55 protein-coding genes (2 of these 55 only partly in view) are annotated in these 56,375 nt (G+C 64.5%); 22 read left to right on the plus strand and 33 right to left on the minus strand.

Translation table 11 applies throughout. The features are described 5' to 3' along the window. Positions 1–316 carry the end of a PAS domain S-box protein gene (locus tag GRS80_RS19600; protein ID WP_160049003.1) on the plus strand. Its footprint begins 2,318 nt before the window's first position, so 316 of the gene's 2,634 nt are visible here — the last part of the coding sequence; its start codon lies off the left edge, out of view; it ends in the stop codon at positions 314–316. A 96-nt stretch (positions 317–412) separates the two neighbouring features. Here GRS80_RS19600 and glyS read toward each other — a convergent pair whose 3' ends face one another. Both glyS and GRS80_RS19610 read right to left on the minus strand, forming a co-directional pair. Continuing rightward, positions 413–2,191, minus strand: coding sequence for a glycine--tRNA ligase (gene glyS / locus GRS80_RS19605; RefSeq protein ID WP_160049004.1), 1,779 nt, complete (start codon positions 2,189–2,191; stop codon positions 413–415). Next, positions 2,184–3,035 carry a CBS domain-containing protein gene (locus tag GRS80_RS19610; RefSeq protein ID WP_160049005.1) on the minus strand — a complete coding sequence of 284 codons (852 nt, stop codon included), beginning with the start codon at positions 3,033–3,035 and terminating at the stop codon, positions 2,184–2,186. The genes glyS and GRS80_RS19610 overlap by 8 nt, the downstream gene beginning before the upstream one ends. Positions 3,036–3,167: 132 nt before the next feature. On the opposite strand from GRS80_RS19610, the gene GRS80_RS20550 reads away from it, so the two are divergent. The 4 genes from GRS80_RS20550 (at position 3,168) to hjc (ending at position 5,529) form a co-directional block, all read left to right on the plus strand. Then, on the plus strand, positions 3,168–3,335 hold the full coding sequence (locus GRS80_RS20550) for a hypothetical protein (protein WP_200840430.1): 168 nt from the start codon (positions 3,168–3,170) through the stop codon (positions 3,333–3,335). Between the two features lie 128 nt (positions 3,336–3,463). Next, positions 3,464–3,967, plus strand: a complete 504-nt coding sequence (locus tag GRS80_RS19615) for a hypothetical protein (protein ID WP_160049006.1) — start codon at positions 3,464–3,466, stop codon at positions 3,965–3,967. Positions 3,968–4,111: 144 nt separating this feature from the next. After that, the gene (locus GRS80_RS19620; protein WP_160049007.1) at positions 4,112–4,945 is read left to right on the plus strand and encodes a type II CAAX endopeptidase family protein; all 834 of its coding nucleotides are present in this window, start codon (positions 4,112–4,114) and stop codon (positions 4,943–4,945) included. A 65-nt stretch (positions 4,946–5,010) separates the two neighbouring features. Beyond that, positions 5,011–5,529 (plus strand): Holliday junction resolvase Hjc, encoded by a 519-nt coding sequence (gene hjc / locus GRS80_RS19625; protein ID WP_149079471.1) that lies wholly within the window; start codon positions 5,011–5,013, stop codon positions 5,527–5,529. Positions 5,530–5,546: 17 nt separating this feature from the next. Here hjc and GRS80_RS19630 read toward each other — a convergent pair whose 3' ends face one another. Then, complete coding sequence (locus GRS80_RS19630; protein ID WP_160049008.1) at positions 5,547–6,209, minus strand: SWIM zinc finger family protein; 663 nt, start codon at positions 6,207–6,209, stop codon at positions 5,547–5,549. Between the two features lie 227 nt (positions 6,210–6,436). On the opposite strand from GRS80_RS19630, the gene GRS80_RS19635 reads away from it, so the two are divergent. The 3 genes from GRS80_RS19635 (at position 6,437) to radA (ending at position 9,478) form a co-directional block, all read left to right on the plus strand. Next, positions 6,437–7,048 carry a hypothetical protein gene (locus GRS80_RS19635; protein ID WP_160049009.1) on the plus strand — a complete coding sequence of 204 codons (612 nt, stop codon included), beginning with the start codon at positions 6,437–6,439 and terminating at the stop codon, positions 7,046–7,048. A gap of 100 nt (positions 7,049–7,148) precedes the next feature. After that, positions 7,149–8,258 carry a PQQ-binding-like beta-propeller repeat protein gene (locus GRS80_RS19640; RefSeq protein ID WP_343161667.1) on the plus strand — a complete coding sequence of 370 codons (1,110 nt, stop codon included), beginning with the start codon at positions 7,149–7,151 and terminating at the stop codon, positions 8,256–8,258. Positions 8,259–8,446: 188 nt separating this feature from the next. Then, a complete protein-coding gene (radA, locus tag GRS80_RS19645; protein ID WP_160049010.1) occupies positions 8,447–9,478 on the plus strand; it encodes a DNA repair and recombination protein RadA in 1,032 nt (343 codons plus the stop codon). Between the two features lie 260 nt (positions 9,479–9,738). On the opposite strand, the gene sufU is transcribed toward radA, so the two are convergent. The 8 genes from sufU to GRS80_RS19685 all read right to left on the minus strand — a co-directional run bounded on the left by sufU (position 9,739) and on the right by GRS80_RS19685 (position 15,402). Further along, positions 9,739–10,158: a Fe-S cluster assembly sulfur transfer protein SufU gene (sufU, locus tag GRS80_RS19650; RefSeq protein WP_160049011.1), complete on the minus strand. Its 420-nt coding sequence runs from the start codon at positions 10,156–10,158 to the stop codon at positions 9,739–9,741. 136 nt (positions 10,159–10,294) lie between these two features. Continuing rightward, the gene (locus GRS80_RS19655) at positions 10,295–10,618 is read right to left on the minus strand and encodes a hypothetical protein (RefSeq protein ID WP_235019789.1); all 324 of its coding nucleotides are present in this window, start codon (positions 10,616–10,618) and stop codon (positions 10,295–10,297) included. A gap of 87 nt (positions 10,619–10,705) precedes the next feature. Then, on the minus strand, positions 10,706–11,338 hold the full coding sequence (locus GRS80_RS19660) for an HD domain-containing protein (RefSeq protein WP_160049012.1): 633 nt from the start codon (positions 11,336–11,338) through the stop codon (positions 10,706–10,708). Positions 11,339–11,556: 218 nt separating this feature from the next. Next, the gene (locus tag GRS80_RS19665; RefSeq protein WP_160049013.1) at positions 11,557–12,801 is read right to left on the minus strand and encodes a cysteine desulfurase; all 1,245 of its coding nucleotides are present in this window, start codon (positions 12,799–12,801) and stop codon (positions 11,557–11,559) included. 73 nt (positions 12,802–12,874) lie between these two features. Then, positions 12,875–13,168, minus strand: a complete 294-nt coding sequence (locus tag GRS80_RS19670) for a DUF424 family protein (RefSeq protein WP_149079463.1) — start codon at positions 13,166–13,168, stop codon at positions 12,875–12,877. 2 nt (positions 13,169–13,170) lie between these two features. Next, positions 13,171–13,983 (minus strand): tetratricopeptide repeat protein, encoded by an 813-nt coding sequence (locus GRS80_RS19675; RefSeq protein ID WP_160049014.1) that lies wholly within the window; start codon positions 13,981–13,983, stop codon positions 13,171–13,173. Between the two features lie 74 nt (positions 13,984–14,057). After that, the gene (locus tag GRS80_RS19680) at positions 14,058–14,744 is read right to left on the minus strand and encodes a hypothetical protein (RefSeq protein WP_343161668.1); all 687 of its coding nucleotides are present in this window, start codon (positions 14,742–14,744) and stop codon (positions 14,058–14,060) included. A gap of 67 nt (positions 14,745–14,811) precedes the next feature. Further along, the gene (locus GRS80_RS19685) at positions 14,812–15,402 is read right to left on the minus strand and encodes a conditioned medium-induced protein 4 (RefSeq protein ID WP_160049016.1); all 591 of its coding nucleotides are present in this window, start codon (positions 15,400–15,402) and stop codon (positions 14,812–14,814) included. Positions 15,403–15,580: 178 nt separating this feature from the next. Here GRS80_RS19685 and GRS80_RS19690 point away from each other — a divergent pair, with 178 nt between their 5' ends. Further along, positions 15,581–17,791, plus strand: a complete 2,211-nt coding sequence (locus GRS80_RS19690) for a (Fe-S)-binding protein (protein WP_160049017.1) — start codon at positions 15,581–15,583, stop codon at positions 17,789–17,791. Between the two features lie 10 nt (positions 17,792–17,801). Here the strand turns inward: GRS80_RS19690 and GRS80_RS19695 are convergent, their stop codons facing one another. Together GRS80_RS19695 and GRS80_RS19700 are read right to left on the minus strand one after the other, a co-directional pair. Beyond that, on the minus strand, positions 17,802–18,242 hold the full coding sequence (locus GRS80_RS19695; protein WP_160049018.1) for a PIN domain-containing protein: 441 nt from the start codon (positions 18,240–18,242) through the stop codon (positions 17,802–17,804). Next, positions 18,239–18,517, minus strand: coding sequence for a hypothetical protein (locus GRS80_RS19700; protein ID WP_160049019.1), 279 nt, complete (start codon positions 18,515–18,517; stop codon positions 18,239–18,241). Before GRS80_RS19700 ends, GRS80_RS19695 begins: the two co-directional genes overlap by 4 nt. A 307-nt stretch (positions 18,518–18,824) precedes the next feature. On the opposite strand from GRS80_RS19700, the gene GRS80_RS20890 reads away from it, so the two are divergent. Continuing rightward, positions 18,825–19,055, plus strand: a complete 231-nt coding sequence (locus tag GRS80_RS20890; protein ID WP_235019790.1) for a hypothetical protein — start codon at positions 18,825–18,827, stop codon at positions 19,053–19,055. On the opposite strand, the gene GRS80_RS19710 is transcribed toward GRS80_RS20890, so the two are convergent. From GRS80_RS19710 to GRS80_RS19735, 6 genes are all read right to left on the minus strand, one after another. Then, positions 18,997–20,964, minus strand: a complete 1,968-nt coding sequence (locus GRS80_RS19710; protein WP_343161669.1) for a PAS domain S-box protein — start codon at positions 20,962–20,964, stop codon at positions 18,997–18,999. The two genes, GRS80_RS20890 and GRS80_RS19710, sit on opposite strands and share 59 nt — an antisense overlap. A 160-nt stretch (positions 20,965–21,124) precedes the next feature. Next, positions 21,125–24,001: a leucine--tRNA ligase gene (gene leuS / locus GRS80_RS19715; RefSeq protein ID WP_160049020.1), complete on the minus strand. Its 2,877-nt coding sequence runs from the start codon at positions 23,999–24,001 to the stop codon at positions 21,125–21,127. A 137-nt stretch (positions 24,002–24,138) separates the two neighbouring features. After that, the gene (locus tag GRS80_RS19720) at positions 24,139–24,558 is read right to left on the minus strand and encodes an Hsp20/alpha crystallin family protein (protein WP_160049021.1); all 420 of its coding nucleotides are present in this window, start codon (positions 24,556–24,558) and stop codon (positions 24,139–24,141) included. 140 nt (positions 24,559–24,698) lie between these two features. Then, entirely contained in the window at positions 24,699–25,154 is a 456-nt protein-coding gene (locus tag GRS80_RS19725) for a peroxiredoxin (protein ID WP_160049022.1), read from the minus strand. 81 nt (positions 25,155–25,235) lie between these two features. Further along, the gene (gene pheA / locus GRS80_RS19730; RefSeq protein WP_160049023.1) at positions 25,236–26,054 is read right to left on the minus strand and encodes a prephenate dehydratase; all 819 of its coding nucleotides are present in this window, start codon (positions 26,052–26,054) and stop codon (positions 25,236–25,238) included. A gap of 260 nt (positions 26,055–26,314) precedes the next feature. Beyond that, the gene (locus GRS80_RS19735) at positions 26,315–26,623 is read right to left on the minus strand and encodes a non-histone chromosomal MC1 family protein (RefSeq protein WP_149082733.1); all 309 of its coding nucleotides are present in this window, start codon (positions 26,621–26,623) and stop codon (positions 26,315–26,317) included. A 225-nt stretch (positions 26,624–26,848) separates the two neighbouring features. On the opposite strand from GRS80_RS19735, the gene GRS80_RS19740 reads away from it, so the two are divergent. Continuing rightward, complete coding sequence (locus GRS80_RS19740; protein ID WP_149082734.1) at positions 26,849–27,046, plus strand: hypothetical protein; 198 nt, start codon at positions 26,849–26,851, stop codon at positions 27,044–27,046. Between the two features lie 254 nt (positions 27,047–27,300). Here the strand turns inward: GRS80_RS19740 and pheT are convergent, their stop codons facing one another. From pheT to GRS80_RS19775, 7 genes are all read right to left on the minus strand, one after another. After that, the gene (gene pheT / locus GRS80_RS19745; protein WP_160049024.1) at positions 27,301–29,028 is read right to left on the minus strand and encodes a phenylalanine--tRNA ligase subunit beta; all 1,728 of its coding nucleotides are present in this window, start codon (positions 29,026–29,028) and stop codon (positions 27,301–27,303) included. Continuing rightward, positions 29,028–30,554 carry a phenylalanine--tRNA ligase subunit alpha gene (locus GRS80_RS19750; protein WP_160049025.1) on the minus strand — a complete coding sequence of 509 codons (1,527 nt, stop codon included), beginning with the start codon at positions 30,552–30,554 and terminating at the stop codon, positions 29,028–29,030. The genes pheT and GRS80_RS19750 overlap by 1 nt, the downstream gene beginning before the upstream one ends. Before the next feature lie 340 nt (positions 30,555–30,894). Further along, a complete protein-coding gene (locus GRS80_RS19755; RefSeq protein WP_160049026.1) occupies positions 30,895–32,304 on the minus strand; it encodes a hypothetical protein in 1,410 nt (469 codons plus the stop codon). 180 nt (positions 32,305–32,484) lie between these two features. Further along, the gene (locus GRS80_RS19760; protein WP_160049027.1) at positions 32,485–34,110 is read right to left on the minus strand and encodes a tryptophan--tRNA ligase; all 1,626 of its coding nucleotides are present in this window, start codon (positions 34,108–34,110) and stop codon (positions 32,485–32,487) included. Between the two features lie 236 nt (positions 34,111–34,346). After that, entirely contained in the window at positions 34,347–35,582 is a 1,236-nt protein-coding gene (locus tag GRS80_RS19765) for a tubulin/FtsZ family protein (protein WP_160049028.1), read from the minus strand. Between the two features lie 77 nt (positions 35,583–35,659). Beyond that, on the minus strand, positions 35,660–36,706 hold the full coding sequence (gene endA / locus GRS80_RS19770; RefSeq protein WP_160049029.1) for a tRNA-intron lyase: 1,047 nt from the start codon (positions 36,704–36,706) through the stop codon (positions 35,660–35,662). Positions 36,707–36,868: 162 nt separating this feature from the next. Next, positions 36,869–37,645: an endonuclease NucS domain-containing protein gene (locus tag GRS80_RS19775; RefSeq protein WP_160049030.1), complete on the minus strand. Its 777-nt coding sequence runs from the start codon at positions 37,643–37,645 to the stop codon at positions 36,869–36,871. A gap of 353 nt (positions 37,646–37,998) precedes the next feature. Between GRS80_RS19775 and GRS80_RS19780 the strand changes: the two genes are divergently transcribed. From GRS80_RS19780 to GRS80_RS19800, 5 genes are all read left to right on the plus strand, one after another. Next, positions 37,999–39,180 (plus strand): PhnD/SsuA/transferrin family substrate-binding protein, encoded by a 1,182-nt coding sequence (locus GRS80_RS19780; RefSeq protein ID WP_235019791.1) that lies wholly within the window; start codon positions 37,999–38,001, stop codon positions 39,178–39,180. Between the two features lie 41 nt (positions 39,181–39,221). Next, the gene (locus GRS80_RS19785) at positions 39,222–40,028 is read left to right on the plus strand and encodes a phosphonate ABC transporter ATP-binding protein (RefSeq protein WP_160049031.1); all 807 of its coding nucleotides are present in this window, start codon (positions 39,222–39,224) and stop codon (positions 40,026–40,028) included. Next, positions 40,025–41,125, plus strand: coding sequence for a phosphonate ABC transporter, permease protein PhnE (gene phnE, locus GRS80_RS19790; RefSeq protein ID WP_343161670.1), 1,101 nt, complete (start codon positions 40,025–40,027; stop codon positions 41,123–41,125). Before GRS80_RS19785 ends, phnE begins: the two co-directional genes overlap by 4 nt. Positions 41,126–41,273: 148 nt before the next feature. Beyond that, positions 41,274–41,795 carry an AAA family ATPase gene (locus GRS80_RS19795; RefSeq protein ID WP_343161671.1) on the plus strand — a complete coding sequence of 174 codons (522 nt, stop codon included), beginning with the start codon at positions 41,274–41,276 and terminating at the stop codon, positions 41,793–41,795. A gap of 112 nt (positions 41,796–41,907) precedes the next feature. Next, the gene (locus GRS80_RS19800) at positions 41,908–43,083 is read left to right on the plus strand and encodes an HD domain-containing protein (RefSeq protein ID WP_160049033.1); all 1,176 of its coding nucleotides are present in this window, start codon (positions 41,908–41,910) and stop codon (positions 43,081–43,083) included. A gap of 12 nt (positions 43,084–43,095) precedes the next feature. On the opposite strand, the gene GRS80_RS19805 is transcribed toward GRS80_RS19800, so the two are convergent. Next, positions 43,096–43,401 carry a MazG-like family protein gene (locus tag GRS80_RS19805; protein ID WP_160049034.1) on the minus strand — a complete coding sequence of 102 codons (306 nt, stop codon included), beginning with the start codon at positions 43,399–43,401 and terminating at the stop codon, positions 43,096–43,098. A 102-nt stretch (positions 43,402–43,503) separates the two neighbouring features. Here GRS80_RS19805 and GRS80_RS19810 point away from each other — a divergent pair, with 102 nt between their 5' ends. Both GRS80_RS19810 and GRS80_RS19815 read left to right on the plus strand, forming a co-directional pair. Then, positions 43,504–44,334 carry an inositol monophosphatase family protein gene (locus GRS80_RS19810; RefSeq protein WP_160049035.1) on the plus strand — a complete coding sequence of 277 codons (831 nt, stop codon included), beginning with the start codon at positions 43,504–43,506 and terminating at the stop codon, positions 44,332–44,334. An 81-nt stretch (positions 44,335–44,415) separates the two neighbouring features. After that, entirely contained in the window at positions 44,416–45,012 is a 597-nt protein-coding gene (locus GRS80_RS19815; protein ID WP_160049036.1) for a DJ-1/PfpI family protein, read from the plus strand. A gap of 85 nt (positions 45,013–45,097) precedes the next feature. Here the strand turns inward: GRS80_RS19815 and GRS80_RS19820 are convergent, their stop codons facing one another. After that, on the minus strand, positions 45,098–47,665 hold the full coding sequence (locus GRS80_RS19820; protein WP_343161672.1) for a PAS domain S-box protein: 2,568 nt from the start codon (positions 47,663–47,665) through the stop codon (positions 45,098–45,100). A gap of 118 nt (positions 47,666–47,783) precedes the next feature. Here GRS80_RS19820 and GRS80_RS19825 point away from each other — a divergent pair, with 118 nt between their 5' ends. Then, positions 47,784–48,437, plus strand: a complete 654-nt coding sequence (locus GRS80_RS19825) for an HAD family phosphatase (protein WP_160049037.1) — start codon at positions 47,784–47,786, stop codon at positions 48,435–48,437. A 151-nt stretch (positions 48,438–48,588) separates the two neighbouring features. On the opposite strand, the gene GRS80_RS19830 is transcribed toward GRS80_RS19825, so the two are convergent. The 5 genes from GRS80_RS19830 to GRS80_RS19850 form a co-directional block, all read right to left on the minus strand. Continuing rightward, positions 48,589–50,946: a DEAD/DEAH box helicase gene (locus GRS80_RS19830; RefSeq protein WP_160049038.1), complete on the minus strand. Its 2,358-nt coding sequence runs from the start codon at positions 50,944–50,946 to the stop codon at positions 48,589–48,591. Positions 50,947–51,131: 185 nt separating this feature from the next. Continuing rightward, entirely contained in the window at positions 51,132–51,413 is a 282-nt protein-coding gene (locus GRS80_RS19835; protein ID WP_160049039.1) for a hypothetical protein, read from the minus strand. A 117-nt stretch (positions 51,414–51,530) separates the two neighbouring features. Further along, positions 51,531–52,136 (minus strand): hypothetical protein, encoded by a 606-nt coding sequence (locus GRS80_RS19840; protein WP_160049040.1) that lies wholly within the window; start codon positions 52,134–52,136, stop codon positions 51,531–51,533. An 89-nt stretch (positions 52,137–52,225) separates the two neighbouring features. Then, positions 52,226–52,741, minus strand: coding sequence for a PH domain-containing protein (locus GRS80_RS19845; RefSeq protein ID WP_160049041.1), 516 nt, complete (start codon positions 52,739–52,741; stop codon positions 52,226–52,228). A 52-nt stretch (positions 52,742–52,793) separates the two neighbouring features. Further along, complete coding sequence (locus GRS80_RS19850; RefSeq protein ID WP_235019792.1) at positions 52,794–53,531, minus strand: DUF2071 domain-containing protein; 738 nt, start codon at positions 53,529–53,531, stop codon at positions 52,794–52,796. A gap of 201 nt (positions 53,532–53,732) precedes the next feature. Here GRS80_RS19850 and GRS80_RS19855 point away from each other — a divergent pair, with 201 nt between their 5' ends. The 3 genes from GRS80_RS19855 to pdhA form a co-directional block, all read left to right on the plus strand. Beyond that, on the plus strand, positions 53,733–54,494 hold the full coding sequence (locus tag GRS80_RS19855; protein ID WP_160049042.1) for an SDR family oxidoreductase: 762 nt from the start codon (positions 53,733–53,735) through the stop codon (positions 54,492–54,494). 64 nt (positions 54,495–54,558) lie between these two features. Further along, positions 54,559–55,551 (plus strand): lipoyl synthase, encoded by a 993-nt coding sequence (gene lipA, locus GRS80_RS19860; RefSeq protein WP_160049043.1) that lies wholly within the window; start codon positions 54,559–54,561, stop codon positions 55,549–55,551. Positions 55,552–55,963: 412 nt separating this feature from the next. Further along, positions 55,964–56,375, plus strand: the start of a protein-coding gene (gene pdhA, locus GRS80_RS19865) for a pyruvate dehydrogenase (acetyl-transferring) E1 component subunit alpha (protein WP_343161673.1). 719 nt of this gene lie beyond the right edge of the window; only the first 412 of its 1,131 coding nucleotides appear in the window; the start codon lies at positions 55,964–55,966; the stop codon falls past the right edge of the window.

A 56,375-nucleotide genomic window follows, 5' to 3' on the forward strand; every position in this document is an offset into this window, starting at 1 on the left:
GCTATCTGCGGTGTTTCGAAACATCCTGAAAAACGCCGTTCAGCACAACGATACGGAAACCCCGGAGATAACCGTCCGTTCCGAGACGCGCGACGATCGAGTCGCGGTTTACGTCGCCGACGACGGTCCAGGGGTTCCGGACGAACAGAAAGAGACGATCTTCGGAAAAGGCGAGAAAGGACTCGAGAGTGCGGGCACCGGGATCGGACTGTACCTCGTCGAGACCCTCGTCGACAGGTACGGTGGCGACGTCTGGGTCGAAGACAACGAGCCCGAGGGTGCCGTGTTCGTCGTCGAGTTACAGCGAGCACGCTGAGCAGCGGGAACCGAAACTGCCCGTCCGAACTGATACGGAACGGGAATCGAACCTGTCCGCCGGTTCACGAGCCGACGACAGCTCCACTCGAGCCGACTACAGCTCCTCGAAGGCCATCTCGCCGGCTCGAATCGCCGACAACGTCTCCGCGAGGGCGTCGACGGAGAGGCGCTTTTGGTCGGTCGTATCCCGCTCGCGGACAGTGACGGTCGTCTCCGTCTCTTCTACCGTCTCGTAGTCGACCGTCACGCAAAACGGCGTGCCGACCTCGTCCTGACGGCGGTAGCGCCGACCGATGTTGCCCGAGTCGTCGTAGGTCACGGAGAGACCCGCATCGCGCAGGTTGGCGACGATCTCTTCGGCGTGTGCGACGAGTTCGTCGTCGCTCTGGAGCGGGAAGACGCCGACGAAGGTTGGCGCGACCTCGGGCTCGAGTTCCAGATAGGTGCGCTCCTCGCCCGAGACCTCGTCCTCGCGGTAGGCGTGGTGGAGGACGGTGTAGACCAGCCGGTCGACGCCGAAGGAGGGTTCGACGACGTGGGGCGTGATGTGCTCGCCGGCCTCGGTCTGCTCTTCGACGGCGAAGCCGGTCTTCTCGACGGGAATATCGTGAGTCTCGCCCTCGAGGGCGATCTCGATGGTGTCTCCCTCGAACGCAGCGCGATCGCGGGCCGCGAGCGCCTCGAGTTCCGAGACGACGGCCTGGGCGTCGCCGCCGAACTCCGGTCCCAGATAACTCATGTCGGGATCGACCGTCGCGCGCTCGACGGTCTTCGGCTCGTCGTACTGCTTGAAGATCGTAAAGCGGTCGTCGGAGTACTCCTCGTGTTTCGAGAGGTCGTAGTCGCCCCGGTAGGCGAAACCGGCCATCTCGATCCAGTTCCCATCGATTTCGCTCTCGGCGTCCCAGCAATCTGCCGCGTAGTGGGCGCGCTCGCCCGAGAGGTGCTGGCGGAACCGGAACCGGTCCATGTCGACGCCCACGGAGTCGTACCATGGCTTCGCGACGCCGAGGAAGTAGGCGACCCACTCGTCGCAGATGATGCCCTCGGAGACGGCGTCGCCGATGGTCGTCTCGATCTCGGAGCCGTCCTCGCTGTTTTGCTCGCTGGCCGGGTAGAGCGTCACCTCGACGTCTGCGACGCGCTCGAGGTCTGGCTCGTCTTCTTCTGGGTCGACGAAGTACTCGAGTTCGGCCTGCGTAAATTCGCGGGTCCGGATGATCGAGCGCCGGGGACTGATCTCGTTGCGATAGGCGCGGCCGATCTGGGTGACGCCGAAGGGGAGCTGGTTGCGGGCGTACTCCTTCAGCCGGGGGAACTCGACGAAGATGCCCTGTGCGGTCTCGGGACGCAGGTAGCCTGGGTCGGAGTCGCCGGGGCCGATGTTCGTCGCGAACATGAGGTTGAATGCCTCGACGGCGACGTCCGCGAGGCCAGCGCCACACTCCGGACAGACGAGTTCGTACTCGGCGATGACCTCCTCGACCTCCGGAATGGGGAGACTCTCTGCGTCCTCGTACTCCGTATTGTCCTCGACGAGGTGGTCGGCTCGACTGCTCGCGCCACACTCTGGACACTCGATCAGCATGTCGTCGAAACCGTCGAGGTGGCCCGACGCCTCGAAGACGGGCTCGGGCATGATCGTCGGCGCGTCGATCTCCATGTTACCCTCGGCGACGGCGAAGCGGTCGCGCCAGGCGTCCTCGACGTTGCCCTTCAGGGATGCACCCTGCGGACCGAAGGTGTAGAAGCCGCCGACGCCGCCGTAGGCTCCCGAGGACTGGAAGAAGTAGCCGCGGCGCTTGGCGAGTTCGACCAGCTTCTCGCTCGTTGCTGCTGTCTCGTCTGCGTCCGTCTGTGCGTGCTCACTCATAGAGTGCCTCGAGAATGTCGACGTCCCGGACGATGCCGACGAGCTGTTCGCCGGTCACCATCGGGATCTGCTCGATGTCCTTGCTGATCATCCGCTGGGCGGCTTCCTGGACCGGGGTCTCCGCCGAGACTGTCACGACCTCCTCGGTCATGAACTCGCCGACCGGCCCGTTGGGAAGCTCGATGTCCCGCGTCGGGAGATAGCGGCTGCCGACGCCTTTGACGCCTTCCCAGGACCACTGGGAGTCCTGGTCGGGGAAGTTGTTGCCGGTCTCCTCTTCGCCCTCGACGATGCGGGCGACGTCGATGATGTCGACCTCCGTGAGGACGCCACTCATCCGGCCGTCGTCGTCGAGTGCGACCGTGTAGGGGACGTTGGCGTAGGAGAGTTCGCGTTCGGCGACCGGCAACGGCGCGCCCTCGTAGGTCGTGTTCACGTCCGTGCTCGCGTACCGTTCGACGGTCTCGTCGGTCTCCTGGTCGCCCGCCGCGATGGCGTGGACGACGTCGGTCACGGTAACGATCCCCTCGAACTCGCCGTCGACGACGGGGACGCGACGCGCGTCCTCCTCGACCATCGTTCGCGCGACGTCCGGGAGCGTGGTGTCCGCAGTCGTCGTCGGCACGTCGTCCATCAGCATGACGAGTTGGTCCTCGTCGGGCTGTTCGATCAGGACGTCTCGCGAGACCAGTCCGCGGTACTCCAGACCGTCGTCGGTCGGTTTGACGACCGGAACCGAGGAGAACGATCGCTCTTGGAGGTACTCGAGGACGTCGGATCGAGTGCCCGGTAATTCGGCGGTCACCACGTCCTCGCGAGGCGTCATCGCGTCGGCTACGTTCATATCCCCACGGTACGGCGAAAATGAGTATAAACCCAGTGTTTCCCGTGTCGTGGATGACCCCCACCGAGACCGGTCTACGGATCGGACAGTTCAATCGACGAGTTTATATGTGGGTGTGTGTGACTCTCATACATGGCGATGAACCCCCACGCCACGACCGAATGCGATACGATCGTTGGATCGATCGACTCGGCCGGTAGGAACGACCGCGACGAGTACGTCATCGCCGATATCTCGGCCGATGGCGCATGGCTCTCGATGCAGGCCGAGGCGGCACCGACGCTTTCGGCCTGGCGGTAACCGAAGCAGGGGGCGGGACTGGGGGGTCTCGTTACGTCTTTCTCGCGGCCAGCGCCCGAATCGTTCACACTCGAGGAATCGAACGTCTTCTTCGATACCGTTAGTACCGAGGAGTGAGTTGCTCGCCCATGGTCGGCCCGAAGCCGCCCGGTCGGGACGCTGGCGCTCTCTCGAGTTCCGATACCGAGGGGTCACGGTGGACGACTGCGACGCTCCTCTCGGCGCTCGTTCCGACCACGGTGGCCCGCCGAGCGATCGCAGTCTCCGTCGAGACGGACCGGGACGTCTACGAGGCAGGTGATCCCGTCGCGATCACCATCGAGTTCAAAAACCGGCTGCCGCTGTCGGTCGAGATTCCGACTCCGAGCCGACGACGCTGGGGGTGGAGCGTCGACGGCGAACTCGAGGCCACCGACGAGCGGCGGTTCGTCGCGGATCGCCCGTCGGCGTTTTCCTTCGATCGGGGCGAACGAAAACGGGCGCAGATCACCTGGAACGGGCGGTTCGAACGCACCCGCGGTCGACACGAGTCGATCGTCCCCGAACCCGGAGAGTACGAGATCCGCGCGTTCGTCGCCACCCACGAGGGGCGCTACCAGCCCGCCGCTTCGACGACGATCGAACTCGAGTGAGACGGTTTACTGTCCGTCGGTTCCGGCGCAACCGCGATCCGGGCGGCGGTTGCGCCGTTCCATCGGTCCAGGAATCCGTATGAGACCCGTTCGAGGTCGACGAATCGCCACACTGACTTACGGCTAGATCGTACTACCCGGTCGATGGATACCTCCTCGAGCGTTCGTGACGGGAGCCCGCTCGTCACGACGGCCATCGCGGTCGGCCTCGCTATTTTCGGGATCGCCGCGACCCAGCTGACGACGCTTCCGGCGTTTCTGATGGATCCGGCGTTGCTAACCTCGCCAGCCGATGCGTCGATCGCCGCGCGGACGGCCCTCATGGTACTCAACTTCCTCGGATTCGCGCTCGCCGGCGGGATCTACCTCGCGGCGACCGATCGCGGCTGGGCGTACGTCGACTGGCGAACGCCGACGAAACGAGGCTGGCTCTACGTGCTCGCCGGTATCGTCGGCAGTATCGCGTTCTACGTCGTCGTGAGTCTCCTCATCCAGACGCTCTCGTTGCCGACCACGGAGAACCAGGTGATGGAGTACATCGCCGGCGACCAGACGATGATCCTCGTCATGATCCTCATCGTCTTCTTCTTCAACGCACCTGCCGAGGAGTTTCTCTTCCGAAACGTGATCCAGAAACGCCTCTACGCGGCGTTCTCGCGCTATCAGGCCGTCGCCGTCGCGAGTCTCATCTTCGCGCTCGTTCACGTCCCAGCGTACCTCGCCGCCACCGGTGACCTCCTCTCGATCGGTCCGGAGGCGCTGCTGGCGTCTGCGGTCTCGCTCGCCGTCGTCTTCGGCGGCTCGCTCATCTTCGGCTATCTCTACGCGGAAACCGACAACCTCGTCGTCCCGACGGCCGCCCACGCCGCCTTCAACGCCTTCCAGTTCGGCCTGCTGTATCTCGCCCTCGAGTTCGACCTCGAGGTGGCCGACCCGGCACAGTCGGTGGTGGTCGACCTCGTGTTCGTGCTCTCGTAGAGCCGCGGTCGTTTTCGTCGGCCCGCGTCCGTCCTTTTAATATCGCCCGCCGGCGAGTGGTGGACATGTCTCATGCGAAGGGCGACCGCCGCGAGCGCGAACTCGTCAACGAACTCGACGAGGCGGGCTTTGCGGTGATGCGTGCGCCCGCAAGCGGCGCGGCGACCGATCGGGAACTCCCCGACGTCCTCGCGGGCGACGGCGAGGTCTTCTACGCGATCGAGGCCAAATCGAGCTCCGGTAAACCGATCTATCTCTCGGGCGAGGAGGTCGAGGCGCTGATTTACTTCGCGCAGAACTTCGGCGCGAAACCCCGAATCGGCGTCCGGTTCGACCGCGAGGACTGGTATTTCTTTCACCCCGCCGACCTCCACGTCACCGACGGCGGCAACTACCGCGTCAAAAAGGAGACGGCGATCGCCGAGGGCGTCGACTTCCCCGAGTTCGTCGGCCGCTCGGAGAAGGTGACCCTCGAGCAGATCGGCGACGCCGACGACGGCCCCGACGAGGAAATTTTGCGGGTCCTGAACGCCGTCGAACAGGGCGTGATGGACGTCGAGGAGGCCGCGGAGCTACTCGAGTAGCGAGGAGACTCGAGCGGTTACGGAGAACCGACCCGCTCGAGGCGCGTCCGCGGGAAGGTGTAGACCGTAAGCGACGACGGGACGACGCCGTTTCGTTTCACGGTGGCGTGGGGGTAGACCGCGGCGACGACGGGGACGTTCGGATCGTACGCCTCGTTGGTCTCGTACTCCGCGACGGTACAGTCGGCTGCCCGAATCTCGACGGCGTCGGCGCGGTACTCGGAGACGTCGACGACGGTGAGCCTGCTGCCGGTCTCGCGGTCCCGAACCGTCTCGCCCGGCGCGATGGCGTGGTCCGCACAGTAGAACGGGCCAGGGGCGTCGGCGCTGTCCCGATAGCGCGAGGCGGCAACGTTCTCGTCGACGAACACCGTCTCGCCACAGTCGTGGCATGCGAGGGCGACCTCGCCAGGCGGGGGCGTTCGACCTTCGGTAATCTCCATCGCGACTCGGCGAACGTGCTTGCAGCGGACGTCGCGGAAGACGTGGTCCGGACAGGTACACCGACCTGCCTCGAGGTCGACGAGGTAGGTGTGTTCGCTGGCCGATTCGACCTCGTAGAGCCCGTCGCCAAGCGACAGGACGGACATCGGCTCGGACCGCGCGCGTCGCGAGCGCTCCTCGAGGTGGTCGGGCGTCGAAACGGGAAGTGGTGCTTTCGGTGACGCTATTGTTTTCATGGGTGCGTCGGGTGTTCAAATCACGATTACAGTCGGCTGGCTATTCGGCTATACTACGCGCTCGAGGCGTATAACGGGTATGTTCGTCAGGATCGCTGATCACTCACGCGTCGTTTCACTTGGCGCGTTTTGGCGTCATCCCACCGCCACTGCGCTGTCGCCTCGCACCGATTTCACCGGTGCGATCAACGGATGGATTATAAGGGCTCGAGTCCGTTTCACAGCCTATGGGACTGCTGGACGGGCTTCGCGCCGCCCTCGGATTGCGCGCCGAGGCCGACGCCAGACGCGACGCCGACCCCGACGATCTCTTCGGGATGAGCACCGCCTACGTCACGATGGATGCCGAACTCGGCTACGAGTCGATCGGCGTCGGCGCGCTCTGTTTCTCCGGCGTCGACTCGAACAGCTTTCACGAGGCCGTCGACGAGGTCGTGGCCATCCTCGAGGCCGGTCGGGAGGAAACGGGGACCGACTTCTCCGTCTCCGAGGACGACCACGGCTACCACTGGGTAATTCTGGAGGACGCCGACACCGAGGATCTCATCACGAGCATGCACTTCGCCGCGGACACGTTCGTCGAACACGACTACGGTTCCCGGCTGCTCGCGGCCGTCTTCGGCTACGAGGACCGCCGCAGCGGCGAGCCCGCCTACTGGATCTACTCCTTCCGCCGGGGCGCGTTCTACCCCTTCGCGCCACGGTCCGGCCGCGAACGCGACTCGAGCGCCGAGTTCAAACTCGAGGCGGCCCTGGATGGCGAACTCGAGGTCGAACGCGACAAGGAGTACTGGTACCCATTGTGGCCGAGTCGACGCGGCACTCATCCCTGGGAGTGACACGATCACGCTGACGGTTCCGTTCGGCGATAGCTGATCGCGTCGTCGACACCGTCGGACGTCGGACCCATTATACCGATCCGTTCACTACGTCGACCCAGTGACCGAGTGGACCCAGTTCAAGGCCGATCGACGAAACGCCGGTATCGTTCCCGACGTCGAGGGACCGTACCGGATCGAGGAGGGGTGGACGGCCGATCTCACCGGCTCGGCCGGCTCGCCGGTTCTCGACCGCGACACCGTCTTCGTCGGGACGGATCGGGGAAACCTGTACGCACTCGAGACCGACACCGGCCGCCGCCGCTGGGTGCTCGAGACGATCGAGCCGACCGACTGGGCCCCGGTCGTTACGCGCGAACGGGTGTGTTTCGGAACGAGCGGTGGGACGGTCCGCGCGGCGGATCCGGCGACCGGCGACGAGCTGTGGAAGACCGACCTCCTAGCTCCGCTCACGACGCCGCTTTCACGCTCCGACGGTCGACTGTACGCCGGCCACGAGGACGGTCTCTCGGCGCTCGAGGCCGAGACGGGCGAACTCGTCTGGACCTTCGAAACCGACGCGCCTGTCGCCGGGACGCCCGCCGTCGACGACGATCGCGAGTGGAGCGGTGCGCGCGTCTTCGTCGGGACCCAGGACGAGACCGCTATCGCGGTCGACGCCGAGACGGGCGAGGAGTGCTGGACGGTGCCGACGGACGGCGCCGTAACTGGCGGGCCGACGGTTGCCGACGGCCGCGTCTACGTCGCCGACGACGGCGGCACCTTACTCGCACTCGGCGGTGACACCGGGCAGACGTGGTTTACCTATCAGGTTCGTGGCTCGCTCACCTCCTCGGCCACCGTTCTCGTCGACGACGAACTCGAGGACGGTGGCACGACGTTCGTCGGCGCCGACGACGGCTACCTCCACGTCACCGACACGACGTTCGGCCGGCGGAAGGTTCGGGGCTGGCTGTTCTCGAAGAAAGGGATCGGCCTCGACGGCCCGGTTAGATCGGATCCCGTGGTCGTCGGCGACGTCGTCTGTGTCGGTGACGCGACAGGTTCTCTCTACGGAATCGACGCCGAGGAGTTCGATCACCTCTGGTATCACTCCCTCGCGGCCCCGATCACGGCCACGCCTGCGGTCGGCGACCGGTCCCTCTACGTCGGCTGTGAAGACGAGCGGCTCTACCGTCTCGAGTGGACGCCCGGCGAACCGAAACCGTAGCCCCACCACCCACGGCTACTCGCTGTTTCGCGGTGCTCGCACCTGCCGAGCGCCCACTGCCTGCGCCGGCGTCCCCTTCCTATCTAACCCCTTCGATACCGTTCCAAACGCCCCGCCGCCGTGCGGCACTTTCACTTTCACTCTCCTGTTAACGAGCCTTTATGGGGTGTCCGAAACTACGTCGGAGTATGCCAGAAGCAGACCTCGAGACGCTCCCCGGCGTCGGACCGGCAACCGCGGACAAACTCCACGACGCAGGCTTCGAATCGTTCCAGAGCCTCGCCGTCGCCTCGCCCTCGGAACTCTCTAATACGGCCGACGTCGGCGAGTCGACGGCCGCCGACATCGTTCGAGCCGCCCGTGACGCCGCCGACATCGGCGGCTTCGAGACCGGTGCGACCGTTCTCGAGCGCCGAAACCAGATCGGCAAGCTGAGCTGGCACATCGACGAAGTCGACGACCTGCTGGGTGGCGGGATCGAGACCCAGTCGATCACGGAAGTGTACGGCGAGTTCGGTTCCGGTAAGTCCCAGGTCACCCACCAGATGTCCGTCAACGTCCAACTCCCCCAGGAGGTTGGCGGCCTCCACGGCAGCGCCATCTTCGTCGACTCCGAGGACACGTTCCGCCCCGAGCGAATCGACGACATGGTCCGCGGGCTGCCGGACGACGTCATCGATGCGACACTCGAGGACCGCGAGATCGAGGGATCGGCTGGCGACGAGGAGGCGATGGACGAACTCATCGAGGATGTCCTCGACAAGATCCACGTCGCGAAGGCGTTCAACTCCAATCACCAGATGTTGCTCGCCGAGAAGGCAAAGGAACTCGCGAGTGAACACGAGGAGTCGGAGTATCCCGTCCGACTGCTTGCGGTCGACTCGCTGACCGCCCACTTCCGTGCGGAGTACGTCGGCCGTGGCGAACTCGCCGACCGACAGCAGAAGCTCAACAAACACCTCCACGACCTCGATAAGGTCGGGAACCTCTACAACACAGCCGTCCTCGTCACCAACCAGGTCGCCTCGAATCCCGACTCCTTTTTCGGCGATCCGACCCAGCCGATCGGCGGTAACATCCTCGGTCACAAGTCCACGTTCCGGATCTACCTCCGCAAGTCCAAAGGCGACAAGCGGATCGTCCGGCTGGTCGACGCGCCGAACCTCGCCGACGGGGAGGCCGTTATGCGTGTTCAGGATGGCGGCCTGATGGCGGAGTAGCCTCCGACTGGTACGGACTGCTATGGGCCGTTACGGGTCGACCGAAAACGGCGACGATCGACGGCAATCAGTTGTCACAGACCGTACGAGAGTGCGCAGATACGTTTTCACGTCGAACTCGTCTGTCGTGTAGCAATCGCGAGATGACTGCTCTGTGAACACTCGACGGATCAGCACTGATCGTGTTGACCGGCGATTCACGAGCAAGAGTACGCTGACGGAAAACGACTGCGACAACAACCCGTATCAGTTCGACTCGATCAGTCTTCGGTCGTCGTCTTCTCGACCTCGAGTTCGCCGCGATAGATCTCCGCGCCGTCCTGTGCGACCTTCTCGGCGAGCACCGCACACTTGATCCGCATCGGAGAGATGTCGACGCCGAGCATGTCGACGACATCGTCGCGGTCCATCTCGAGCAGTTCGTCGACGGTTTTGCCCGTCAGTTCACTCGAGAGCATGCTCGCGGAGGCCTGGCTGATCGCACAGCCGTCTCCGGAGAAGGCGACGGCGTTGATCGTCTCGTCGTCCTCGTCGAGGCGGATGTCCATGCGAATCTCGTCGCCACACATCGGGTTCTCGCCGACGTGGCTGAAGGTGGGATCCTCGAGTTCCCCGTAGTTGCGGGGATTCTTGTAGTGGTCGAGGATCTGCTGTCTGTACATGTCCGAGCCCAGTCCCATCGTATCCCCGAATAGACCGGAGAGTTGTAAAAGGGTTCCGGGGAACGATCCCAACCCGTTACCACGATCGGTTACGTCGACGAACGATCGTGAAAAATGTGTGACGATGATCGGTTACGAAACCGGTTCGCTTCGGTTACTGGCGGCGATCGTCGTCGCCCGTATCGGAGACTCTCTCGGTGCGTCGAACGGTTGATGGTCGGTACGACCTCTCCGTCGACCCCTGGCCAGTCGGAGGATTCAGGTAGCAGGCGTCGACGATCACGACCACTCCGACGATGGCCGCAACGACCATCGCGGCCTCGAGGGACACGCCGAAGACGCCCGCCCCGACCAGTGCAACCGCGAAGACGACTGGTACGATCGCGAGCAGGAGATCGTACCGGTTCACCGCGGTGAGCACGTCGACCAAGGCGTCGAACGGATCGCGTTCGGGACGGCCGATGGTTTTCTCGTACATCGTGTCTCACCTCGGCAATCTATCGTAGACGTTCGATCCTCAAAAGCGCTGTGCGGCGTCGTCGTTCGCGTTCGTTCGTTTCCGAACCTACCGTTCGCCCGCCACTTCGGCGTCGAACTGTGCGACGAACTCGCGGACGTACGCCGCGCGCTCGTCGGCGAGTTCTCTGCCGACGTCGGTGTACATTCGTTCCGGAAGATCGAGGATCTTCCGGTGGAGGTGGTTGTACTGCGTTCGCCCAGCAGTCGTCTCGTCTTCCGCGAGGGGGATCGCTGGATCGTGGATCGGCGACCCGATCGCGCTCCCGTGGGCGAACACGCGGGCGAGACCGACCGCGCCGAGCGCGTCGAGGTTGTCCGCGTCGGAGAGCACCTTCGCCTCCGGGGTTTCGGGTTCGATCGCGTTCGAGTACCGGTGGGCGCGGATGCAGTGTTGGACTCGTTCGATCGTCTCCGAACCCGCCCCGACGTCCGCGAGGATCTCGCCGGCCTCTGTCGCCCCCCACGCCGCGTGATCGTCGATCTCGCCGCGATCCTCGCGCTCGCGGCCGATATCGTGGAGAAGTACGGCGAGTTCCACCACCCGGTCGTCGACTGGTTCGGGGTGGCGCTCACAGAGCGTCTCGGCGAGCGCTTCGACGCGCTCGACGTGGTGCCAGTCGTGGGCTGGTGGTGCCTCATCGAAGTACGAGCGAGCGCGACCACGGACTGCCTCGAGCATGGATCTCCGTTTTCGGGTGGCGTCGATAATCGTTTCGAACGGGTGACGGCCGGACAACGTCTGCTGAGGGCCGAACTCGTCGGGGTTCTACGCGTTTATCGGCCGCCGATACTGGAAGGGGCCAAGAGATCGACGAACGTTTCTCAAACGTGAACTACCCCTGCCTACTCGCCAGCAAAAGCTAGCTCCTTGAGGACGGGGGCTTAGCGCCCTACTATTCAGCTAAACAGCTGACGCGCGTCATCGAGTGCCGCAACCAACTTGTCGACTTCCGATTTCGTGTTGTAGACGTAGAAGGAGGCTCGAGTCGACGCCGCCACGCCCAGCCGATCGTGCAGTGGCTGGGTACAGTGATCGCCCGCCCGAACCGCGATCGTGTGGTCGTTCATAATCGAAGCGAGATCGTGGGCGTGGACGCCCTCTACGTTGAAACTCACCAGCCCGCCGCGGTCGGGGCCGGGCTCGGGGCCATAGATCTCGATGTCGCCTTCGCCCTCGAGTCGCTCGTAGGCGTAGCGGGCGATCTCCTCCTCGTGGGCCTGGATGCGCTCCATGCCGATCTCCTCGAGCCAGTCGATGGCGGCGACGAGGCCGACGGCTTCGGCGATTGGGGGCGTGCCGGGTTCGAACTTCCAGGGAAGGTCGCCCCACGTCGACTCCTCGAAGGTGACCTTGCGGATCATCCCGCCGCCGTAGAGGTAGGGATCCATCTCCTCGAGCAGGTCCTGCTTGCCGTAGAGGACGCCGATGCCGGTCGGGCCAGCCATCTTGTGCCCCGAGAAGGCGTAGAAGTCGGCGTCGATCTCGCTGACGTCGACCGGGCGGTTGGGGACGGCCTGTGCGCCGTCGATGAACGACAGCGCGTCGTGTTCGTGGGCAAGTTCGGTGAGTTCGGCGACTGGGTTGACGGTGCCGAGCGTGTTCGAGACGTGGACCGCCGAGACGATGGCGGCGTCGTCGTCGATCAGTTCGCGGGCGTGGTCCATATCGAGGCGGCCATCGTCGTCGACCCGGATGTACTCGACGTCCGCACCCGTCTGGTGGCCGATCTGTTGCCAGGTGACGAGCGAGGCGTGGTGTTCCATCTCCGTCAGCACGACGCGGTCGCCGGGCCCGAGTTCGTTCAGCCCCCAGGCGTAGGCGACCAGATTCTCGCTTTCGGTCGTGTTCTTCGTGAAGATGACCTCCTCGCGGCCGTCGGCGCCGATGAAGTCGGCGACGCGGTCGTGGGCTTCCTCGTAGGCGATCGAGGCCTCCTGGCTCAGGTGGTGGATACCGCGGTGGATGTTGGCGTTGTACTCGCGATAGTAGTCGCTCATCGCGTCGACGACGGGATCTGGCGTCTGGGTCGTCGCCGCGTTGTCGAGGTAGACGACCTGTTGGCCGTCGAACTCCCGCTCGAGAATGGGGAACTCCTCGCGGATGGCCGCGACGTCGAGCGACTCGAGGTTCTGCTGACTCATTGGCGACTAGCAAGGGCCCGACACAAAACACTCCTTCGGTCCCCACGAGGAATCGTCTCCGTGACGGCCTCGATCAGTACATCCGCAACAGCTGTGCGTGATGGGTTCCGTCGACCTCGAGGACGTTCTCGGCCTGAATAAAGCCCTCGTCGATGGCGAGTTCGACCGCTCGCGTCCCGACGATGTTGGCGACGGTCGCCCTCGCTAAGCTGTCGACCACCGCGGCTTCGTCGGCCGATTCGCCACCGTAGAACTCCTCGGTGACTGTAAGCGATAGCTCTCCCTCCTCGAACGTCTCACCGAGGACGTCGTCGTCGCAGATCGCCACCAGCAACCCCTCTGGCGTCTCTCGTTCGGTGAGGTACATCGTTACTCGAGTTCCCACTCGCGCTCGGGACCGGCGTCAACCTCCTCGGAGGTGGGTGTCCCTCCGTGCATCTCCTCTCGTTGCTCCATCACTCGCTGTTCGGCTCGCTCGCGCATCTCGTTTGCTTCCTCGGCGATCTCTTCGGCCTCCTCGTACTCGCCTAAGTCCTCGAGGATGCGGGCTTTCTCCTCCAAGATTTTTCCGTTGCGCATGCCGAGGCGGATCGCGTTGTCGATACAGTGCAGTGCCTCCTCGGAGAGCCCCCGTTCCGAGAGGAAAAAGGCCCGGTTGAACCAGCCCTCGGCGAATCGGTCGTCGATCTCGACGGCGCGTTCGGCGTGCTCTAAGGCCTGAGCCGTCTCGCCGAACTCCCAGAGCGCGTAGGCGAGGTTCGTTTCGGCCGTCGCGGCGTGTTCGCTTTCGTCGTCGATCGACAGCGCTTCGCGGTGGGCGCCGATTGCCTCGTCGTACTCCTCGAGTTCGGCGTGAGCGACGCCTTTGTTCACCCACGCTTCCTGAGCGAGTCGGTCGTCGTCGGCAAAGCGGGCGGCTCGTTCGAAGGCCGCCGTGGCCTGCTCGAAGCGGTTGATTCCCATGTAGTTGAGCCCGACGTCGAGGAGTTCCCCGGCGTCGACCTCGTCGGACGGGATATTCTGTTCGTCGAGCGTATCGGTGATGATCCGGGAGTCGACCGGATCGACCTTCGAGGGGTCGACGTCCAGTTCCGGCGGATCCAGATCGAACTCGTCGTAGGGGTCGTCGAACCCCTCCCCTTCGGAGAAGCGGTGGTCGTGATCGTCCGATCGGTCGGTCATAACTGGATGGTGGCGACGAGGGCTGTTAAGGCCTGCGACCCGCGTAGTGACGACTGTTCCATTCGTCCGACGATTCACTTCCCGATTCCGAGGAGCGACCGCAACGTTCGCGTTCGAACACCGCACTCGCCGGCGAATTCGCACCCGTCACATTTCGAACGATCGTTGATTCGTGGCGGCGGCCCATCCAGCTCTCGAACCGTCCGAAGCGCCCGCCGGTAGCGGGCTTTTCGCCGAGTCGTCAACTCGAACGAGCGAACGACGCCGTAGGCCGGATACTCGAGCCAGGCCCGGTCGACCCGCGTCTGCTCCTCCCAGGCGAGGGCTTTGGCGGCTGCGACGGCGTGGACCGACTGCGTCTCCCAGACGCCGCGTTCGGGCGGCTCGCCGGTCGAGACGAGCACCGGCTCGAGCGGATCCGCGAGCACCTTGTGGACGATCCCACGACAGTCCCGACCGGTCGCGAGGACGTCACGCGCCTCCGGGTTCCGAAGCCGATCCCAGTATCCCGCCTCCTCGAGTCGGTTCCTGGTGGCCGAAAGCGTCTCGCGGTAGCGGACGGGCGCGACGCCGATCGGTTCCGCGGCGAGCTCGCCGGGTGGCGACTCGAGCAGCTCCTCGTATCGCCGCTCGAGCTCTCGAACTGCGTCGACGCGCGGCGGCGGCTCGCGGTCGTCGTCCGCCGTTCGCCGGTAGTAACACTTCCGCGGACAGTAGGCGGCCGTCCGAAGATCGCTAAACGGGACCAGGGATCGAGTCACGAGGGGTCTGGCCGCCCGTTCCGATAAAAAGTCTCGGGGCAATTCGACGCCACTCGGGTGAGACTGTCTAGAACTCGACCTCGGTTTCCATCCCCTCGGTGGCGTCCTCGAGGCCGTCCTCGCGGACGTCCGTCGTCATGCGTGCGGTGAGTTCTGCGTCCGCGAGGAGGCTGTCGAACTCGTCCCGGTACCGGTCGTTTGCCCTCCGAGACTCGTCTTCGGCCGCGGCGACCCGCCGGTAGCGCCGGATGCGACCCTCGCTGACGCCGTACTCCTCGGCGAGGGTCGCGTCGTCTTCCTCGCGGCCGCGGATCGCCGTGAGGTCGATCTCGTCCGCGTCGTCCTCGGCGATGAGGTGAAGCGACATTCGCGCCTCGAAGATCTCCGCAGGCTCGACCCCGAACCGGCTGGCGATCTCCTCGTCGCTGTCGCCGTCGTAAAACCCCGTGGCGACGTCGCGGAGTTGCTCGTCCGAGAGCGGCGTCTCGAATGCGTATCGCTCGCGCATCTGCTCGATGACGCTCGCAATTCGCTCTTCGTCGGTCTGCTCGTCGCGCTCGAGTGAGCCACGGGTGTCCTCCTGTGACTCGGTGACGGTCTCCTCCCCGTCGGTAACGTCGGTGAAGATGTTCTTGAGCTCCTCCGTTTTTTCGTTCATGGGTGGACACTCCCGATGGGTGGCTATTTAAGCCTGTTGCCAGATAGCGTCGACTGGGAACCGATCACGAACAACGGTTATGAACTTGGTATTTGTTTACTATTTTCGCAAGACAGCGTCGGAGTTGGTCTGCGAACACGTGACAAGAATTAAGTTCCACCTCCCCTCGTAGTCGTACATGAACGCTGTTTCGCAGCTGTGGACGAACGCCTTTGCCCAGACGGAGGTGACGAGGGAGACCTACTGGGGGATCAGTTCCACCGGATACGCGGTGTTCTATCTCCTCACCGCGATCACGATCCTGGTCTTCCTTTACGGCGTCTATCGCCGGTTCGCGCGGTACGCCGATGGCGACGACGATCCGTTCGCCCGCGTCGACGAGCTGCCGCGTCGAATCGTCGCCGCGTCGAAGATCGTCCTCTCGAACGAGAAACAGTTCGACAGGGATCTCTACGGCGGGCTGATGCACGCGTTTATTCTGTGGGGCTTTCTCACCCTCCTGATCGCGACGCTGATCATCGGCTTCGAACAGTACGCCACCGAGATGCTTCTGGACCTCTCGTTCTGGCAGGGCGACTTCTACCTGGCCTACCAGTTCATTGTCGACGCGATGGGGCTTCTGTTCGTCGTCGGGATCGGCATGGCGATCTACCGGCGCTACTGGGTTCGAAACCGTCGCCTCTGGGGCCGACACACCTCGAGCGAGGACGATATCTTCATCTGGACGCTGTTCGGACTCGGCGTCGGCGGTTTCCTCCTCGAGGGGCTTCGCATCTACGCGACGGGAATGCCCGACCACGAGATCGTCAGCTTCGTCGGCTACGGGCTTGCGATGGTGTTCGAGGCGCTGGGGGTCCCGCTCGCGGGCGAGCCAGGTGTCAGCCTCTCGGCCGGCGTCGTCACCGGCGAAAACCTCCACTGGCTGGCCTGGTGGTCCCACTCCTTGCTCGCCTTTTTCTTCATCGCCTGGATCCCCTACGCCAAGCCGTTCCACATGATCTCCTCGTTCGCGAACGTCGTCACCCGCGACGAGAAGGCGGGCCGACGCCTGCCGAACGTTCCCGCGGATCTCGATGCGACCAACGCCGAGTCCATCGACGACTTCACCTGGAAGGAACTGCTCGACCAGGACGCCTGTACCAAGTGCGGGCGCTGTTCGTCGGTCTGTCCGGCCAAGGCGTCCGACCGCCCGCTCGATCCCCGCGACGTCATCCTCGACCTCAAACGCTACCGCGAATCGCTCGAGGCCGGCGGCGAGGAGCAGCCGATCGTCGCGGACGGCGGAACCTCGGTCATCGACGCGGAGACGATGGAGTCCTGTATGGCCTGTATGGCCTGCATGGACGCCTGCCCGGTCGAGATCGAACATCTCCAGTCGTTTACCCGGCTGAACCGCCAGCTCACCGATCAGGGCGATGTCGACTCGAATATGCAAGACGTCTTCCAGAACGTGATGCAAAACGGCAACACCTTCGGCGACTCCCCGCGGAATCGCGCCGACTGGGCCGACGACCTCGAGTTCGATCTCACCGACGCCCGTGAAGAGACGGTCGACTACCTCTGGTACGTCGGCGACTACCCCAGCTACGACGACCGCAACAAGCGGGTCGCCCGTTCGCTGGCGACCATCTTACAGGAAGCCGACGTTAGCTTCGGCATCCTTTTCGAGGACGAGAAGTACGACGGCAACGACGTTCGACGGGTGGGCGAGGAGTTCCTCTACGTCGAACTCGCGGGCCATCACGTCGAAACCTGGGAGGAGTGTGAGTTCGACACGATCGTCTGTACCGACCCCCACTCCTACAACACCTTCGAGAACGAGTATCCGGAGGTCGACTTCGCGGAGTTCGCCGACGACCCGATGATGCCCTTCGACTACACCGACCAGTGGAACGACGACGGCGAGATCGACGTCAAACACTGGACCCAGGTCGTCGAAGAACTCGTCCAGGACGGCAGACTCGAGCTATCGGGCGACGAACTCGAGTACACCGTCACCTACCACGATCCCTGCCACCTCGGGCGATACAACGACGAGTACGAGGCCCCACGCGACCTCATCGAGGCCACCGGCTGTGACCTCTACGAGATGCCGCGCAACCGCGCCGATTCCTTCTGTTGTGGCGGCGGTGGCGGCGGCCTCTGGATGGAGTTCGACGAGGAACCCAAACCCAGCGAGGAGCGATTGCGTGAGGCACTCTGTGACACCGACGCTGGCGGCGCAGTCGAAAAGTTCGTCGTCGCCTGCCCGATGTGCATGACGATGTACGAGGACGGCCGGAAAACCGGCGACTTCGAGGACGACCTCGAGATCGTCGACGTCGCCGAACTCGTCGTCGAGGCGATCGGGGCCCAAGCGGAGGCGAACCTCGAGGTCACCGGGGACTGACCGTCTCGAGCTACCGATTCGCTACTGTCGTCGGATCGATTCGTTCGACGACTCCGTCGAAACCGTCGTCGAAACTGAGAACGGCATCGAGATCGTTCCGTTCGACGGCGGCGATCGTACTCGCGTCGGTGAAACTCAGCGAGTGATCGTCGTACGTTTCGAACGTATCGAGTGTATCCTCGAACAGGTCCGGTGTGATCGACAACAGTTCGATTCGGTCCGGATATCGACCGCGGCCGAGGATTCGCCGCCCGATCTCCCACGCATCCTCGTAGTTGCCGGTTCGTTTCCGAGTGAGCGTTATCGCCTCGTCGACGACGTAGTCGCTCGTATAGGGTTGTCCAAACTCTCCCTCGAGAACGGCTTGCATCGCGGTCGACGCCGCCTCGTGTCTCGCCGCCGCTCGATCGTGGTGGGCAAAGAAGACGCCGGTATCGATGAATATCGTCATTCGCCGTAGAGGACGTCGTCGATGTCTTCCTCTCTCGTCTCGACGCCGGAATCGGTGGTGCCCGAGAGCCACCGGTCGATCTCCTCCTCGGAGAGCGGCTCGAACTCGTCGCGAAACGAGTCGATCAGTTCGCCTTTCGACTCGTAGCTGTCCGTGACGATCCGCTCGAGCAACTCCTGTTGAGTCACGCTTCGCCCCGTCTCCAGGCGAATTTCGGCCTGTAGTTCCTCGAGGCGGGATTTCGTCACGTCCGTCACCTTGATCGAGATGCTCATATCTGTAGTAGAACTCTCTACCAGGAAAACTATTCTGCTAGAATCGACGAGGTGGTGCTCGGACCGTCCGCCCATCTGTGGGTGTGATACGATTTACTGTCAGTCAGTTCCGACGCAACCGTCTCACGGGTTGCGGTTGCGCCGGTACACTCGGACAGCAATCCGTACGAAACACCCGTGTGGTCGCCTGTAAACCCGCCCAGACCTCCCGTCATCGTATCGCCTTAAATGACCGTTTCAGTTCCCGGACTCTCTTTGTGAGTGGCGCTCGAGGTGGCGCTATGAATCGAGTCGCCGGCCGCCTCGTGTGCCGCCTCCGCGTGGACGAACTCGAGACGAGCCTCCAGAAGCCGGCCACTACGTCGAAAAACTCGAGTCGGCCGAGTTGCTCGAGGTCGTCGAGACCTACACCGTCGAGAACGGGCGCGAGGTGACGGTGTACGAGCAGTCGAACCGAGCGGCCGTCGTCGCGACGGCGCTCACCGGCTGGACCGTCGTGGGCTGGGCGACTCGAGGGAACTCGTGGCCGGGAGTGTGACGAAAAACGTCGAGCCGCCGTCGGGTTCGGAGTCGACCCAGATCCGCCCGCCGTGGCGTTCGACGATCCGTCGGGTTAGTGCGAGCCCGATCCCGGTTCCGTCGTGTTCGTCGGCCATGTGAAGCCGCTGGAACACCTGGAAGATGCGGTCGGTTTTGGACGGATCGATCCCGATCCCGTCGTCGTCGACCGTGATCCGCCACTCGTCGCCGTCTCGCTCGGCCGTGATCTCGATCGTCGGCGGTTCGTCGCCGCTGTACTCGATCGCGTTCGACAGGAGGTTCTGGATCACTTGCCGGAGCTGACTTCGATCGCCGAGGACCTGGGGCAACGGCTCGGCGTCGATTGCAGCGCCGGACGCGTCGACCTTCAACTGGAGGTCGTCCAGAACGTCCTCGAGGACGGCATCGAGGTCGATCGGCTCGAACGAATCGCCTTGCGTGTCGACTCGCGAGTACGCGAGCAGGCCGTCGATCATCTCGCGCATCCGCTCTGCGCCGTCGACGGCGAACTCGAGAAACTCCTCGGCGTCGTCGTCGAGTTCGTCGGCGTATCGCCCCTCGATGAGCTGGAGATAGCTGGTGACCATCCGAAGCGGCTCTTGCAGGTCGTGAGAGGCGGCGTAGGCGAACTGCTCTAAGCGTTCGTTCGACTCCTCGAGTTCCTGTCGCTGTTCGATTCGCGTCGTAATGTCCCGTCCGATCCCCGCAAGCACGAGGTTTCCGTCGGGGTCCTCGAGCGAGGCCGCGACGAACTCGTACGGGATGGTCTCACCGTCTTTCGTCACCACCGTGGCCTCGACGCGTGCGCTTCCCGCGTCGAACCCGGTCTGGATCGCGTTCGCGATCGCTTCGTGCTCGCGTTCTTCGAAGAACTCGAGTGCGTGCATCGACGCGATCTCCTCGTCACTGTAGCCGGCCACCTCACAGAGACGGTGGTTCCACCGTTTTAGCTTCCCCGCCGAATCGAGGACGTAGAACACGTCGTCGATCGCGTTCAGGATGTCGTCGGTGTACTCCCGGTACTCCTCGAGCTGTCGCTCGCGCTCGCGGAGCGCTCGCTCGGCTTCCTGTCGGGGTGTGATGTCCCGGAACAGGCCGACGAAGTAGCGCTCGTCGTCGAAGACGAAGTCGTTCAACGAGATGCCGAGTGGGACCTCGTGTCCGTCCTCGTGTTGGCCCGGCAGTTCGACGTACTCCCAGTCGATGTTTCGCTCGCCCGTCTCGAGGTACCGATTCAACGCGTTCAGGTGCTGTTCCTGGAGGCGCTCGGGGATGACACTGAGTTTGCTTTCGCCGACGAGGTCCCGGGGCCCGTAGCCGAGAATCCGTTCGACGGCCGGGTTCGCGTACTGGATCTCGCTGTCCGTATCGAGGACGATGATCCCGTCCTGAAGAGCGTCGGCGAGGGCGACGAACGTCTTCGGAGGTGCCACCTCGTCGTTCTGGGCCTGCCATCCCGGGTTCGAAGTCGTCTCTTCGTCTCGTTCTGGAACCGTCTCACCGCCGGCTCGGGACCGTGGCCGCCAGTGGAGCGTTCCGACGACCACGTCGTCCGTTCCGTCACGCGGGAGGCGCTCGAGTCGCCCGTCGAACGCGGCGACGTCGCCGTCGGCGGTCCGAATCGCGAGCGAACACGACGTCGGTGTAACTCCGGCGTCTCCGTCGTTTCCGACGCCACGGTCGGTTACCGCCTCGAGTGCGTCGGGAACGTCCAAGAGAATGGACGCGAGCGGCGTTCCGCGGAGATCTTCCGCCGAATACCCCGTCCGCTCGGTAACGGATTCGGTTACCCCGAGGATCTCGCCCGTCGCCGAGAGCAGGAGGGTGGCAATGTCTCCTCGAGACGGGGGCTCCGGGGTACGGGGAGCGTCATCCCGGCTCGCGGGTGGGCCGTCGGAACGAGTCACGGGTCGGTTAGTCGACGAACCATAATAAGTTCGGCCGTGGCTCGTTCACGCCCGGCGAATCGGATTGTCGGTGATTCGAGCTATCACTGGTGGAATCGACGACCCTCCTGCTGGCTGGAAAACGCCAAAGAGAGTTAGAGAACGGGTCGGGTTGGGTAGTTTACTCGAGGTGGATCGCCGGGCGGAACGGCTCGGCCTGGCTCGCCTTCCCCTCCGGATCGACCAGCTTGCCGCCCGCTTCTTCCGCCGCGCGTTTCGCCGCGTTCTCGGCGTAGACCGCGACGTCGGCGTCGAACTCCCGGGCGAGGAACGGGGCGGCCTCCTCGTAGACCGACAGCTCGTCGACCGACGCGAGCGTCTCGAGGGTCTCGTCGTCACGCTCGCGGACGAACGAGACGAGGTCACCGACGAGCGCGTTGACGGCGTCGCCTTTCTCGCGTAGCTGCTCGTTTTGCATGACCTCGCCCATCACCTGGCCCTGGTTCGGGCCGACGTCGATGACGGTCTCGAGGACGTCGCGTTTCCAGTCGGCGGCGACGTAGAGTCGGACCGTCTCCGGATCGGTGTCGGTGACGTCGACGATGTCGCGAACGTCTTCGAGGACGTCTTCGACCAGTCCTTCCTGGACGACGATCGTCGAGTCCTCGAACTCCGGAACGGGTTCGGGCCACGGAACGTCCTCCGCCGGCTCGCCGGTCAGACGCTCGTGGAGTTCGTTCGCCAGGAACGGGACGAACGGCGCGAGCAGTCGCAGGCGGGTCTCGAGGACCGTTCGCAACGTCCACTGGGCGCCCGGCCGCTCGAGGTCGGCGCGGCGGCGGTACCACTTGAGATACTCCTCGAAGCCGTAGAACGCCTCCTGGCTCGCGGTTCGGGTCTCGAAGCGGTCCATCGCGTCGGTCACCGAACGCACGGTCTCCTGTAACTTGGCGAGCAACCAGCGGTCGATCGTCTCGAGATCTCTCTCCCCCTCGGGGGCGTCGACGATCTCCATCGAACGGTTCCAAAACCGCGCTAACTGATCGCGCGTCGAGCCGACCTCCTCGGCGCGCCAGTCGAAGTCCTGCCAGGGCTCGGAGCTGTTGAGCAGGAAAAAGCGTACGGTGTCGGCGCCGTACTCGTCGATGGCCTCGTCGGGGAGGACGACGTGGCCCTTCGAGGAGCTCATCTTCTCGCCCTCGAGGAGGCCCATGCCCATGCTGGTGATCCCCTGGGGCCACTCCGACTTCTCGAACAGCTCGGCGTGGTGATAGAGGAAAAAGGTGAGGTGATTCGAGATCAGGTCGTTCGCCGAACACCGGAAGTCGACGGGGTACCAGTACTCCCACTCCTCGCGTAACTCGAGTGCGCGCTCGTCGGGGTCGTCCGCGGCCTCGGGGCCGTAAAACAGGGTGTCGAAGAACGCCCTGTCCATCGCCTCGGGCGGGACGTCCGCGAGTCGGTGAGCGATGGTGTAGTAGGCCATGTAGATCGTCGAGTCCGACAGGGGTTCGATGACGAACTCGTCGTCCCACGGCAGTCGCGTCCCGAGGCCGTAGTTGCGGATGCAGGGCCACTCCTCGAGCCAGTCGACGGTGTGGGTGTACTGCTCGCGAGTCGTCTCGGGAATCGCCTCGAGGTTCTCGACCGCCTCGAGGGTCTTCGCTTGCCACTCTTCGTCGTTGTACCGCAGGAACCACGTCTCCTGTTCGGCGACGACGACCTTCCCGCCGGCCCGCGAGATCACGGGCTCGGGGAAGTCGTACATCGCCGCGAACTCGCCTTGCTCCTGGAAGTGAGCTTTCAGCTCCTCACGGACGTCCTCGACGACCTCGCCGGCGAACTCGCCGTACTCCTCGTTCAAGACGCCCTGGTGGAACTCGCGGTTGTAGACTTCCTGGGTGACCGCTTTCAGGTCGGGGTCGTCTGCGGAGTCGATGCCGTGGGAGTCGACGGCGTCTTTCGCCGGAACCTCGCCGTAGTCGTCGATCGAGAGGATCGGAACCGGCTCGATGGCCTCGACGTCGGCCGGATCGATGCCGTACTCGCGCAGTCGCTCGGGATCGGCTTTCGCCACCTCGAGCGCGAGGTAGTCGTCCGGGCTGTGGGCCGGCACGGACATCACGACGCCCGTCCCGCTGTCGGGGTCGACGAACGACGCCGGGAGGACGAGCACCTCGTCGCCGGTGATCGGGTTCGTCACCGACTCACCGACGTACTCCTCGCCCGCGACCTCGCGTTCGACCGCGATCTCGTGGTCCTGTAACTCGAGTTTCTCGACGGCCTCGACGGAGACGACCCACCGTTCGCCGTCGACCGTCGCCTCGACGTACTCGCCCTCGGGATCGATGTAGGCGTTCGTGACCCCGCGGACGGTCTCGGGTCGGAGCGTCGCCATGGGGAACACCGTCTCGCCGGACTCGAATTTGACGAGCGTGTACTCCTGGTACTCGACGTCCTCGCCCTCGAGTAAGTCGTGGGTCGTCACCGGGTTCTCCTGTTCGGTGCAGTACTTGACCGGGTGTAGGCCCTTTTCGAGCAGCCCCCGCTCTTTCAGGGTTTCGTACTGCCAGGTGATGAACTTCGAGTAGCGCTCGTCGTTCGTCGTAAACTCCCGTCGCCAGTCGATCGACAGCCCCAACTGCTGCATCCCGCGCTTGTAGTGTTCCTCGATGAAGTGGCGGGCGTAGCCCATCGGCGTCTCGAGGTCGGCGAGGGTGTCCTCGGAGACGTTGTACGTGTCCCGCAGCACCGACAGCTGATCCTCCTCGCCTTTCTTGAGGCGCTCGACGGCACCGATGATCGGCGTGCCGGTGACGTGCCAGCCGATCGGAAAGAGAACGTTGTCGCCTTGCTGGCGGCGATACCGTGCGTAGACGTCCGGAACGGTGTACGTCCTGGCGTGTCCGATATGCATCCCGCCGCTCGGATACGGGTACGGAACCGTCACGAACGTGGAATCGTCTGGGTCTCGCCCGTCGGGGTCAGCCTCGTACCGCCCCGATTCGGCCCAGCGACTGCGCCACTCGGCCTCGAGTTCCTGCGGGTCGTAGCTCATGGCTCCCCGTAGTGTCGGATGGGGTAAAAGCACTACCACATCGGGCCGAACTGCGCGCGACGACGCCGCTGTCCAGATCCGCGGCCACTCGCGGGGGTCGCCCGAACCCGATCAGGGACGTCACCACGCCCGGCCGATCACTCGATGTCGATCTGTCTCGACTCCTCGCCGCTGTCGACTTTCGGGAGCTGAATCGTCAAAACGCCGTTTTCGTAGCCTGCCGAGACCTCGTCCTCTTCGACCGGCTCGGGCAGTCGAATGCGTCGGTTTGCCGTCTTGTGCGTGCGCTCACGCCGGATGTACTGCCCTTCTGCGTACTCTGTCTCGTGAGTGCGCATCGCCTCGAGTCGAAGCGTTCCTTCCGAGAGCGTCAACGAGATGTCGTCGGTCTCGTAGCCGGGGAGGTCCGCGGTGACGATGTACTCCTCGCCCGCGTCGGCGACGTCGACGGGAACCGATCCCGGCACCTGCAGTCCGCCGCTGGTCATCCCCTCCCCGACCTGCCGGCTGAGCCGATCGAGCATCTCCTCGAGTTCGTCGAACGGGTTTCCTCGCATAGCTATAGCTACGACCTCGAGGGGGATAAATTCTGCCCGCACTCGAACGACAGAACGGACTGTTCGGTTCACGGACGGGTTTTATCTCCAGCGACGGACCCGCCTTCATCTCCCGAGACAGGTCCGCCCGATTCGATCGCCTACTCCGGTGACGAGACGACCCCTTCCTCGAACGCCTCGCGGAGGACCTCCCGGGCGTGACCGTCCGGGTCGACGTCCTCGTAGGCGGCGTGAACTTCCCCGTCGGCGAGGAAAAAGGTCGTCCGCGCGGCCGCGCCGTCTCGCACGTCGACGTCGAACGCCGTGGCGAGTTCGGCGTCGGGATCCGCGAGCAGGTCGAACTCGAGGCCCTCGGCCTCGGAAAACGATCGGTGAGACTCCACGTCGTCCGTGGAGACGCCGTAGACCGCTACTCCGGCGTCCCGGTAGCTCTCGAGTTCGCGCTGGAACTGAGCGGCTTCGGTCGTACAACCCGGCGTCTCGTCGCGGGGGTAGAAGTACAGGACCGTCGGCTCCTCGAACGAGAGGGTTACCTCCTCGCCGTCCTGGTTCGGTGCCGTTACGGTCGGCGCGTCGTCGCCCGAAGCGAGTGCCATACCGGGACACCGCCAGACAGCGATAAAACGGTTGGGGCTCGAGTTGCCGGCCGGACCGGTTCGGTTGGCGACCCGTCTCGATCAGTCGACGACGTGTTCGGTATCGTAGGAGCCGAGTCGGCGAACCCAGCCGTCCTCGGAGAGTCCTTCGATCTCCTCGATCGCCTCGATCGTTCGGGACTCGTAGAGACCGGCCTCGAGGTCGATGTGGAAGACGTAGTCGCCGAGACGCCGTCCGCTCGGACGCGACTCGACGCGGGTCATGTTGATGTCCCGGTCGGCGAAGGGCTCGAGCAACTCGAGCAACAGTCCGGGGTAGTTCGCGTTCGGGTAGGCGACGAGCGTCGTCTTGCCACCACCAGTCGAGCGATCCTCGACAGGTGCGATGGCGAAAAACCGGGTCGCGTTCGAGTCCTGGTCCTGGATGTCCTCGGCGAGGACCTCGAGGGCGTTTCCGTTCTCGGCGTTCGCCGGGTGGCCGATGCCCGCGACGGAGGGGTCCTCGCGGGCGAACTCGACGCCCTGTGCCGTGCTGGCGACGGCCTCGAGGGCGACGTCGGGGTACTCGGACTCGAGGTAGCTCCGACACTGGGCGAGCGCCTGGGAGTGACTGGCGATCGTCTCGAACCCCTTGCTCTGGGCGAGTAGGGCGTGTCTGATCGGCGTGACGATCTCGCGGACGACGGCGACGTCGTACTCAGCGAGCGCGTCGAGGCTCTCGGTGACGCTTCCCTCGATGCTGTTTTCGATCGGAATCACGCCACGATCGTACTCCCCGCCAGCGACGGCGTCGACGATCGACGTGACCGACTGTCGGAAGTCGATCTCTTCGGCGTCGGCGATCGCGCGCGTCGCCCGGTGGGAGTAGGTCCCTTCGGGTCCGAGTGTGACTGCGGCCATCACCTCGCAGTTGGGTCGAGAGCGTCAAAAACGCGTGGGTTTCGACTCATACGGACTCGTGAGGTATTCGCCGCTAATGGAATACGCATACACTCGATAGCTAACCCCTGGACTGCCAGATATCCCGGCAGACCGGAACGTTCTGTACCGAGGCGGTTCCGACCACAGCCACGGCTTCATGCGAACGTTTCTACCGACGCTCCACGGTCCGACGACGAAACGAATCGGCCCTCAACTCGCAAAACGCACGCGATCGTAGATTACTCGTCCAGGTGTTCGATACCTTTCTTGGAGACGTTCGCCTCCGTGATCTCGCTTGGCATCCAGTCGGGTTTGTCGTCGGGTGCGGTCTCCTCCCAGGCCCACCCGTCGTAGATATGGACCTTGTCCGTCCCTTTCTCGCGGAGCTTGAGTTCGACGCGGTCAGCTGCATCCTCGCTGGAACCCGGCTCGAGCCGCCGGGCGGCTTTCAGCGCCGCCTGTCGTGGTGTGTTTCCCGAGAAGACACTCGACTCGTCCCCGTTCGATTCCCGCAGTGCAAAGTTTCGCTTACCGTCTTCGCGTACCATGGTTTTACCTCCGTGTCAATCCAGCACACGACCTGACATAAAGATATCCCCGAAAACCGACCGACAGCGTCGGTATATTTAAGTAGGCCCAGTTCGCTATTCCACCGCAGTATCAGTATTTTCCGTCCCGATTCCGTGCGTACTGGTTGTCCGTGGCACTTGTCCGTTCGATCGTAGAAAACACTTAAGTATATCCTACGGCGAAGTTCGTCATAGAATCCCGCGATGGTACGGAAAAAGAAGCTGAGTCCAAGCGGTGCGAAAGACGAAGACGGCAACTATCACAACGTCCACCTCAACCTCCACGAGGACGAACTCGCAGTCGCGGGGATGGACATCGGCGACGAGGTTTTCGTCCGGGTCCGGGACGGCAAGATCATTATCCAGAAAGCCGACGGAGACGACGTCGAACACGAATTCTAAGGAACGAAGTTTTGCTCTGCGGGTGCGCCTCGGCGCACCCTCGGCAAAATCTTCAAAAGAGCGCGGGCGCTCTTTTGGACCTCGCGGAGCTTCACTCCGCTCAGTTTCGATCAAAAGCACTCCTCTTTCCTCTCCGCTCGTTCCACTCGCTCCGAGTCAGTCGTCGGCCCGCTCGCTCACTTCGTTCGCTCGCGGTACGAAACGTACTGACAGCAAAACCGAGATGAGGGATTCGTGGATGTCGATCGAGCCTCTCAGCGTAGCGCCTCGAGGTCGAACTCGAAGCCGGAAACGGGCACCTCGAGGTCGTGTTCGACGAGCACCTTCGGGTGAACCTCGCCGATGACGCCGACCTCCTCACCGTCGACGACGACGGCCGCCGTTCGACCCGGGATGTAGGTCGGGTGGTCGGTTGGCGGCGTCTCGAGATCGACGTCGAACCGCCGCGCGAGTGCCTGGAGGCGGGCCTTGGCGTCCTCGTAGCCGGCCTCGTGACTGGCGAGGACGGCCCCGACGCGCCGGCGTTCGGCGACGCCGGTGTTCTCGCTGTCGTCGACCGCGGCGGTGAAGCCGATCTCCGCGAGATCCTGTGGGTAGGCGCGGTGAGTGTTTCGCTCTAAGACCATCAGCAGCGAGGGCGTCACCCACGTCCGGAGCATCGTGTAGTCCTCGCTGTATGGGCCTTTGATGGTGGGTGGATCACCCGCACCGTAGACGTCGTCGTCGGGAGCGATCTCGAGTCGATCGAAGTTCTCCGCCTCGCTGATCATGTGGAAGTTCAGCAGGTCCTCGAAGCCCAGACCCACGAGTTGCGTCCGGACGGCGTCCTCGAGACGCGAGCGTTCGTGGCGGCCGCCGACGGTGCCCACGTCGGGGTACTTCGGCTCGAGGTCGTTGAAGCCGTAGGCGCGACCGAGATCGTCGATAACGTCTAACGGATGAAGCACGTCGACACGATAGGGCGGGATCGTGACGTCGTAGACCAGATCGCCGTTCTCGTTTTCTTCTGTTTCCGCCTCGAGTCCGGAGCGCTCCGCGAGGTCGATCACTTCTTCGGAACCGAGGTCGATGCCGAGGATCGTCTCGATGCGGCCGTGGGCGACCGTCTTGGTCTTCGTCGAGAGGTCGGGACGGACCAGTTCGCGTCCGCCGGAGTCGCCATCTGGGTACTCGACCGTTACTGACTCGAGGGTCGCTCCTCGGGCCGCGAGTGCGTAACAGACAATATTGAGCATCTTGTCGATCGTCCACTGATCGGTGCCGGTCATCTCAACGAACAGATCGCGAGAATCCGTCGAGACCTCCGTGCGGCGACCGTTGATCACCGGCGGGAACGAGAATAACCCGAGATCGTCGTAGATCGCCGGATACCGCTCGTAGTCGCTGACGAGATCCGCGTACGTCTGGCCGGTCTGGTGTTCTTCGAGCACCTCTGCGGGCGTCAGCTCCCGGTCGGAATCGAGGGGGACGAACCGATCCCCGTCGGGCTCGACACCGACGTACTCGATCGTCGGGCTCCCCTCCGTCGCCGGGTTCCCCTTCATCATTGTCAGGTCGTGGATCCCGATCGCGCCCTTCGCGCGCTTTCGCCCCATCGTCGCGTGCAGTTTCTCCTGTAGTTGGATGAGCGACTCGAGGCCCTCCTCGTCGAGGTCGACGTTCCTGACGACGGCCCCCGTCACGTACGGCCGCTCGTCGGGAACGGAGTCGTCGACGACGATCGTCCATTCGGCGGCGTTCGTCGAGGGGACGTGCACGCCACGGGAATCACCGTAGTGATACCGCATCGAGCGGGCGACACCCTCGACCGAGAGCCGATCGAGCCGGTCGGGAGCGAACTCGAGTTCGAACGCGCCCTCCTCGGTTCGCCCTTCGAACTCGAGGCCGAGACCGAACAGGTCCTCTTTGAGTTCCTCGTCGCCTTTCTCCTCGCGGCCGGTCAGTTCGCGTAGTTCGTCTGGGTCGATGTCGACCGTGGGCATCAGTAGGTCACCTCCGTCTCCCGCAGCAGTTTCAGATCACACAGCGTCCCGTGGATGTCGCGGATGTCCTCGAAGCCGTACATGAGCATGAGCAACCGCTCGAGTGCGAGCCCCCAGGCCATCACGTCGCACTCTACTCCGAGTGGCTCGAGCATCTCCTCGCGGAAGATCCCCGAATTGCCGATCTCGACCAGTTCTCCGGTCGTGGGATGGGTGCCGAACAGCTCGAAGCTCGGCTCGGTGTAGGGGTTGTAGTGGGGTTTGAACTCGATGTCCGTGATCCCGAACTGGGCGTAGAACTCCTCGAAGGTGCCCATGAGATCGCGCACCGACAGGTCCTCGGCCATCACCCACCCCTCGATCTGGAAGAACTCGAGTAAGTGGGTCGGATCGAGCGTGTCGTTGCGATACACTTTTTCGACACTGAAAAAGCGCGCTGGCGGCTCGATCTCGCCGATCTGCTCGCCGGAAAGATAGCGGGTCGACAGCGAGGTCGTGTGTCCGCGAAGCGCGAGTGCACGCGCGAAGTCCTCGTCCCACGGCGAGTGGTACCCCTCGCCGTCGTCGCCGACGCCCTCACGGTGGGCGCGCTCGACGGCGGTGACGAGATCCGCGGGAAGTTCGTCGATGTGGGTCGGCGCTTCGAGTGCGAAGCGGTCCCAGTGTGTTCTGGCTGGATGGTCCTGGGGCATGAACAGGCAGTCGTTGATCCAGAAGTCCGCGTCGACGTGGGGGCCTTCCATCTCCTGAAAGCCCATGCCGACGAGCGTCTCCTTGACGCGCTCGGCGGTTTGACGCAGGATGTGGACCCGTCCGCCCTCGAAGCGTTCGGCGTCGGCCTCGACGTTGTACTCGGCGAACTCGACGTCCTCCCACTCGCCGCTGGTCAGCAGTTCGGGGGTGACCTGGCCAACGGTCTCGGCAGTCTCGATACCCGCCATCAGCTCCGTAACGGCCAGTTCGGTGAGCGTCACCTCGCGGACGGTCGACTCCGCCCGCTCGAGCAGTCCGCGTCGCTCGAGTCCGTCGACGACCTCTCCGTCCACGTCGACGGCGTCTGCCGGGGTCTCCCCGACGTCGACGAGCGTTTCGAGTGCGCCCGCCTCGGCGTCGGCGTCGGGGTCGGCGTCGGAATCGGCGGTGATCTCGCCGCTGTCGATCGAGCCGTACCCCTTGCGGGCGTAGTTCGAGAGCGCGATGTCGACCGCCGCTCCCTCGAGTCCCGACGCGCCGATCACCCGCCCCATCTGGACGGGTTCGTCGGTTGCGCCCGCGTCGACGGCGGCCTCGTACAGCCGGACCTCGGGGAGTCGCTCGTCGGCGTAAGTCACGCCTTCGTCGGTGAGCGAGATCGTTTCGTCGACGCGTTCCTCGACGGCGACCAGCCCCTCCTCCTCGAGTTCGAAGACCGCTCCGGTGACGGTCTCGGGCGGAAGGTCTGTCGCCTCGGCGACGGCGTCGACGGACGTTGCCTCGTCCGCGCTCGCGGCCTCTAAGACCGCGGCCTGTGATTCCTTCAGTTGCATTCGCTTGTTGGTATGGCCGAGTGGCGGTCAGTTAGCGGTTCCGACTCGACGCCGGCCTGTGACCGGCGCGCTGTGGACGGTTTCGCCGTGGACGCCCGGTGTGGGCACCCACGGGTCCGCCGTCACTCGAGTTACGCGAAGAAAAAGCCGAATCCCGCTTGCGTCCGGTGTGGTCTGCTGGCGACGCGATCCGGATGGGATTCGGATACCATACGGGTGAGAATCCGCCCGTCCAGCAAAAACCTTGTGGGATTCGTTCACACGACGCCGAACCGTTCGTACGAATCGGTCGACGGTACGAAACGTGAGGCGACGCTCCGTGAGCCGACCGAAGGCCGAATCACCCGTCGGAAACTCGCGTCGTCTCGAGCGAGCCCGATCCCATCCAGACGAACCCGGACTCCTCGGCCGTCGCCTTGGCTTTCGGCAGCGCCGTCGGGTCGAACTCGTCGTCGAACTCGAGGCGCGTTTCGTCGGGTTCGGTCGCCGGAAGCTCCGGGAGGAACTCGTCGTCCTCGAGGACGCCCTCGACGGAGACCGCACCGCCCGCACCCAACGCCATTCCGAGCGCCCGGTAACGGTCGTCTTCGGTCTCCCACTCGACGCCCGACCCGAAGGAGTCGTTCGAGACGCGGGCGGTTTTCGTCGTCCCGGAGAGCGTCCCGAATCCCGTCGACTCCTCCTCGGAACCGGGCGATCCCTCGCCGCGTGCCTCGTCGGGTTCACCGCCCGTGGCTCCGGGCGAACCTGTGTCGTCGTCCGTCTCCCTCGAGTCGCCCTCGTCGCTCATTCGCGACACCGTCGGCGATCCACGGAGTTCGAACCCGTCGGTCTCGCCGGTCCCGCCCTCGTCCGCCGACGCCCACGTCGGCTCCGGCGTCGCCTCATCGCGTGACTGCTCCGTGCTCTCACCACGCGTCTCGGGCTCGCTCTCCGCCGCCGATCGGTCGGTAGCCCCGGATCGGGAGTCGGATTCGGCTTCCTCGATAAACGACGCGACGTCCTCGAGTGTCGCCTGGGAACTCTCGGTCGACGCTTTCGGATCGCCGGTCCTCACACCGACTCCGTCGCGCTCGCGCTGGCCCGCCCAGGCTGGCCACGGTTCGTCCTGGCCGTCTCCCTCTGGGGTCGATACTCGCGTTTCACTCGGAACGTACGCCTCGAGTCCGTGTTCGGGTAACAGCGGTCGGTCCACCGCTTCGATCTGCTCCCCGTAGCGTTCCAGCAGGTCCTCGAATTCGTCGCCGTCGACCAGCGCCGCACGCCACCGATCGACGCCATCGGAGAGCAAGACGAATCGAGCGCCGGTTCCGGCGAGTAACGTCTCGTCGATTCTCGCGAGGATCGCCGGCAGGTTGTCGGTTCCGAGCGGCGAGTCGGGATACTCAAGGGTCGCCTCGCGTCGCCGGCCGTTGTGGTCGACAACGCTCGCCGAGAGTCGGTCGCGCGAGACCGCCGTCGCGCAGTCGAACGACCAGCCGACGGCCTCGAAGACGCCGGCGAGTTCGGACTCGAGACTTTCCTGGGAGTACCGCGCCGAACAGGAGACGCCGCGGTCGCTCCGGGCGATCATCCGCCGGAGGACCGCCACCCGGTCCCGCCCATCCTCGAGTGCGTCGGCGAGGATCTCCTCGAGTGGGCCGTCGATCCCGCTCTCGCGTTTGATCTCGGCCGACGTGACGCCGAACGCGCCGAGGACGTCGACGCAGATCAGGAGTCCCTCGTCGCTGTCGGGAGGATCGGGGACCATCCTAGCTGACGGTTTCACGAACAGCCGTATATATCTACGTCAGACGTGGTAAGATATTGTCACTACGTGGTGAAAAATACGTTCCACAATACCACCGTTGCGCTCGAGTCCATCGAATCGGCGCGCAGGTGGTCTCGTCACCGCGGTGACTCGAGTGTCTCGTCGTCTCGGCGACCCGCGTTACCGACGTCTCGGCGACTCGAGTTCGATCTCCGCCTCCTCGAGAAGTTCTTCGGCTTCCGCGCGTTTCTCCTGGTGTTCGGCGAGGAACTCGCGCATGAGCTCGGCGGCCTGCTCCTTGCAGTCGCCACAGAGGCGCTCGCCACCGACGCACTCGTCGTAAACCAGTTTGGCGAACTCGTCGTCGTCGCCGGAGAGTAGGTAGGCGTACAGCTCGTAAACCGGACACTCGTCGGCTTTCCCGCCCTTCTCGCGCTGTTCTTCTGCGGTCTCACGGCCACCCGTCGTCGCCGATTTGACCTTGTCGTAGCCCTCTTCGGGGTCGTCGAGCAGGGAGATGTGGCTTGCCGGAATCGACGAGGACATCTTCCCGCCGGTGAGGCCGGTCATGAAGCGGTGATAGATCGACGACGGCGGCCGGAAGCCGTAACCGCCGTTGTCGACCTCGACCTCGCGGGCCAGTTCTTCGGCTTCGGCGAGGTCGATATCGAAGGCGTCGACGTGATTCTCGTAGACCCGTTTCTCGCCGTCGATGGCGTCGATCAGCGCCTCGAACGCCTCGTCGGTCGCCCGCCGGTCGAAAAATCGCGTTCGGGGGCGGATCGGCTCCATCCCCGCTTCCTCGAGTTTCGTCAGCACCGAACGCAGGGTGTCCGCGTCGGTCTCGAGGTCGGCGAGCGGCGTCTCGGCGAGCGCCTCGGCGACGTGGGTACACCGTAGCTGGTCGTCGTCGAACTCGGCGGGCTCGAGTCGCTCGTAGAACTCGACGACGAGAGCGCGTTCGTCGGGCTCGAGTTCGAAGCTGGCGTAGGCCTTCGAGACCTTGAAAAAGCGCATCCGCTCGGCCAGATCCCGTGCCAGCCGGACGTGGGGATCCTGGTCGGGACCGACGGGGATCACCGTCGGCTTGGGTTCCTCGAGTTGCGGATAGAGGATATCGGCCATCTGGGTGACGACCGACTGCATGTGTGAGACGTCGGTCTCGCCGTCGAAGCCGTAGATCGACTGGAACTCCGAGAAGTTGGCCTCCGCGCCGAGTTCGAACGCCAGGTCCTGGACTTCCCGGTTTTCGGACTGGCGGTAGAGCGTCCCCTCCTCGGGGTCGAAGCCGAGTGCGAGCAACGAGAGGAGGTAACTCCGGGCGTGCTCGTCGATCTCCTCCCAGCTCATCCCGCGGGCGGCGTGGGCCTCAAGGTCGGCGATCAGACCGTAGGCGTCCGCGCCCTGCTGTTGGTGCCAGATGATTTCGTCGAAGACGAGCTTGTGGCCGATGTGAGGGTCCCCCGTCGGCATGAAGCCCGAGAGAACGGCCGCGGGTTCGTCCTCGCGCATCGCCTCGGCGACCGGGCGGTAGTCGCGGTGGCCGAAGATGACCCCCCGACGCATCAGGTAGTGTGGATGAGGGACCTCCTCGAGTACCTCGTCGAACTCCTCGATGCCGAACTCCTCGAACAGTTTGCGGTAGTCGGAGACGCTCGAGGATCCCCAGGGGTCGAGGGCCACGTCGTCGACGGCTCCGCCGTCTGCTCGAGGGACCTTCGATCCCTCGCCGTCAGCGCCTGCTGCCCCGCCGTCGGGTAACGGTGTTCCGTCCTCGGATTCCTCGAGTGGATCGTCTCCGGTCATCACCACCGCCTTGGCGCTCCGGCGCGCAAAAACCTTCGCTTCCGTTCCGTGAGGAGTGCCTCGACGGAGACGGAACGCGGCCGACAATCGACGTGTCCGCCGCACTCGGCCCGAAGGCACGAGTGGGTACCCGGAACGCAGATCGAACGACTTCGCCGGAGCCGACGGACGACCGACGTAGCGATGCCCATCGATTTCGGTAACGAACGAGAGACGCCCGCGTTCGGCGAGCGTCCTCACCCCCCGCCGGTATCGATCGGTTCGTTTCTGGCTCGCATCTCCGCGACGCGGTCGACCGGTTCGACGCCAGCGAGGACGACGACGACGAAGACGAGATCCGTCCCGGGACGGGGTGCGTCGCCGCCGAGGACCTCGACCGACCCCGTCGTCGACTCGATCGTCTTCCGGGCGTCGGTGATCGCCCGCCGGTTGAGCCACTCGGGCGGTCCGCCGACGATCAACATCCCACGGTCGGCGTTCTCGCGTTCACACTCGAGGGTGAGTTTGCCGCGTAACGCCTTCCCGACGGTGGTCTCGATGGCGCTGACTGCGGCGGCGGTGTCGACCGACGGCTCCGTCGAGAACAGCCCGAGCCCGAACCGGGAGCCGCTCTCGGCTTCGACCCGCTGTTCGCCGTAGCCAAGTGTCACCAGGTCCGTTCCGTCTCCGAGGATCCGCCCGACGTCGTTTGCGTCGATGACGGTTTCGGCCTCCGGCGTCGCCGTCTCGTCGCGTACGTCCGCGGTCGCGCCGAAAAACGCCGCGACGCGCGTTGCGATCTCCTGGTTGAGCCGATCGTGGCCCTCGACGAGGCGTTCGCCGGGTTTCAACCAGGGCTCGTTGTCGAAACAGATGATCGCGTTCGCGAGCCCATCGAGGGACTCGAGCGTTCGGATCGCGTTCTCCTCGGCGAGCGGACGGGTTATCGGCTCCGGCTCCACTTCGTCTTCGTCCCCGTCTCCGTCATCGCCGCCGGAACCGGTGACGTCCTCGTCGGTGACACTACCGGCGTTCGGCGCTCGCCGCAGGTCGTCGTCCGGCTCCGGGGGCGTGAGTTCGCGTTCGGCGGGCAACGTGGCGAGGGCGTACACCGGCGCGTCGTACACCGTTTGAAGCGTCGCGACTAGGTGGGGTGCCGTCCCACCGCCGGATGCTCCGCCGAGACCGACGACGACGAGAAACGCGTCGGCAATCGACGGCTGTCCCCGATCCAGCCGGCGATCGAGTTCGTCGACTGCCTCCTCGCCGACTGCCTCGCCCCGGCTCAGGTTCCCGTTGAGTCCGTTCTCGACGGTCCCGCCGTAGCAGTATCGGTGGTCCTCCGGGATCGAGAAGAGTTCCGCCAGACTGGTCGCGTCCGTGTCGAACGCGAACGCGTCGCCGACGAACGGGTGGCCGTCCGACTCGGCGTCGACGATCGCATCGGCGATCCGACACCCCGCGCCGCCGACGCCGATCACCTCGAGTTGCATACCGTCACCTATCGGCTGGTGGGGCTTTCACGTTTCCGTTCACGACCGTTTTCGCTGTGCCCCGAAACATGTCGCGCTCAGGGCGTCAACCGCTCGAGCGACCACCACTCGATCTCACCTTCGCCGACGAGCGCGAAGACCATCGTCTTGCGGACGCCGTGGGCGAGGCGAACGTCCAGTGCGAGATCCCGAGGTTCGAAGACGTAGCCGTCGGGATGGACGCGGACCAGAAGTTCGGAGTGGCCGAGATCGTCGACCGACTCGACGTCGGCGTACGTCCGAAAGTCTGCACCGAACTTGTAGCCGGTCTTGGGGACGATTCCGCGGTCGCGTAGCGCCGCGTAGACCCGAAACCGTCGCCGAAACCGCTCGCCTTCGACCTCGCGACCCCGCTGTCGGACGGTCGCCGGATCGAGATCGATCGCGCCGCGCTCGGCGAGGTAGGTCGCCTCGAGCAACGAACACTGCAGCGTCGGCCGATCGTACTCCCGGCCCTCGAGGGGCTGGCCGTAGAACGCCTCCTCATACAGCTCGAGGGGAGGATCCCAGACGACGACGCGATCGGCCAGCAGGTCGGCGCCGCACCGATCGGGGAGTTCGTTCTCGGAGCTCCCCCGCGGATCCTCTCGGCTTACGTCGAAGTAGGTAATCTCGCTCTCCTCGTCGACGACCGCCAACACGCCGTCGGAGAGGTCACTCGCCGGCACGTCGGTCCGCTCGCCGATGATCGTCAGCGCGTAGCCGATCTCCCCGTCTCCGGGCCCCTTCCCTCGGGGAAAGACGGCGAAATCGGTTTCAGGCGGGTCGTCGACCCAGGGTTCGGCGGCCGGCGAGAGATAAAAGCCCCGAGAGCGCAGGTCGGCGTAGACGAGAAATCTCACTCCGAAGCCGTCGCCGGGCTCGCGGGCGACGAACGATCGGAACTCGAGGCGATCTCCGGCGTCGTCGACGACTGCCTCGAGATCGCCCCGAAAGAGCAGGTGAGCAGCCTCGACGGGTGCCAGCGCGATCTCGTTGCCCGACAGCGGGTAGCCGTAGCCTCGCGAGTCGTGATACCGTTGGCGTGCGTCGCTGCCTACGCGGACGACGCCCGTCTCGTCGTCGTATCGCCCCTCGAGTGACATGGACGTGGCTTGGCCGGCGGACACTAAGTGGCTGTGGATCGATCGTTTCGGCTGACTATCGACCGAAAAGCCGGCCGAGAGCACCACGGCGGTCTCGTTCGAGGGCTCCGAGCCGGTACGACTCGGTCGAGTGGCGTCGTCACATCGTTACAGCAATCCGTCTCAGTCATCGCTCGCGGGTTCGGCCTCGAGCGATCGTGCCGCCGCGCGCTCGCAGGTGGCATCGAGACAGCGGACGCCGGTTCGGGTCTCGAACGTCGGTAGACCGCAGGCGCACTCGCCGTCGACGACGCCCGACGGGAGCGCGAAGCCGGTGTCGCAGTCGGGGTAGTGTTCACACCCCGCGATGAGGCCGCCACGGCGCAGGATTCGGAGGTCACCGTCGCAATCGGGTTCGGGACAGCACCACTCGCGGTCGAACGCCTCCACGACCGCGTCGTCGAGCGACTCGCAGTTCCGGTCGAGACAGACGTTGAACGCGAGGCCGCGTTCGACGCGCATTCGGGGGAGACCACAGTCGCAGTTGCTCTGGTCGGTCTTGATCGTCGCGTCCGTGGGCACACCGTAGCGGGTTCCGCAGTCGACGCAGTTGACGTCGTTCGATCGCACGAGCGCACCATCGCAGTCGGGACACGTGCCGACCGGGACGCCCGCCGCCGACGAGGGGTAGTGAGCGAACCCGTCCTGGTCGTGGGTGGCGATTCGGAGGAGTTGCTCGTCTTTCTTTGCGACGAGTGCGAAGCCGTCCGCGCGGTCGCTCGAGACGCTGTCGGCGCGGGTGAGCCACGCGACGGGCTGGTAGCCGTCGACGTCGTGGACGAGCACGGTGTTGTCGGGCTTGACCATCGTCGTCACCCGTCCGCGGTACTCCTCGCGGTCGGTTCCTTCGGCGATGACCGTACAGTCGCCTGCGAGCACGCGAATCGCGTCGTCGATCATGCCCCCGTTGGCCGCGGCTTCGTACTTAAACCCGCGTCCGTGGCTGGACGACCGCGGCAGGAAAACGGTTGGGGGTGTATCGGAAGTAAGCGGTGTCGAGTGGTCTCGTCGTTCCTCCTGCTCGAGAGGTGATTGTACGATCGGTGTCTAAATCACCTCAGTTATTTCTGATCGGTGGTCTGAGGGGGGAATATGTGTGGGTGTTATGATTTTGTGGGATAAAAACACAAAAACAACCATCTACTGCCGATTGTAATCTCTGCTTTATTCGAACGTTGGAAACAGCATCCGTCGAGTGGACAAATAGCAATATTATAAAACTTATTTACATGCAGTGTCTCAGGATAACGCGAATGGTGGACAAGACTACCGCAGCGTCGAAAACGAGACGGAAATTCCTGGCGACCACTGGTGCAGCTGGTGCGTTGGCACTGGCAGGGTGCTCGTCGGACGGAAACGGCGGCAACGGTGGCAACGGCGGAAACGGCGGCAACGGTGGCAACGGGGATGCCGACGACGACGACCCGATCACCTGGGTGATGAACCCGGCCGAGGATACGATCGACATCGAGATCCAGTATCAGCCCCTGTTCGAACTGATCGAAGACGAGTTCGACGTCGAGATCGAAGGGCTACCGACGAGTAGCTACTCCGGAACGATGGAGCAACTCGACCGCGCCAGTGACGGCGATCGGATCTTCGCCGACACGTCGCCGGGTGCGGTCCCGAACCTCGGCCCCGAGGAGATCGACGTCGTCGGGATGCGGGAGGCCTTCGGTGCGGAGCGATACTTCGGAACGCTCGTCACCACGGCCGACAGCGGAATCACCGAGGTTGCCGACCTCGAGGGTGAAGCGGTCGCCTCGGCCGACGTCGGCTCGGTGTCGGGTGGGATGGCACCGCTGTGGATGCTCCAGGACAACGGGCTCGACATCGGTAACGCCGCCCAGGGTGGCAGTGCCGAAGACTTCGAGTGGCGAAGCGGCGTCGCACACGACCTCGCCGTCGAGGAACTCATCCAGGACGACACCATCGTCGCGGCGGGCGCAGGCGAGTTCGCGTCCATCCCGCACGTTCCGGAAGACCAGATCGAGGGCGACTTCCCGGATCTCTACGAAATTTCGCCGGAGGTCGACATCGCCGGCACGCGGGATCCGGAGCTTCGACTCCTGGACGTCTCGCCACCGATCCCGCGTGCGCCGATCGTCGTCAACACCGCCTGGGAGGAAGACCTTCGATACGACATCGAGGAGTTCATGCGCGGCGTTACCGCTGAGGAACTCGACCACGACGCCTTCGATCTCGCCGACGCACTCGACCTCGACCTGCCCGACGGCCTCCTCGAGGATTACAACGATCCGGACGCCTCGGCGGATCCGGACGAGTACGATCTTGACGACGATCAAGAAGACGATTGGCAGGCGTTCGACGATCACACGCTGTGGTTCAGCGGTATCGTCGAGGCCGACCACGACGACTACGAGCCGGTCAGGGACTTCACCGAGGACCTCGGGATTCCCCTCGACGACATATAAGGGAAGCCACAAATAATCCCACTACAAACTCAGGACAACCGATGAGCAAAATCGTCGTCGACAATCTGAGAAAAACATACGGCGAGACCGTCGCACTCGACAACATCTCGTTCGAAGTGCCGGCGGGCGAGTTCGTCATCATCCTCGGCGTCTCCGGGTCGGGGAAATCGACGCTGTTGCGGTGTATGTCCGCGCTCACCGAGCCAACCGAGGGCCAGGTCCTGGTCGACGGGGAGCCGATGACCCAGCCACGGCCGGAGCTCGCAATGATCTTCCAGCAACACAACATCGTCGGCGATATGTCGGCCTATTCGAACGCCCTCTCGGGCGGTATCAACCGCTGTGGATTCTTCGAGAGCGTCTTCCAGCTTCAGGACACCGACGAGAAACAGCGCGCACTCGAGGCGCTCGACACCGTCGGATTACTGGACGAAGCGGAACAGAAAGCCCGGCGGATGAGTGGCGGCCAACAACAGCGCGTCGGCATCGCGCGGGCGCTCACGCAACTGCCGGAGGTGTTACTGGCCGACGAGCCGGTTGCGAGTCTCGACCCTGGTAGCGCACAGGACGTGATGCAGTACCTCCAGCGGGCGGCGACCGAGCGGGAACTGACGACGTTTACCAGTCTTCACCAGGTCAACATCGCCCGCAAGTACGGCCAGCGGTTTATCGGCCTCCACGAGGGCCAGAAGGTCTTCGACGGCTATCGCGAGGATCTGACGATCGACGTGATCGACGAGATCTACGGCGATATCGACACTGAGGGGATGTTCGTCTCGGACGACGGCGACGAAACGACCCCACAGCAGTCGACGAACGAGAACCGCGAGACGGGGGCCGCACCGTGACCGACGAATCCGACGTGGATCGATCGGACGCGGCGACCGACGGCGGAACCGACCAATCGAAACGGCTCGAGTCGGCGAGTCCGGCGATCAACGAGCAGTTCGAAAACATCCGAGAAACGCGCCGGCGTCGGGCACTCGGGTGGCTCGCCGGAACCGCGGTGCTCGTGTTCATCACGCTCCAAGGGCTCGCTGCGACCGAGTTTTTCGACGACCGGACGAACTTTACCTGGAGTCACTTCGCCGACCGGATGGGGTCGTACTTCCCCAGAACGGAGTACGGCGGCGTTCCGTTTCTCGACGTCGGGAACTACTGGGAGTTCATCCGGAACAACGAACTGGTGTACGACCCCGACGTCGGTGGACTGCTCTTCCAGTTCCCGCCGAACGCCGCGGATCTGTACGCGTTCGTCTTCCAGGAACTCGGTATGTTCACGATCTTCGGCGAGGCCGGAACGACCCTCGCGATGGGGCTCGTCGGAACCATCCTGGGCTTTCCGCTCGCGTTGCTGTTCAGCGTACTCGGCTCCGAACGAGTGACGCCGTTCCCGATCAACTTCATCTTCCGCGGGATCATGTCGTTTATCCGTGCGATTCCGGCGATCATCTGGGCGCTGATCTTCGTCGCCCTCGTCGGTCTCGGCGCGGCCGCGGCGACGCTCGCGATCGGACTGAACACGATCGGAAATCTGGGTCGCCTGTTCGTCGAGGAACTCGAGGAACTCGAGGAGGGTCCGATCGAGGCGATGCAGACGACCGGGGCGAACAAGTCCCAGATCGTCTTCTTCGGGATGTTGAGCCAGGTCAAAACTTCCTTTATCGCCTGGACGCTCTACATCTTCGAGATCAACGTTCGGGCGGCCGTGACCGTCGGCGTCATCGGCGCGGGCGGGCTCGGCGCGGTCGTCGCGGCCCAGGAGAACTTCCGTGCGTTCAGCAACATGATGGCGACGCTGTTCGTCATCTTCGTGCTGATCTTCCTCGTCGAACTGTTCAGTCAGCGCCTCCGGGCGCGACTCCGATCCGACGAGGAGAAGATGAGTTGGCGCGAACTCGTCCTCGGCTTTCCCGACCGCTTTGCCCGGTCGATGCTGAAGTAACGTCGACTCACTCGAGTCGGCGGCCGTTTCGGTTCTCTCGGGTTTCTCGTGGTGCGTTCCGACTCGGCTTGTTCGCCGATCGCCTCAGTTCGAGCCGGCCGCAACGAAATCCGGGCCGATTTTGTACCAGTACCGACGAACAGGGTTCGTGGTTCGTCCAACGCTGATCGTCTACTGTGGATTGCCGGGTGTGGGGAAGTCGGCCGCCTCGGCCTATACGACCGAGCGTCTGCAGGCCGGACGCTACCGTAGCGACGAGGTACGAAAACAGCTGTTTCCAGACCCCGAGTACACCGCCGCTGAGACCGACGCGACCTACGAGGAACTACTCGAGCGCGCCCGAGCCGACCTCGAGGGTGGCTCGTCGGTCGTCCTCGACGCGACCTTCCGTACGGAGCGACTTCGTGATCGTGCGGCCGCACTCGCCCGAGAGGTGGATGCGGAGACAGTATTCACACGCGTCACCTGTGACCCCGACGTCGTCGAGCGCCGCCTCGCCGAGCGAACGAACTCCGTCAGCGATGCCGACCTCCGGGTCTACCGCCTCGTCAAGGAGTCGTTCGAGCCGCTCGAGCGCGACCACGTCGTGGTCGACAACTCCGGCCCGCTCGAGGAGACCCGCCGGCAGATCGACCGCTCGGTACTGGGCGTGGTACGCGAGCGCGCGTAATCGACCGATAGACGGCAGAGGTTTCTGGCGCGCTCCGTAGACGGCAGGAGGGTTTTGTCGGTGGCGCGCTCGAGACCACCGGTGCTAAGCCGTTGCCGTGACGAGTTCGACCATGACCACGGTCAAGGATAGCGTTCACGACTACATCGAACTCTGCCCGACGGCCGAGGCGCTTCTGGATACGGCCGCGATGCAACGACTCCGGTACGTCCGTCAGCTGAGCACCGTCCAGCTCGTTTATCCGTCGGCCAATCACACGCGATTCGAACACAGCCTCGGCGTCTATCACCTCGCCTCCCGTGCGGTCGACCAGCTCGGACTCGAGGCGGCTCTCGCGGATCGCCTGCGAGCCGCCGCGCTGGTCCACGACGTCGGTCACGGGCCGTTTGGCCACCAGACCGAGGCCGCGATCGAGCGCCACCTCGGCCGTCACCACGACGAGATCGAGTGGCTGCTCGCCGACACCGAACTCGGCGGCGTCCTCGAGGACCGCGGCCTCGATCCCCGCGAGATCGCGGCGACGGTCGACGGCCGCGGTCCGCTGGGGGAACTCGTTTCCGGTACCCTCGACGTCGACCGGATGGATTACCTGGTCCGGGACGCCCACCACACCGGCGTCCCCTACGGGACGATCGATCACTCGCGTCTGCTCTACGCGCTCCGCGTCGTCGACGGCGAACTCGCACTCGAGGACGGCACCGTCGCGACCGCCGAGAGCGCGCTCATCGCCCGGACGCTGATGAACGCGACCGTCTACCGCCACCACGTCTCCCGGATCGCCGGCGCGATGCTCGATCGGGCGAGCGAACGCCTGCTCGTCGACGACGTCGTCGACCCCGAGGCGTTCGCCCGACTCACCGACGCCGAACTGCTCGCGGCGTTCGAAGAGCACGACCCGACCGCCGACTTTGCAACCCGAATCCGGGAGCGGGACCTCTACAAGCGGGCGCTCTGGGCTCGTCGCGAGACCGTTCCCGAAGACGTCGTCGGCCTCGAGTACGACCGAACGCGTACGGTAGAGCGCGAGATCGCCGACGCTGCCGACGTCGACTCGAGCGCCGTGATCGTCGACAGCCCCTCGGAACCGACCTCGCCCGAATCCAGGGCGAAGATCCTCGTCGACGGCGACGTTCGCCGACTCGAGGAACGCTCCGCGCTGGTCGCGGGACTCGACGCTTGTGCCCGCGAAGTGTGGCGACTCGGCGTCTACGCGCCCGAAGAACACATCGAGGATGTCCGCGCGGCTGCCTCGACGATACTCGCGGTCGAGGCCGACGCCACTCGATAACGCTTTACTCGATTACGCCCCTGACCCGGGCGTATCGGACGTATCTAGCCGTTTTTCGTACTTCTCGAGCGCCTCTTCGAGCGCCTCCTCGGCGTCGATCTCGAGCGAGTCGGCCAGCGCGAACAGCGCGAACAGGGCGTCGCCGATCTCGTCGTCGGCGATATCGAGGTCCACAGGAGAGGTGCCGTAGCCCGTCGACTCGTTCGCGTCCTTTCCCAGTTCGCCGACCTCGGAGACGAGATCGAGCAGTCTAAACTCGGGTGGTACCTCGAGGTCGTGTCTCTCGACGAACTCCGCGACCGTCTGTTGTCCGTCCATACCCGATCCACCGGCGGGTCGGCCAAGAATTGCACGAATGCCGGTTAGCGGTGAGATGCCGGATCGAAACGTTCATCGGATGGCGCTCGAACCGATGTTGTCATGTACCCGTCACGCTCCGAACTCGAGGCGACGGCGATCGAGGCCTGTCTCGCCGGCGGATCGTACCTCCGGGAGGCGTACCGCTCGGAGGAAACGGAGGCCGAACGGCTCGCCCACGACGTCAAATCTAGCGCGGATACCGGCTCGGAACGCCGAATCCTCGAGGTGATCCGGTTGCACTTCCCGGATCATCGGATCGACGCCGAGGAGTCCGGCGTCCACGACGGGAGTGGCGACGGAGCGTCTTTCGAGTGGATCGTCGATCCCCTCGACGGGACGAACAACTTCGAGTCCGGACTGGCGTCGTTCGCGACGGCGATCACGGTACTCGAGGACGGAGAGCCGATCCTCGGCGTCGTGTACGTGCCGATGCTCGACGACCTGTACGTCGCCGCAGACGGTGAGGGCGTCCGGTACGACGGACGGCCGATCGGCAGCGACGACGGCGATGGTGACGACGGCGGTCGCGACGCCGACCTCGAGCCGTCGACCGCCGCCGTCGTCTCCGTCATCGGCCACGACGTCAAACGAGAGCCCGACCACGAGGCGGTCTCGGAGGCGATCAACCGCGCGCTCGAGGACCGGTGCAAACGCCGCCTCGAGAGCTGGTCCCCGACGGTTCACTGGGGGCTGCTCGCCCGCGGCCGACTGGACGGGATCGTCTGTTACCGGCCGGATCGGGAGGAACAACTGCTCGGCGAGTTGTTCGCCGCGGAGGCGGGTCTCGAGACCGACCGCGGCGAGAACTGGTTCGTCGCCGCCGGAACCGATCCGATGTTCGACGCGCTCCGGGCGATCGTCGCCGAGACGGTCGACGACTCGTCGCGGTAGCCTTTCGACGGGCGTGACGGTCGGCCGACAATAGGTGTCCGGAACAGAACACGTTTCGGTGTGTCCCCTCGAGTATCGACTATGGTCGACATCTCCGCGGAAATCGTGCTGTTCGAGGGGTTCGACGAACTCGACGCGATCGGTCCCTACGAGGTACTCGAGAACGGTGCCCAGGCCGGTGCGTCGATCGAGACCGACCTCGTGACGCTCGAGGAGACGGATCTCGTCACGGCGAGTCACGACCTCCGTGTCGAACCCGACGGAACGCTCGGCGACCCCGATCTCCTGATCGTCCCCGGCGGCGGGTGGACGACCGCCAACGAGGGCGTGCGCGCCGTCGTCGAAGATGGCGTCCTCCCCGACGCCGTCGACGAGCGCTTCACGGCCGGCGCGACGGTCGCATCGGTCTGTACGGGGGCGATGATCCTCGCCGAGGCGGGGCTGCTCGAGGGTCGGCCCGCGACGACACACCACGTCGCGGTCGACGACCTCGAGGCCACCGACGCGAACGTGGTCGACGAACGGGTCGTCGACGACGGCGACGTGCTCACTGCGGGCGGCGTCACCTCCGGTATCGACCTGGCGCTGTGGCTCCTCGAGCGGGAGTTCGGCGCGGCCGTCGCGGACGACGTGGCACGGGAGATGGCCCACGAGCGTCGCGGTGAGGTCTTCGGTTAGCGGGCCGCAAGATCGGATCGTGTAACCACCTGACCGGAAACCGGTTCGTACAGTCGACGTGGGGGGTACGCGTCGGTACGAGGAATTACGCGTCGGGGAGCGTAAACGAGAACGTCGCGCCCTCGCCGGGGGTGGAGTCGACCCAGATATCGCCGCCGTGGCGTTCGACGATCCGCTGGCAGAGCGCGAGCCCGATTCCGGTACCCGAGTACTCGTCGGGACCGTGCAGACGTCTGAACACCTCGAAGATGCGCTCCTGCCTGTCGGGTTCGATGCCGATCCCGTCGTCGGCGACGGAGACGGTCCACTCCGAGCCGCTCCGTTCGGCGGTTACGTGTATCTGTGGCGGTTCGTCTCCGCTGTACTCGATCGCGTTCGAAAGCAGGTTCTGGAACACCTGCCACAGCTGTTCTTCGTCGCCCTCGACGCGAGGCAGTTCGTCCACCGTGATCTCGGCGTCGTGATTCTCGATTTTCACCTGGAGATCCGTACGAACGTTGTCGACGATCGACTCCAGATCGACCGGCTCGAACTCGCCGCCCTGAGTTTCGACTCGAGAGTACTCGAGGAGCCCGTCGATCATCTTGCGCATTCGGTCGGCTCCGTCGACGGCGTACGCGAGAAACTCCCGCCCGTCCTCGTCGAGGGTCTCGTCGTACCGACGCTCGATAAGCTGGAGGTACGACGAGACCATCCGAAGCGGTTCCTGGAGGTCGTGTGAGGCGGCGTAGGCGAACTGCTCTAAACGCTCGTTCGACTTCTCGAGGTCGGTGACCAGCGCCTCGAGTCGCTCCTGATACTGACGACGCTCGATTGCTTCCGCGAGGACGTTGGCGACGCTCCGGACGAAGTTGACGTCTTCGTCGGTAAACTCACGGGGGGTGGTGTCGTGGGTTCCCAGGATCCCCCACGGCTCGTCGAACGATCCGATGACGACGCTGATTCCGCTGTGAACGTCGTGGGTCCGCAGGAGGTCGGGGCCGCTGAACCGCGATTCCGTCTCGAAGTTCTCGACGACGACCGGGTGATCGGTCGTCAGCGTGTACGCCGCCCGGGAATCACCTTCGACCGCGGACACCGTCGCTTCGCCGACGAGACCGTCCGTCCAGCCGACGCCCTGACGGAGCACGAGCTGGTCGTTTTCGGCGTCGAGGTCGAGCACCTTGCAGTACTCGGTGCCGAGAACGCTTGCCACCTGCCGACTCGCTTCGTGCATGAGTTCGTCGACGTCGTCCGTTTCGAGGGCGAGTTGGCCGAGGTCGGAGACGACCCGTTGCTGACGGGCCCACTGCTCGAGTGTTCGTTCCCGTTCCTTGCGCTCGGAGATGTCGCGGACGACGCCGACGCGTCCCATCTCGCCGCTGACTTCGAACAGGTCGAACCGGCTCTCGACGGTCATCGAGGTGTCGTCGGATCGGTACAGCTCTTCTTCCAGGACGGCGATCTCTTTCTCCCCCGACTCGAGTTCGGCCTGTTTTTCGTCGGCGATGTCGACGAACGTTCTGCCGAAGACGGTCTCCGCGGCGGCGCCGACGAGTTCGTCACGGCCGTATCCGGTCATCGACGCGAACGCCTCGTTCACCATCGTGAACCGGCGGTTCCCGTCGAGGACGTACATCCCGTCGTCGATGGTCTCGACGATGCGCTCGTACTGCCGTAACTTCCGCTCACGCCGTTTTTGCTCGGTAATCTCGTGGAAGTAGACCGAGAGCCCCGACTCCGACGGGTAGATGGCGTTGTAGAACCACCGATCGATCGGATCGTAGTAATCCTCGAGAATCACGGATTCCTGCGTTTCGAGGGCTTCGTACAGCGCGCTCTCGAACGAGTCGGTGAGGGAAACCTCGTCTCGGATATCCCTACCGACTGTCTCCCCATCCAGGTCCAGTACGTCCGCCGCGTGGTCGTTCAGGTAGATGAAGCGGAGCTGTTCGTCGAGGGCGTAGAAGCCATCGGAGATCCGCTCGAAGACGTCGTCGAGTTCGCTCTCCAGTTCGTCGCGCTGGCGCTCGAGCCGGTCGGTCTGGGCCTCGAGCCGTTGCTCGTACTCCCGCCGGTCGGTCATATCCCGGGTGACCTTCGTGAACCCCTCGAGTTCGCCGTCCTCGTCTCGGATCGCCGAGATCGTGACGTTGGCCCAGAACGTCGACCCGTCGGCCCGGACTCGCCACCCTTCGTCCTCGGTCGAACCGCGGCGCGCAGCCTCCGCGAGGTTGTTCTCCGGAACGCCGGCCGTACGATCGACGTCGGTGTAGAACGTCGAGAAGTGCGTATCGAGGATCTCGTCGGCCTCGTACCCCTTGATCCGTTCTGCACCCGAATTCCACGTTCGGATGTGCCCCTCGGGACCGAGCATGAAGATGGCGTACTCATCGGTTGCGTCGACGAGCGTCCGAAACTGCTCGTCAGACTGTCTTCCCACCTCTGTCGTCTCTCGTTCGTCCACGGATGGCTGCCACCAGACGCGCCCGCTCCCACCGACCTTCTTGGTCTCGAGGCAGCCGTGATCGACGAGTCGTTCCAGACGCTCGTAGGTGCTCCGACGGCCGGGGTCGACCCGTTCGGCGACCTCGGTCGTCGTCATGGGTGCTCCGCCCTCGTCGAAGAGAGCGAGCGTCTCCCGAAGCGCGTCGGTCAACTGTGGAACGGTCACTACTCCAGTTACAGGCGACGTACTCCAATAAAGCCTCCGTAGGTGGAGGGACTTCCGTCGCTCGACGACCAGTCGCCGACAAAACGGCTATACGCCCCGCTCGAGTAGCCGCCCGTAGATGCACGCAGTTCTGTTCGACATGGACGGCGTCCTCGTCGACAGCGAGGACTACTGGGTCGAGTTTCAGCGTGAGGAGATCCTCCCCGCGGCCGTCCCCGACGCGGACGTCGACGTCGCCGAAGTCACCGGCATGAACTACCGGGAGACGTACGACTACCTCGAGGAGGAGTACGGGACGGCGATAGGCCGCGAGGAGTTCGAAACCCGTTTCGAGGAGATCGCCCGCGAGATCTACCACGAGCACGTCGATATGCTGGACGGTCTCGAGGGCCTCCTCGAGCGACTCGACGACCGCGGCGTCACCACGGCGGTCGTCTCCTCCTCGCCACACGACTGGATCGACATCGTCGTAGCGCGGTTCGACCTCGCCGACGGGTTCGATCACGTCGTCAGCGCCGAGGACGTCGACGCGGCGGGCAAACCGGAACCCGACGTCTTCGAGTACGCCGCGAGCGAGGCCGGCGTCCCCGCCGAGGAGTGTGTCGTCGTCGAGGACTCCGAGAACGGCGTCGAGGCGGGTGCTCGAGCCGGATCGACCGTCGTCGCCTACCGGATCGACGCCCACGACGATCTCGATCTCTCGCCGGCCGACGAGATCGTCGACACGCCCGCCGAGTTGTGCGAGACGGTACTCGCGTTGTGCAACCGATAGAAACCGACCGTCCGCGGCGTCGTCTCCGCCCGCCTGCGCTCGAGCGGATTACGTCGATGCGCCGCCTCTCGTACGGTTTACTGTAAGTCACTTCCGGCGCAACCGCGACCCGTCCGGCGGTTGCGCCGGTAAATCGTTACAGTAATCCGTATCAGCGGACCTCGACGTGCCGACTCGCCTCGATCGGCACGAGTGGCTCCTCGGGGAACGCGACGCTGACGGTAAACTCGAGTTCCTCGGCGTCCGCGCCGAAGACGCCGACGGGGACCGTTTCCTCCTCACGGAGATACGTGCTGGTGCTCGTCATTTCGACCCCGTTGACGGTCACACGAACGCCCGCCCTGGCGGGCTCGCCGACGTTCTCGACTGTCACCTCGCAGACGTCGTTCTCGCCGGTCTCGATCGTTTCGGGGAACGATCCCCAGTCGACCTCGATGGAGGGGAGCGACTGGGCACCCTCGTAGACGCGTTCGGCAACCCCTTCCGAGAGGCCGGCGTCGACGAGCCCCGCCACGCCAGCGGTCACGACGTCGCCTGGCGTCGAGAGCCCCTCGGTCGCCAGCTTGCTTGCCCGGCCCGGCCCGACGCCGTCGATCGCCGTCAGGCCGACCGCGTCCTCGGCGACGCCGTTCTCGATTCTGGCCTCGGTTCGCTGGGCGAGGTTGGCTGCGTGCGGTCCCACAAACCGGTCGAGAAACGCTCCCAGCGCGGAGACGAGTCGGGTCGCGTTGCGCCGGATTACCCAGGCGTCGCTCCGTAACTCCGCCGGCGTGTTCCCGCTGGCCGCGCCCCGCAGGATCGCGAGGACCTTACGCTGGCCCGGCGAGAGATCCCTGGTATCCACGCCGACCAGAACTGCGTCGATCGCGTCGCGTTCGTCCTGGCGGGCCGACACCGAGTCGAACTCCGTCGCCGTCGCGACCGCCTCGAGGATCTCTTCGGTTTCCAGCCCGCTCCTGTCATCGACGACCCGATCACACAGCTCCGCGAACGTGACGGCCGTCTCGAGGTGCAGGTAGTACTTCGAGGCGAGGACGCCCCGTGGCGTCGCCTCGATCGAGAGGTCCTCGCTGGTCTCGACGAAGCCACGGTCGACCAGTTCCTCGAGGCAGTCGCGAACCCGGCCACGGAGGTCGGGAAAGTCGTACTCCTCGGGTTTGGACTGGCCGCGGACGTAATAAAAGGTCGTCTCGAGCCACGACATGACGTCCTCGACGTCGCCGATCGTCCCCATCGCGATCTCGGCGTTGAGGTGGGTCTCTAAGCTCTCTGCCAGGCGGGATTCGATCTCTTTCCCCTCCGAGAGCAGCCGACGGTACTTGTCGGCCTCCGCCGCGTCGCAGACGACCCAGCCGTAGCCGACGTCGTCGTAGCCGGGTCGACCGGCCCGCCCGAGCATCTGGAGGACGTCCAGGGGACTCATGTCGACCTCGCCCTCGAGCGGGTCGTGGAGCTTCGTATCGCGGATGACGACGCAGCGGGCGGGGAGGTTCACCCCCCAGGCGAGCGTCGACGTCGAAAAGAGGAGCTCGACCCGTCCTTGCTTGAACCACTTCTCGACGAGGTCACGGTCGTTCTTCGAGAGCCCGGCGTGGTGAAACGCTACGCCGTCGAGCACCGAGTTTCGGAGCGTGTCGTTCTCGAGTTCCTTCGAGTCGGTGTGAAAGTCGTAGTCCCCGCGTGCGCCCATCGGGACGTCGCGTTCGGCGATCTCGTCTCTGGCCTTCTTGGCCGCCTGCACCGTATCCTGTCTCGAGGCGACGAAGACGAGCGCCTGGCCGTCCTCCCGAAGGTGTGGTTCGGCGAGGTCGAGCGCCCGATAGAGCCGGCGGTACTTGTCGGCGAACGTGTTCTCGCCGTGCGTGTACGTTTTGACGCCGGCGTTCAAGTCGACGGGACGGTACTCGTCGCCGAACTCGAAGGTAGTCTCGGGGGGTGCATCGAGCCAGGCGGCTACATCGTCGACGTTGGGCATCGTCGCCGAGAGTGCGACGATTCGCGGATCACAGAGCCGTCGAAGTCGCGATATCGTCACCTCGAGGACCGATCCGCGTCGGTCGGCGTCTAACAGGTGAACCTCGTCGATGACGCAGACGTCGACGTCGGTGACGAAGTCGTAGCGCCGTGAGTCGTGTTTGCGGGTGGCCGAGTCGAGTTTCTCGGGGGTCATCACGAGGATGTCCGCTCGCCGGGCTCGGCGGGGATTGAGATCGCGCTCGCCCGTGACGACGTACACCGAGTACTCGAGGTCCTCGAAGCGGTCCCAGTCGTCTTCTTTCTCGTTCGTCAGCGCCCGCATGGGGGCGATAAACAGCGCGGTGCCGCCGTCGGCGAGTGCCTTACAGATCGCCAGTTCGGCGAGGGCGGTCTTTCCCGAGGCCGTCGGTGCGCTCGCGACGACGTTGTCCTCACGCTCGATGAGCGCGGGGAGGGCCTCGCGTTGCATCCGGTTGAACTCCTCGAAGGCGAAGGCGTCGGCAAACTCGGGAAGAACCTCGGCAACCTCCATCACACGAAAACGGGATGTGCCGGGTGAAAGGCGTTTCCTTCCGGGTCGACACCGCTCTCGGCGGGTGAAAGAACGGACGACTGTGTCGTCGTCGATCGATCAAACTTCTCGGCTGATGGCCGTCGGTGTCGGACAGTCCACGAACGGTTCGTGGTCGGCCCGACAACTCGGGACGGCGATCCGTTCTAGACCGTAATCTCGCCGTCGTTGATCTTTCCTGCCTGGAGATACGCGTCAGCCGCTGCGCCGATGTGGAACAGCGGCGAGAGGAACATCAGCAGGAACCCGATGAAAAGCAACATCGTGACGAAGACAACGATCCAGAAGACGACGTACGCCCCCAGGATGATGCCGCCGCGTTTCGTCTGGCCGTTGTAAATCTGCCCAACACCCGGAATGAAAAACGAGATAATTGCAGACAGTATCTCGTTTACTTCGTCGTTACCCGTTGTAGCTGCATTTGCCATAGTATCGTACCAGGTCCGAATACCGATGCAAACTACTTATACTCTACGGGTATGTGATATGTTTGTCGAGCTGGCGTCGTCGAAACTGCGGTTTCGAACGACGGATTCCGGTCGCGTCTACCAGTCCCGCGAGGCGACGAGCGCGACGAGTATCGCACCGACGGTCGCGAACACGAGCGGATACAGGACGCCGCCGAGAAGAACGGCGGGGACGACCGCAGGCCCCATCGTTCCGCTGGCTTCGATGCCGAAGAACGTCGCCTCCGAACTCGTCTCCGTGACGACGGCACCGAGCCCCATCACGACGACGTAGCCGACGGTGACCGGTGCCCCGACGACGACGGCCTCGCCGAGGTCGCGTGCCTCGAGGTGAGAGGCCAGTAATCCGCCGGCGCCGATGAGTACAAGCGGCGGGACGAGATAGAGTACCGTCGTACTCGTCGCGCCCGACTCGGTGATGAAGTTTACCGTCTCGGCTCGTCCGAACGAACCGATCTCGCCGCTGGCATGGACGTCGACCGCGTGGGCGTTGTAGTAGTACCAGGCGACGCCTTTCCACTCGGCGACGTTCCCGCCGAGGGATTCGTGAACCTCGCTTGCGACCGCTAGATACGTGATCAGGTAGCCGACTGCGGCGGTCAGCACGCCAACCCCCGCACTCGCCGCAATACTCGTCCCGCGCGATACCGGCTGTGCGGACGATGGCAGTTGCTGTCGTGCCATTGTACCGCTCCGGTACTCGGTTGATGTAATGGGCTTTGTGGTTTTATCGAGTGACCGTCCCCCACGATTACGCGTTCTGATCCGAGCGTTCACCGAAGCGGTTCGTCCGTCGCGCTCCCCTCGAGCCGATCGCTCAACACGCTCGAGGCGGCTGCGGGACGGGGAACGCGCTCGAACGTGAGTTCCGGATCGCCCGAGCCGGCGGTGTAGACGGTCAGGTCGCCGAACCCGAGCAGTCGGCCGAGCATCGACTGTCGCAGGCTCGTGTTCTGGATCCGGTCCAGGCGGAACTGGGTGACGTCCCGCGAGAGCACGCCCTGTTTCTTGTACAGTTCACTCGAGGTAATCACGTAGCGGGTGTTCGTCCAGACCAGGTAGCGTGCGGCCACGACCGCCGTGCCGGCGAGGGCGAGAGCGACGCCGAGAACCGTCCAGATCCCGACTCCCTCGGCTCCCGTCCAGCCGGCGACGAACAGTCCGACGATGACGACACCGATCGCGATCGGCACGCCTGCTCCCATCGCGATCGGGTGCGGTCGACTCTCCCAGACGACTTCCTCGTCGTCGCTGATGTGAAACCAGTCGGGGGTCGTGCCGAACGCCATCGGCCCGCGCTATTCCGTTGCTGGCCGTAAATCTGTCGGGGGTACGGGGTGGCTACGTGTGGAAATCGGTGCCGTTGGGCTCACCACCGACCCCGTTGTCGTCCCCTACGACTTCGCTCGCGTGCGCTTGGACGTCGAGTCCCGGACTGTAGAAATAGACGGGATCGGCGTCGGGGACAGCGAAGCCGTTCGCCTGCAACAGCGTGTTCGTCTCGACCTCGGCACTCGCCGGATAGAGCGTCCACGGTTCGTGGTCGACGCCCGTCCGCCGGAGCGTGCCGTCTGGCGCCTCGGTGAAGAAGCTGTAGCGTTCGACCAGAAACCGAGCCAGCGGATCGTCGGGCGCCGAGATTGGCGCTCCGGTCGGCCAGTAGGTCGCCTCGTACTCGGCGGGCCGCGCTCCGGGGTGGCGACGACGGCTCGAGAACGCAATCCGCCCCTCACGGGGCTCGAGGGAGATCCGCGCGTAGTAGTACGGCAGGTGATGAAAGAGCCGCGCGCCGATGACGCTCGCGACCCCCTGGGCGTCCAGATTGAAAAAGTAGACGGCGGGTTCGCCGTCGTAGGTGACGTACGTCCGGTGGTTGAGTTCGGGAAGGCGGATCCCCAGCCGCCGCGGAACGCCCGCCGGACGGACGGCCACGTTCGTGAACGGAACTGCCGAGAGCCACGCGGTTCCGTCGTGTTCGTCGACCTCGAGTCGGTCGGGCAGGTGTGCGTCGACGACGTCGGGGTCGACTGGCCAGTTCTCGAACAGCAGGTGGCGCCAACCCATCTCGAGGGGGACCATACCGTGAACTCGGGATGTCGACCAATTAACTGTATCGTCCGTTCGGCGTCTATCCGTCGGGACGGCGTTCGAACTCCGTCGAGTCCTCGGATACGTTTCACTCGATACGGCGTTGGATCAATGCAGATCGGCTGCGGTGTACCACTCAGGCTCGTCGTTTATGGCGTCTCGAGGTGAACGACGGACGCACGGATATCCGCTATGAAGGGAATCGAAGGAACGGCCGGCTTAGTAACCGGCGCCGGATCGGGAATCGGACGAGCAACTGCAAAACGGTTCGCTGCGGAAGGCGCGCAGGTAGTGGTCGCGGACATTGACGAAGACGGCGGTCACGAAACCGTCGAGCAGATCGACGACGACGGCGGCGACGCCACGTTCGTCGAAACCGACGTGACCGACGAATCCGACGTCGAGCAGATGGTCGAGGAGACGGTGGACACGTACGGCCAACTCGACTTCGCGCACAACAACGCCGGCATCGGGGCCGAGATGGTTCCGTTGACGGAACAGACCGAGGACACGTGGGACTCCCTGTACGAGATCAACCTCAAAGGCGTCTGGCGCTGTTTGAAAGAAGAAATCCCCGTCATGCTCGAACACGGCGGCGGTGCCATCGTCAACACCTCCTCGGTGTCCGGCCTGGGCGGGGACTGGAACATGACGCCGTACAACTCGACGAAACACGGCGTCGTCGGTCTCACTCGGAGCGCTGCCCTCGAGTTCGGTGGCGAGGGGATCCGGATAAATGCGGTCTGTCCCGGTGTGATCGAAACGCCGATGGTGAACGAATTACTGGAGACCGCCCCCGAAGACGTCGAGCAGATGATAATCGGTCGGCCGATGGATCGGTTCGGTCAACCGGACGAGGTCGCCAGCGCAACCGTCTGGCTCTGCTCTGACGACGCCTCGTTCATCACGGGCCATCCGCTGGCCATCGACGGCGGCGTTACGGCGCTGCACTGATCGCCGAACGCGACCGGGTTCGTGATGGCGACGATTTTTCACGGCGCGTCCCCAACGGACAGGTATGAGCAGCGTACGCAAGCCCGACTGGCTCAAGAGCCGTCCGCCGTCGGGAAGGGAGTTCGCAGACATTCGGGAGACGCTGCGCGAACGGGATCTCCACACCGTCTGTGAGGAAGCCAACTGCCCGAACCTCGGCGAGTGCTGGTCGGGGCGGTCGTCCTCGAGAAGCGGCTCGGCTGGCGAACGCGCCGGTGCAGACGGCGACCCACCCGCGGGAGAGGGGGGTGGCACCGCGACGTTCATGCTCATGGGCGATCGTTGCTCTCGAGGCTGTAACTTCTGTGACGTCGAGACGGGCGGGATGGAGCCACTCGACCCGGACGAACCCGAAAACGTCGCGGAGGCGGTCGCCGAGATCGGCCTCGACTACGTCGTCCTCACGAGCGTCGACCGCGACGACCTCCCCGACCAGGGGGCCGGCCACTTCGCCGAGACGATCCGCGAGATCAAAGCGCGCCACCCGGGCATTCTCGTCGAGGTGCTCATCCCCGACTTCCAGGGCGAGGAGCGTCTCGTTCGCAAGATCATCGACGCCGATCCGGACGTAATCGCACACAACGTTGAGACCGTTTCCCGCCTCCAGTACCCCGTGCGGGACCGCCGGGCCGGCTACGAGCAATCGCTGTCGGTCTTAGCGCAAGTCGAGCGTGAATCCGACACCTACACCAAGACCTCGATCATGCTCGGTCACGGCGAGTACGACCACGAGGTCTACCAGACTCTGGCGGACTGTCGCGAGCGCGGCGTCGACATCGTCACGCTCGGCCAGTACCTGCGGCCCTCGAGAAGTCACCTCGAGGTTCAGCGGTACGACCACCCGGACAAGTACGAGACGTGGCGTCGGGTCGCCGAAGAGGAGTTAGGGTATCTCTACTGTGCCAGCGGGCCGATGGTTCGCTCCTCGTACAAGGCCGGCGAGCTGTTCGTCGACGCCGTCCTGCGAGAGGGCAAAACCGTCGAGCAAGCGCGCGACGAGGCGCGCAGGACCGTCTGATACGGATTGCTGTCCCTGTGTACTATCCCGCCCGGAACCCGTTCTCCGGGAGCGGCGGTACTGACCGACAGCAAACCGTCTGGCCCCGTCGGTTCGACCGTCGGAACGGTCAGCGCTCCGCGATCGGTTTCGACTTTCGCGTACCACCGCCCGAGCGGCCGTCTCGTCCTCGAGCGTCTCTCCACTCGAGGTGTTGCGCTGCGGTATGGCCGGTACCTGTCGCCGAATGTACGTGTTGGGGCCGCTCGTGGGTAATTCCCGCATCTAACCCGCCACCGACTCTATATTTGTCTACCTGTCTCTCGAATCACTGTCGTCGTGTGGCAAGAATCTCATCGATAGTAAACTATATCGGGGAAAATCCTTTATCCTGAGCGATATATCATTCGGATATGTGCAGGTGGGTTCACCCGTGAGCACGATACAGCGCGACCCCCGAGAACGAGTACAGGTACTCGACGAGGCAGGTCGAGTCCTCGAGGGGGCCGACGTGCCCGACCTCTCGGAGGAGACGCTCGTCGAGATGTACGAGCAGATGCGCCTGGCCCGCCGGTTCGACGAACGGGCGGTGAGCCTCCAGCGCCAGGGGCGGATGGGGACCTATCCACCGCTGTCGGGCCAGGAGGGGTCACAGATCGCCAGCGCCCACGCCTTGGACGAGGAGGACTGGGTGTTCCCGAGCTACCGCGAGCACGGGGTTGGCCTCGTCCGCGGTCTCACCCTCGAGCGGACCTTACTGTACTGGATGGGCCACGAGCGGGGCAACTACATCCCCGAGGACGTCAACATCTTCTCGGTTGCGGTGCCCATCGCGACGCAGATCC

Origin of the sequence: Natrialba sp. INN-245 (assembly GCF_009807105.1) — an archaeon.
Taxonomy (GTDB): Archaea; Halobacteriota; Halobacteria; order Halobacteriales; family Natrialbaceae; genus Natrarchaeobius; species Natrarchaeobius swarupiae.

Bases quoted from the DNA above. Each gene is read 5' to 3' on its own strand.
- glyS (WP_160049004.1), bottom strand. From the start codon at position 2,191: ATGAGTGAGCACGCACAGACGGACGCAGACGAGACAGCAGCAACGAGC.
- GRS80_RS19610 (WP_160049005.1), bottom strand. From the start codon at position 3,035: ATGAACGTAGCCGACGCGATGACGCCTCGCGAGGACGTGGTGACCGCC.
- GRS80_RS20550 (WP_200840430.1), top strand. From the start codon at position 3,168: ATGGCGATGAACCCCCACGCCACGACCGAATGCGATACGATCGTTGGA.
- GRS80_RS19615 (WP_160049006.1), top strand. From the start codon at position 3,464: ATGGTCGGCCCGAAGCCGCCCGGTCGGGACGCTGGCGCTCTCTCGAGT.
- GRS80_RS19620 (WP_160049007.1), top strand. From the start codon at position 4,112: ATGGATACCTCCTCGAGCGTTCGTGACGGGAGCCCGCTCGTCACGACG.
- hjc (WP_149079471.1), top strand. From the start codon at position 5,011: ATGTCTCATGCGAAGGGCGACCGCCGCGAGCGCGAACTCGTCAACGAA.
- GRS80_RS19630 (WP_160049008.1), bottom strand. From the start codon at position 6,209: ATGAAAACAATAGCGTCACCGAAAGCACCACTTCCCGTTTCGACGCCC.
- GRS80_RS19635 (WP_160049009.1), top strand. From the start codon at position 6,437: ATGGGACTGCTGGACGGGCTTCGCGCCGCCCTCGGATTGCGCGCCGAG.
- radA (WP_160049010.1), top strand. From the start codon at position 8,447: ATGCCAGAAGCAGACCTCGAGACGCTCCCCGGCGTCGGACCGGCAACC.
- sufU (WP_160049011.1), bottom strand. From the start codon at position 10,158: ATGGGACTGGGCTCGGACATGTACAGACAGCAGATCCTCGACCACTAC.
- GRS80_RS19655 (WP_235019789.1), bottom strand. From the start codon at position 10,618: ATGTACGAGAAAACCATCGGCCGTCCCGAACGCGATCCGTTCGACGCC.
- GRS80_RS19660 (WP_160049012.1), bottom strand. From the start codon at position 11,338: ATGCTCGAGGCAGTCCGTGGTCGCGCTCGCTCGTACTTCGATGAGGCA.
- GRS80_RS19665 (WP_160049013.1), bottom strand. From the start codon at position 12,801: ATGAGTCAGCAGAACCTCGAGTCGCTCGACGTCGCGGCCATCCGCGAG.
- GRS80_RS19670 (WP_149079463.1), bottom strand. From the start codon at position 13,168: ATGTACCTCACCGAACGAGAGACGCCAGAGGGGTTGCTGGTGGCGATC.
- GRS80_RS19675 (WP_160049014.1), bottom strand. From the start codon at position 13,983: ATGACCGACCGATCGGACGATCACGACCACCGCTTCTCCGAAGGGGAG.
- GRS80_RS19685 (WP_160049016.1), bottom strand. From the start codon at position 15,402: ATGAACGAAAAAACGGAGGAGCTCAAGAACATCTTCACCGACGTTACC.
- GRS80_RS19690 (WP_160049017.1), top strand. From the start codon at position 15,581: ATGAACGCTGTTTCGCAGCTGTGGACGAACGCCTTTGCCCAGACGGAG.
- GRS80_RS19695 (WP_160049018.1), bottom strand. From the start codon at position 18,242: ATGACGATATTCATCGATACCGGCGTCTTCTTTGCCCACCACGATCGA.
- GRS80_RS19700 (WP_160049019.1), bottom strand. From the start codon at position 18,517: ATGAGCATCTCGATCAAGGTGACGGACGTGACGAAATCCCGCCTCGAG.
- leuS (WP_160049020.1), bottom strand. From the start codon at position 24,001: ATGAGCTACGACCCGCAGGAACTCGAGGCCGAGTGGCGCAGTCGCTGG.
- GRS80_RS19720 (WP_160049021.1), bottom strand. From the start codon at position 24,558: ATGCGAGGAAACCCGTTCGACGAACTCGAGGAGATGCTCGATCGGCTC.
- GRS80_RS19725 (WP_160049022.1), bottom strand. From the start codon at position 25,154: ATGGCACTCGCTTCGGGCGACGACGCGCCGACCGTAACGGCACCGAAC.
- pheA (WP_160049023.1), bottom strand. From the start codon at position 26,054: ATGGCCGCAGTCACACTCGGACCCGAAGGGACCTACTCCCACCGGGCG.
- GRS80_RS19735 (WP_149082733.1), bottom strand. From the start codon at position 26,623: ATGGTACGCGAAGACGGTAAGCGAAACTTTGCACTGCGGGAATCGAAC.
- GRS80_RS19740 (WP_149082734.1), top strand. From the start codon at position 26,849: ATGGTACGGAAAAAGAAGCTGAGTCCAAGCGGTGCGAAAGACGAAGAC.
- pheT (WP_160049024.1), bottom strand. From the start codon at position 29,028: ATGCCCACGGTCGACATCGACCCAGACGAACTACGCGAACTGACCGGC.
- GRS80_RS19750 (WP_160049025.1), bottom strand. From the start codon at position 30,554: ATGCAACTGAAGGAATCACAGGCCGCGGTCTTAGAGGCCGCGAGCGCG.
- GRS80_RS19755 (WP_160049026.1), bottom strand. From the start codon at position 32,304: ATGGTCCCCGATCCTCCCGACAGCGACGAGGGACTCCTGATCTGCGTC.
- GRS80_RS19760 (WP_160049027.1), bottom strand. From the start codon at position 34,110: ATGACCGGAGACGATCCACTCGAGGAATCCGAGGACGGAACACCGTTA.
- GRS80_RS19765 (WP_160049028.1), bottom strand. From the start codon at position 35,582: ATGCAACTCGAGGTGATCGGCGTCGGCGGCGCGGGGTGTCGGATCGCC.
- endA (WP_160049029.1), bottom strand. From the start codon at position 36,706: ATGTCACTCGAGGGGCGATACGACGACGAGACGGGCGTCGTCCGCGTA.
- GRS80_RS19775 (WP_160049030.1), bottom strand. From the start codon at position 37,645: ATGATCGACGACGCGATTCGCGTGCTCGCAGGCGACTGTACGGTCATC.
- GRS80_RS19780 (WP_235019791.1), top strand. From the start codon at position 37,999: ATGGTGGACAAGACTACCGCAGCGTCGAAAACGAGACGGAAATTCCTG.
- GRS80_RS19785 (WP_160049031.1), top strand. From the start codon at position 39,222: ATGAGCAAAATCGTCGTCGACAATCTGAGAAAAACATACGGCGAGACC.
- GRS80_RS19800 (WP_160049033.1), top strand. From the start codon at position 41,908: ATGACCACGGTCAAGGATAGCGTTCACGACTACATCGAACTCTGCCCG.
- GRS80_RS19805 (WP_160049034.1), bottom strand. From the start codon at position 43,401: ATGGACGGACAACAGACGGTCGCGGAGTTCGTCGAGAGACACGACCTC.
- GRS80_RS19810 (WP_160049035.1), top strand. From the start codon at position 43,504: ATGTACCCGTCACGCTCCGAACTCGAGGCGACGGCGATCGAGGCCTGT.
- GRS80_RS19815 (WP_160049036.1), top strand. From the start codon at position 44,416: ATGGTCGACATCTCCGCGGAAATCGTGCTGTTCGAGGGGTTCGACGAA.
- GRS80_RS19825 (WP_160049037.1), top strand. From the start codon at position 47,784: ATGCACGCAGTTCTGTTCGACATGGACGGCGTCCTCGTCGACAGCGAG.
- GRS80_RS19830 (WP_160049038.1), bottom strand. From the start codon at position 50,946: ATGGAGGTTGCCGAGGTTCTTCCCGAGTTTGCCGACGCCTTCGCCTTC.
- GRS80_RS19835 (WP_160049039.1), bottom strand. From the start codon at position 51,413: ATGGCAAATGCAGCTACAACGGGTAACGACGAAGTAAACGAGATACTG.
- GRS80_RS19840 (WP_160049040.1), bottom strand. From the start codon at position 52,136: ATGGCACGACAGCAACTGCCATCGTCCGCACAGCCGGTATCGCGCGGG.
- GRS80_RS19845 (WP_160049041.1), bottom strand. From the start codon at position 52,741: ATGGCGTTCGGCACGACCCCCGACTGGTTTCACATCAGCGACGACGAG.
- GRS80_RS19850 (WP_235019792.1), bottom strand. From the start codon at position 53,531: ATGGTCCCCCTCGAGATGGGTTGGCGCCACCTGCTGTTCGAGAACTGG.
- GRS80_RS19855 (WP_160049042.1), top strand. From the start codon at position 53,733: ATGAAGGGAATCGAAGGAACGGCCGGCTTAGTAACCGGCGCCGGATCG.
- lipA (WP_160049043.1), top strand. From the start codon at position 54,559: ATGAGCAGCGTACGCAAGCCCGACTGGCTCAAGAGCCGTCCGCCGTCG.